This window comes from Streptomyces sp. NPDC016640 (assembly GCF_043076215.1).
GTDB lineage: Bacteria > Actinomycetota > Actinomycetes > Streptomycetales > Streptomycetaceae > Streptomyces.
Genome location: NZ_JBIBRG010000009.1, coordinates 172,500 through 229,987, shown reverse-complemented (window position 1 = coordinate 229,987; position 57,488 = coordinate 172,500). Strand labels below are relative to the sequence as shown.

Below are 57,488 nucleotides of genomic sequence, written 5' to 3'. Positions count from 1 at the left end.
CGCCTCCACCGCACTCACCGGAAAGACCTGCTGCACCCGCTCCAGCTGCCGGATCGTCGTGTCGTGCAGCCGCGCCCCCGGCCGCCGGGCCGACCGCGCCCCCACCGCGCACAGCCCCAACGCCCTTACCTTGCCCGCCCGTACGAGCTCCGCCATCGCGCCCCAGGTCTCCTCGACCGGGACCTCCGGGTCGGCCCGGTGCAACTGGTAGAGGTCGATGACATCGGTCTGGAGCCGGCGCAGCGACGCGTCGCAGGCCCGTCTCACGTACCCCGGGCGGCCGTTGGCCACGATGTGCTGGTCACCCACCAGCAGACCGACCTTGGTCGACACGAAGGCGTCGGAGCGCCGCTCCTTCAGCACCCGCCCGAGCAGCAGCTCGTTGGTGAACGGGCCGTACATGTCGGCGGTGTCGAGGAACGACGAGCCCAGGTCCAGCGCCCGGTGCACCGCCCTGAGCGACGCCTCGCCGCGCTGCCGGGACGTGCTGTAGGCCCAGCTCATCGGCATGCACCCGAGTCCGACGGCCCCCACCGCGAGCGCCCCCGCGCCGATCGTCCTGCGCTCCACCTGCTCGTGACCCTCCCTCTCCGGCCCCCAACCTAACCTCTGCGGTCCCGGGCCCTTGAACTAGCCTCCCGGGCATGACTGCTGACGTATGGCTCCCCCTCCCGCCGGAGGGGATCGAGGGGCTCCCCGAAGGGCCGCACTACCGCTTCTGGGACGGCGGCGAGGAGTTCCCCGCCGACCCGGCCGACTGCGTCTTCTACGTCGTGCCGTACATGAAGCCCGCCGGGATCGGCATGCGGCCACTGCCGCTGATGCGCTCGGTCCGGGTCGTGCAGACCCTGTCGGCCGGTACCGACCACGTGGAGCCCGGCCTGAAGCACCTGCCCGCCGGTGTGCGGCTGTGCAACGCGCGCGGGGTGCACGAGGCCAGCACCGCCGAGCTCGCCCTCACCCTGATCCTGGCCTCCCTGCGCGGCATCCCCGACTTCGTGCGGGCCCAGGACGAGGGGGAGTGGCGCGGCGCCTTCCGGCCCGCGCTCGCCGACCGGACCGTGCTCATCGTGGGGTACGGCTCGATCGGCGCCGCCATCGAGGACCGGCTCGTTCCGTTCGAGGTCGCGCGGGTGGCACGCGTCGCACGCTCCGCGCGCACCACGGAGCGCGGCCCGGTGCACCCGCTCACCGAACTGCCCGCCCTGCTCCCGGAGGCGGACGTCGTGGTCCTCTCCACCCCGCTCACCGAGACCACCCGGCACCTCGTGGACGCCCGTTTCCTGGCCCGGATGAAGGACGGCGCCCTGCTGGTGAACGTGGCCCGCGGGGGCGTCGTCGACACCGCGGCGCTGCTCACCGAGCTGGAGGGCGGACGCATCACCGCGGCCCTCGACGTCACGGACCCCGAACCGCTGCCCGCGGAACATCCCTTGTGGCGGGCACCGGGCGTCCTGATCAGCCCGCACGTGGGCGGACCCACCTCCGCCTTCCTGCCGCGCGCCAAGCGGTTGCTGGTGGACCAGTTGCGCCGTTTCGTGAACCGGGAGCAGCTCGGCAACGTGATCCTGGTGACGGGAGCGGAAGGCGACCAGTCCGCTTCGAGCACCGAATGCGACTTCCCGGCCGCACCGGGTACTCGCACATCGAGTGATCGTTACGGAGAGTAGAGAACCTATGTCCCTGAGTGACGAGACTGGTGTATCGTCCGGACAGGGGATGCGCCGCTGACCACCGGCGCATGGGATGGACACGCAGACTGTGAGGGGGGCGACGGGCGATGCACGGCCTACGGACGAGCGATCCCACGCGGCGGAGTCGTCGGCGACGAATGGGGGGCACGGCCGCGCGCGGCCGCGGTCACCACGGCGGCGGCCACATCCGGCACGGCGACCACATCCGGCACGGCGGCCATGACGGCGGTCCCGGCCGCCACCGCCCGCACACCGGCCGCGGGAGGCAGACCCCCCCGGCGCACCGGGGACAGAGGAACCCGGGAGCGGCGCGGACCGGGAGGCTGAGGTGAGCGCGCCCACCCGCACCCCCACGCTCCGGGAAGCGGTGCGGCCGCGGACCGCTCCGCGCTCGCTGCCGTTCAGCGCGCCGGCCGTCGGCCGCCCTCCCGGACCGGTCGCGCAACTCGGTCTGGCCCTGGTCTGCGCGGCCTATGCCGTCGGCGCCGCGTTCGGCTGGGGTTCGGAACGACTCGCCCTGATCATGGGCGACTTCGGGCTGAGCGCGGCGGCGGCGGCCGCCGCGGTGTCCTGCGCCGTCTACGCCCGCAGCCCCCGCACCCGGTTCCGGCCCGCCTGGCTGCTGTTCGCCCTCTCGTCGGCCATGGCCGCCCTGGGCAACCTGGTCTGGGGGTGGTACGAGGTCGTGCTGGGGGTCGAGGTGCCCAGCCCCAGCTACGCCGACCTGTTCTTCCTGTGCTTCGCGCCGCCCGCCATCGTGGGACTGCTGGTGCTCGCCAAGCGGCCCGTGAACAAGGCCGGCTGGGTCTGTCTCGCGCTGGACGCCTGGCTGATCGGCGGCTCCCTGCTCACCCTCGCGTGGAGCCTGGCGCTCGCCCAGGCCGCGCAGGCCGAGGGGCCCGGCGTCGCGCACATCGCCCTGTCACTGGCCTACCCGCTGCTCGACATCGCCCTGGTCAGCATGGTGCTCGCGCTGCACTTCAGGCGTTCGGCGGTGAACCGGTCCGCGGTCAACACCGCGATCGGCGCGCTCGCGCTGACCGTGATGTGCGACGCCCTGTTCACCTCCCCGCTGCTGCACGACGGTTACCGCTCCGGACAGCTGCTCGACGCGGGCTGGTTCGCCGGCTCGCTGCTCCTGGCGTACGCCCCCTGGACCGCGCCCCGCAGCGGCCGGCCGGAGAGAGAGGGGCACACGCTCGTGGTCCATGAGCACCTGCCCGGGCGGCTCGGCGGGCCGCACCGCCACCACCCGCCCGCGCCCGTCGGCGAGCACGGCCGGTATCCGCTCTCCCGGCCCATCGCCGGTTCCCTCGCCGCGCTCACGCCCTACCTCGCCGCGGCCGTATGCACCCTGGGGATCCTCTACAACGTCCTCAACGGCCGCAGCGTCGACCGCGTGGTGCTGCTCACCGGGGGCACCGTGGTCCTCGCGCTGGTCGTCCGCCAGGGCATCATGCTGCTCGACAACATCACCCTCACCCAGGAACTGGCGCAGAAGGAGAACCACTTCCGCTCGCTGGTGCAGGGATCCAGTGACGTCATCATGATCGCCGCGCCCAGCGGCATCCTCCGCTACGTCTCCCCGGCCGCCGCCGGGGTGTACGGGCGTTCCGCGGAGGAACTGGTGGGGACGGAACTGGCCGGTCTGATCCACCCGGAGGACCTGGGCTGTGTGGTGCACGAGGTGCGCCGCTTCCTCGCCGCGAACCCCGTCGAGGAACCCACGACCCGCATCGAATGCCGCTTCCGCTCCGGCGGAGGCGGCTGGCTGAACGTCGAGTCGACCGTCAACCGGCACCACGGCGGCCTCATCTTCAACAGCCGTGACGTCACCGAGAGGGTGCGGCTGCAGGCGCAGCTCCAGCACAACGCGGAACACGACCCGCTCACCGACCTTCCCAACCGCGCCCTGTTCACCCGGCGCGTCCAGCAGGCCCTGTCCGGCCGCCGCGCCTCGGACCGCGGTGCGGCCCTCAGGGGCACGGCCGTGCTCTTCATCGACCTCGACGGTTTCAAGGGCGTCAACGACACCATCGGGCACCAGGCCGGGGACGAACTGCTCGTCCAGGCCGCCCGCAGACTCCAGGACGCGGTCCGCAAGGGGGACACCGCCTCCCGGCTGGGCGGCGACGAGTTCGCGGCCCTGATCGTCGGCGACGGCGCCCGCGACCGGACGGCCCGCGAGCGCCACATCCTGGAGCTCGCCGACCGCCTCAGGTCGACGCTGTCACAGCCGTATCCCATCGACGGCAACGATGTCCGCGTCAACGCCTCCATCGGTGTCGCCTTCGCCGAACCCGGCCTCGGCGCGGGCGAGTTGCTGCGCAACGCCGACCTCGCCATGTACCGGGCCAAGGCGGCCGGCAAGGGCCGGGTGGAGCTGTACAAGCCCCAGATGCAGCGGGAGGTCGCCCGCAGGGCCGAGCTGGCCACCCGGCTGCGCGCGGCACTGCACCACGGCGAGTTCGCCCTGCTGCACCAGCCGGTGGTCTCCCTGGCGGACGGCCGGATCACCACGGTCTGCGCCCAGGCGCGCTGGCGCTCGTCCCAGGGGGTGCTCTTCACCCCCGCGGAGTTCCTGCGCGTGGCCGAGGACAGCGAGAAGGCCGCCGAGCTGGGCCGGTGGGTGCTGGAGGAGGCCGTGGAGCAGGCCGCCGAGCGGCACGCGACCGGTCTGCCCGTGCCCGTCGCCGTCCGGCTCGGCGCGCGCCGGCTGCTGGACCGGTCGCTGCCGCTCGGCTCGATCGAGGCTCTGCTCACCCGGCACGGGCTGCCGTCCGGCTCCCTGGTCGTGGAACTGGCCGACACCGACCCCCGGGTCCCCCTGGAGGAACTGGAGCGCCGGCTGGCCGTGCTGAAGCGGCTCGGCGTCCGGATCGCGCTCGACGGCTTCGGCAGCGGACCCGCCGCGATCACGGCCCTCCGGCGGCTCCCGGTCGACGTGCTGAAGCTCGACCGCAGTCTGGTCGACGGCGTGGTGGAGTCCGCGCGGCTGCACAAGATCACCAGTGGGCTGCTGCGCATCGCCTCCGACCTCGGGATGCAGTCCGTGGCCGACGGGGTGGACCTGCCCGAGCAGGTGGTGGCCCTGCGCGCGATGGGCTGCACGCACGGACAGGGCCTGGCCTTCTCCGGGCCGCTCGACGAGTACCGGCTGCGCAGGGCGCTGGCCGCCGGGCACTATCCACTGCCGCACGGTGCGGCCGAGCCGGTGTTCGCCGGCCAGGGATCGGGGGTGTACTCCGGCGGAGTGACCGCCGTACTCAAGGGCGGCACGGCCCTGCGCTCACATAATGAGACTCCCGTCCCACCCACTTGACAGTGGATGTGCGCCGGGGGGAGGGTCAGTGCCATGCGCACCCGAATTCTCGTACTTGGACAGCGCGTCGGCTGACGCTGGGCCTCGACCGCTCAGCGACCTCCACCCGGCGCGCTCCCCTCGCTTGCCTTACGGCACGAGGGGTTTTTTGTTGCACAGGCACCTGTCGAGCAGCACGCGTAACCCGCACAAACCTCGCAAAAACCCTCAGCATCGAGAAGAGAATGCCGATGACCGAGCAGGCCACCGGGGCCCCTCACCCGCAGCCCCGGCCCCGATCCGGAGGACAGTCCGCCCCCGTCGAGCACGTCACGGGTGCGCAGGCCCTCATCCGCTCCCTCGAGGAGGTCGGCGCCGACACGGTATTCGGCATTCCCGGCGGGTGCATCCTTCCGGCGTACGACCCGCTGATGGACTCGGCCAAGGTGCGTCACGTCCTGGTCCGCCACGAGCAGGGCGCCGGCCACGCGGCCGAGGGCTACGCGCAGGCCACCGGCAAGGTGGGCGTCTGCATGGCGACCTCGGGACCCGGCGCCACCAACCTGGTCACGCCGCTCGCCGACGCGCACATGGACTCCGTGCCGATGGTCGCGATCACCGGCCAGGTCGCCTCCAAGGCGATCGGCACGGACGCGTTCCAGGAGGCGGACATCGTCGGCATCAGCATGCCGATCACCAAGCACAACTTCCTCGTCACCAAGGCCCAGGACATCCCGCGGGTGATCGCGCAGGCCTTCCACATCGCCTCCACCGGCCGTCCCGGTCCGGTGCTGGTCGACATCGCCAAGGACGCCCTGCAGGCGAAGACCACCTTCTCCTGGCCGCCCACCATGGACCTGCCCGGCTACCGGCCCGTCACCAAGCCGCACGCCAAGCAGATCCGCGAGGCCGCCAAGCTGATCACCTCCGCGAAGCGGCCGGTGCTCTACGTCGGCGGCGGTGTCCTCAAGGCCGGCGCCACCGCCGAGCTGAAGGTCCTCGCCGAACTCACCGGAGCGCCCGTCACCACCACCCTGATGGCGCTCGGAGCGTTCCCCGACAGCCACCCGCTGCACGTGGGAATGCCGGGCATGCACGGTTCGGTCACCGCCGTCACCGCGCTGCAGAAGGCCGACCTGATCGTCGCCCTCGGAGCCCGCTTCGACGACCGCGTCACCGGCAAGCTGGACAGCTTCGCCCCGTACGCCAAGATCGTCCATGCCGACATCGACCCGGCCGAGATCGGCAAGAACCGCGCCGCCGACGTGCCGATCGTCGGTGACGCGCGCGAGGTCATCGCCGACCTCGTGCAGGCGGTCCAGAAGGAGCACGCCGAGGGCCACCAGGGCGACTGCACCGCCTGGTGGACCGACCTCAACCGCTGGCGCGAGACCTATCCCCTCGGCTACGACCAGCCCGAGGACGGCTCGCTCTCCCCGCAGCAGGTCATCGAGCGCATCGGCCGGCTGGCACCGGAGGGCACGATCTTCACGGCCGGCGTCGGCCAGCACCAGATGTGGGCCGCGCACTTCATCGAGTACGACAGGCCCGCCACCTGGCTGAACTCCGGCGGCGCCGGAACCATGGGCTACGCGGTCCCGGCCGCCATGGGGGCCAAGGCGGGCGTGCCCGACCGCACCGTCTGGGCGATCGACGGCGACGGCTGCTTCCAGATGACCAACCAGGAGCTCGCCACCTGCGCCCTGAACAACATCCCGATCAAGGTCGCCGTCATCAACAACGGCGCCCTCGGGATGGTCCGCCAGTGGCAGACCCTCTTCTACAACCAGCGGTACTCCAACACAGTGCTGCACTCCGGCCCCGACGACGTCAACCCGGAGGCGAGGGGCACGCGGGTCCCCGACTTCGTGAAGCTGTCCGAGGCCCTGGGGTGCCACGCGATCCGCTGCGAGGACCCCGCCGACCTCGACAAGGTCATCGAGGAGGCCAACTCGATCAACGACCGCCCGGTCGTCGTGGACTTCATCGTCCACGAGGACGCGATGGTGTGGCCGATGGTCGCCGCCGGGACCTCCAACGACGAGATCATGGCCGCCCGGGACGTCCGCCCCGACTTCGGCGACAACGAAGACGACTGAGCGAGAGAGACCGAAGAGATCATGTCCAAGCACACGCTCTCCGTCCTGGTGGAGAACACCCCGGGCATCCTGGCCCGGATCGCCGCCCTCTTCTCCCGCCGCGGCTTCAACATCGACTCGCTCGCCGTCGGCGTCACCGAACACGCCGACATCTCCCGCATCACCATCGTGGTGAGCGTCGACGAGTTCCCGCTGGAGCAGGTCACCAAGCAGCTCAACAAGCTCGTCAACGTGCTGAAGATCGTCGAACTCGAACCCGGGCAGGCGGTCCAGCGGGAACTCGTTCTGGTGAAGGTGCGCGCCGACAACGAGACGCGCTCCCAGATCGTCGAGATCGTCCAGCTGTTCCGCGCCAAGACCGTGGACGTCTCACCGGAGGCCGTGACCATCGAGGCCACCGGCAGCAGCGACAAGCTGTCCGCCATGCTGAAGATGCTGGAGCCCTTCGGCATCAAGGAGCTCGTCCAGTCCGGCACGATCGCGATCGGACGCGGTGCCCGTTCCATCACGGACCGGTCGCTGCGTGCGCTGGACCGGTCGGCGTAAGACGCGGAACGGGCGGCCGGACACGACCGGCCGCCCGCATTCCGAGACCCCGAACCTTCCCCTCCCCCCACCGTCATACGGTGGGACGCAACACCTGCACCCAAGGAGAGAACCCAAAGTGGCCGAGCTGTTCTACGACGCCGACGCCGACCTGTCCATCATCCAGGGCCGCAAGGTCGCGGTCATCGGGTACGGCAGCCAGGGCCACGCCCACGCCCTGTCGCTGCGCGACTCCGGCGTCGACGTGCGCGTCGGTCTGCACGAGGGCTCCAAGTCGAAGGCCAAGGCCGAGGAGCAGGGCCTGCGCGTGGTGAGCCCGTCCGAGGCCGCCGCCGAGGCCGACGTCATCATGATCCTGGTCCCGGACCCGATCCAGGCCCAGGTCTACGAGGAGCACATCGCCCCGAACCTCAGCGACGGCGACGCCCTGTTCTTCGGCCACGGCCTGAACATCCGCTACGGCTTCATCAAGCCCCCGGCCGGCGTGGACGTCTGCATGGTCGCCCCGAAGGGCCCGGGCCACCTGGTGCGCCGTCAGTACGAGGAGGGCCGCGGCGTTCCCTGCATCGCCGCCGTCGAGCAGGACGCCACGGGTAACGGCTTCGAGCTGGCCCTGTCGTACGCCAAGGGCATCGGCGGCACCCGCGCCGGCGTCATCAAGACGACCTTCACCGAGGAGACCGAGACCGACCTGTTCGGCGAGCAGGCCGTGCTGTGCGGTGGCACCGCCGCGCTGGTCAAGGCGGGCTTCGAGACGCTGACCGAGGCGGGCTACCAGCCGGAGATCGCCTACTTCGAGTGCCTGCACGAGCTGAAGCTGATCGTGGACCTCATGTACGAGGGCGGCCTGGAGAAGATGCGCTGGTCGATCTCCGAGACCGCCGAATGGGGCGACTACGTCACCGGCCCGCGGATCATCACCGACGCCACCAAGGCCGAGATGAAGAAGGTCCTCGCCGAGATCCAGGACGGCACGTTCGCCAAGAACTGGATGGACGAGTACCACGGCGGTCTGAAGAAGTACAACGAGTACAAGCAGCAGGACTCCGAGCACCTGCTGGAGACCACCGGCAAGGAGCTGCGCAAGCTCATGAGCTGGGTCGACGAGGAGGCGTAAGCCGCACCGCCGGGGGCCGGAGCGACATGCTCCGGCCCCTTGGGCGGACAGGGGCAACGTCGGTGGTACGGCGTTGTCCGTCCCGCCCCACCACGGACGGGTGATCCTTTTGAAGCACGTGGGACGACGCCCTCGGCGCCACTAGACTGCTGCACTACATACGCGTCAGGCCCACAGCGTCGTGCGTCTTCCACGCGGCAAGCACCCCTCCACCGCCTGCGGCCGTCGGGACGGCCGTCCGCATTGGACTTGTGAGGACTCACGTGAGCTCGAAACCCGTCGTACTCATCGCTGAAGAGCTGTCGCCCGCCACCGTCGACGCACTCGGACCGGACTTCGAGATCCGCCACTGCAACGGCGCGGACCGTGCCGAACTGCTGCCGGCCATCGCCGACGTGGACGCGATCCTCGTCCGCTCCGCCACCAAGGTCGACGCCGAGGCGATCGCCGCCGCCAGCCGCCTCAAGGTCGTCGCCCGGGCCGGCGTCGGCCTCGACAACGTCGACGTCTCCGCCGCCACCAAGGCCGGCGTGATGGTGGTCAACGCGCCCACCTCCAACATCGTGACCGCCGCCGAGCTCGCCTGCGGTCTCCTCGTCGCCACCGCCCGCAACATCCCGCAGGCCAACGCCGCGCTGAAGAACGGCGAGTGGAAGCGGAGCAAGTACACGGGCGTCGAGCTCGCCGAGAAGACCCTCGGTGTCGTGGGTCTGGGGCGGATCGGCGCCCTCGTCGCGCAGCGCATGTCCGCCTTCGGCATGAAGGTGGTCGCCTACGACCCCTACGTGCAGCCCGCGCGGGCCGCGCAGATGGGCGTGAAGGTGCTGTCGCTGGACGAGCTGCTCGAGGTCTCCGACTTCATCACCGTCCACCTGCCCAAGACCCCCGAGACGCTCGGCCTCATCGGCGACGACGCGCTGCGCAAGGTCAAGCCGGGCGTCCGCATCGTCAACGCCGCCCGCGGCGGGATCGTCGACGAGGAGGCGCTGTACTCGGCGCTCAAGGAGGGCCGGGTCGCGGGCGCGGGCCTGGACGTGTACGCCAAGGAGCCGTGCACTGACTCCCCGCTGTTCGAGTTCGACCAGGTGGTGTGCACCCCGCACCTCGGCGCCTCCACCGACGAGGCGCAGGAGAAGGCCGGCATCGCCGTCGCCCGTTCGGTGCGCCTCGCGCTCGCCGGCGAGCTGGTCCCGGACGCGGTGAACGTGCAGGGCGGGGTCATCGCGGAGGACGTCAAGCCGGGCCTGCCGCTCGCCGAGCGCCTCGGCCGCATCTTCACCGCGCTCGCCGGCGAGGTCGCGGTCCGCCTCGACGTCGAGGTGTACGGCGAGATCACCCAGCACGACGTGAAGGTGCTGGAGCTGTCCGCGCTCAAGGGCGTCTTCGAGGACGTCGTCGACGAGACGGTGTCCTACGTCAACGCGCCCCTGTTCGCCCAGGAGCGCGGCGTCGAGGTACGCCTCACCACCAGCTCCGAGTCGGCCGACCACCGCAACGTCGTCACCGTGCGCGGCACCCTGGCCGACGGTGAGGAGATCTCGGTCTCCGGCACGCTGGCCGGCCCCAAGCACGTCCAGAAGCTCGTCGCGGTCGGTGACTACGACGTGGACCTCGCGCTCGCCGACCACATGCTCGTCCTGCGCTACGAGGACCGGCCGGGCGTCGTCGGCACCGTGGGCCGCATCCTCGGCGAGGCGGGCGTCAACATCGCCGGCATGCAGGTCGCCCGTGCCACGGTCGGTGGTGAGGCGCTGGCGGTGCTGACCGTCGACGACACGGTGTCCCCCGGGGTGCTGGCCGAGCTCCCGGCGGAGATCGGCGCGACGTCGGTGCGTTCCGTCAACCTCGTCTGAGGTGACCGGGGGCCCCGCCCCCGACCCCCGTTCGCCCTGAACGGGATCGTCCTCACACGCCGGACGGGCTGAGTGGATCAGCCCGTCCGGCGTTTTCCGCGGCCGCCTCCCAGCCCACCCGGATCCCCGCCGGGAGCGGGCCCGGCTCGTCGGAACGGTTCACCTGATCGCGGCCGCCGGCACTACAGGCGGTGCACCTTGAGCGTCATGTGCAGCAGCAGCCGGTCCTCCCCGTCGTCCAGGTCGAGGCCGGTGAGCTGCTCGATCCGGGACAGCCGGTAGTACAGCGTCTGCCGGTGGATGCCCAGCTCGGCGGCGGTGCGCCCGGCCTGGCCCGCGCAGTCGAGGTAGACCTCCGCGGTGCGGGCGAGGTCCCGCTGGGCGGGGGAGAGCAGCGGGCCGACGGCCCGGTCGTGGGCGGCCCCCGGCGGCAGTGCGGTCAGCAGCCGGAAGGGGCCGATCGACGTCCACTGGGCGACCGGTCCGAGCCGGGGTTCGGCCAGTGCCGCCCGCGCCGACGCCGAGGCCTCCGCCCAGGCCGCGCCCAGGCCGGCGAGGCCCGCGCGGGGCGCGGCGATCCCCGCGGCCACCGCGGGGCCGCCCCGGCCGGCGGCGCCGCTGTCCCGCGCCCGCTCCAGCAGCCGGGAGGCCGCCGTCGTCGCCGGGGTCAGCACGTCCGTCGCGCGCAGCCGCAGCAGCAGGGCCAAGGACAGCGCCGTGGCGCCCCACGGCAGGGTGCACAGCGCCGTCGCCCCCGGCACCGTGCGGACGGAGGGGGCGTCCTCGGGCGCGGCGGAGGGCCAGGGGGCGACGCAGACCACCGTGTGCGGCCCCTCGGCGCGGGGGCCGAGCGCGGTGCGCAGGTCGGCGACCGCCATGTCCCGCTGCCAGTCCCGCTCGGCGGTCAGCACCGCCCGCAGTTCCCGCGTCAGGTCGGCGCCGTGCTGGGCCTCGTCCGCCAGCAGCGCCCCGATCCGGTCCGCCACCCCCATGGCCGCGTCCAGCTGTGCCGCGGAGGGGCCCGGGTCGTAGTCCAGCAGCCAGACGTAACCGAGGACGACGCCCCGATGGCGTACCGGCAGGCAGACGCGCCCCCGGTGCACGCCGGCCTCCGGGGTGCGCGGGACACGGACCGGGCCGGTCGCCCGGGTGATGCCGAAGCCCTCGAACCAGGCGCGCACGGCGGCCGTCGAACGGCGGGTCAGGATCGAGCGGGTGCGCACCGGGTCCAGCGCCGACGGATCGAGGTCGCCCTCGCTGTCGTACGCCCCGAAGGCGATCAGCTCGAAGTCGCGGTTCTCCAGGGTCGCCGGAGCGCCGAGCAGCTCCGAGATCTCGTCCACCAGTTCCTGGTAGTCATCCCTGTATTCCGGTGTCACCCGGGCATTCTGCCCCAGGATGCCGATGCCTTCATACATCTGTCCGAGATCGGCCGCACGGATGCGTGACAGCTGTCGATGGCCCACGATCGGGGGGATCCTTAGGTTTCACGGTGGTTCTCCGTGCCGTACCCGAATGGTCGGGTGACGGCCTCGTGCAGCTTGTGGAGGTGCCCCGTGCTGGGTCCCGTGATTCTCGCCGCGTCGCGCAGCGACCGGATGCGACGCCTGGTCTCGGCGGCCCCGGTGACCAAGCAGGTCGTCGACCGCTTCATCCCCGGTGAGACCGTCGACGAGATCCTGCCGGTCATCGGGGAGCTCACCGGCAACGGCCTGGAACTGACCATGGACGTCGTGGGCGAGGACATCACCACCCCCGAGCAGGCCACCGCCGCCCGCGACGCGTACCTGGAGCTCATCGACCGGCTGGAGCCGCTGGAGCTCGGCACCCGCGCCGAGATGTCAGTGAAGCTGTCGATGTTCGGGCAGGCCCTCCCCGGCGGCCACGAGCTGGCGCTCGCCAACGTCCGCCCGGTCGTCGAGGCCGCCGCCGGGATCGGCACCACGGTCACGCTGGACGCCGAGGACCACACCACCCTCGACTCGATGTTCGCCATCCACGAGGAGCTGCGCAAGGACGTCCCCCAGACCGGCTGCGTCATCCAGGCCTACCTCTTCCGCACCGAGGAGGACGCGCGCCGCCTCGCCGCGAACGGCAGTCGCGTACGGTTGGTGAAGGGGGCCTACAAGGAACCCGCCGAGGTCGCCTACCAGCAGAAGCACGAGATCGACAAGGCGTACGTGCGCATCCTGCGGACGCTGATGGAGGGCGGGGGCTACCCGATGATCGGGTCCCACGACCCGCGCCTGATCTCCATCGCCCAGGAACTCGCCCACCGCGCCGGACGCAAGCCCGACGAGTACGAGTTCCAGATGCTCTACGGCATCCGCGGCGACGAGCACCTGCGGCTGGCCGCCGAGGGCCACCGCATGCGCGTCTACACGGCCTACGGCACCGACTGGTACGGCTACTTCATGCGCCGCCTGGCGGAGAAGCCCGCCAACCTGAGCTTCTTCCTGCGGAGCATGATCAGCCATGACTGAGGCGACCCGGCCGTGCCCCGGCCCCGGCCGCCCGGGTGGGCACGGCGTGCGCCGCCTCGCGGAGAAGCCGGCGGACCCGCGGTTCTCCCTCCGCCCGCCGGCCACCACGGGCTGACACCACACCGCTCACATAAGGAGTTACGGAACCCATGGACGCTGTGACCCAGGTCCCCACCCCCGTCAACGAGCCGGTGCACGGCTACGCCCCCGGGACGCCCGAGCGGGCCCGGCTGGAGGCCAAGCTCAAGGAGCTGGCCGACAACCCGATCGACCTCACCTGCACCATCGGCGGTGAGCGCCGGATGGGCGGCGGCGAGGCCTTCCAGGTCGTCCAGCCGCACAACCACAGGGCCGTGCTCGGCACCTACCGCAACGCCACCCAGCAGGACGCGCGGGACGCCATCGACGCAGCGCTGGCCGCCGCGCCCGCCTGGCGCGCGATGTCCTTCGACGACCGCGCGGCGATCATCCTGCGCGCCGCCGAGCTGCTGGCCGGCCCCTGGCGCGAGACCATCGCCGCCTCCACCATGCTGGGCCAGTCCAAGACCGCCCAGCAGGCCGAGATCGACAGCCCCTGCGAGCTCGTCGACTTCTGGCGCTTCAACGTCCACTACGCGCGCGGCATCCTCGCCGAGCAGCCCCCGGCCAACTCCCCGGGTGTGTGGAACCGCCTCGACCACCGCCCGCTGGAGGGCTTCGTCTACGCGATCACGCCGTTCAACTTCTCGGCGATCGCGGCCAACCTCCCGACCGCGCCCGCGCTGATGGGCAACGTCGTCCTCTGGAAGCCGTCCCCGACCCAGACCCACGCCGCCGTGCTGCTCATGCGGCTGCTGGAGGAGGCGGGCCTGCCCAAGGGCGTCATCAACCTCGTCACCGGCGACGGCATCGAGGTCTCGAAGGTCGCGCTGGAGCACCGGGACCTGGCCGGCATCCACTTCACCGGCTCGACCAAGACCTTCCAGCACCTGTGGAAGACGGTCGGCCAGAACATCGAGAAGTACCGCGCCTACCCGCGCCTGGTGGGCGAGACCGGCGGCAAGGACTTCGTCGTCGCCCACCCGTCGGCCGACCCCGCGATCCTCAGGACCGCGCTGACCCGCGGTGCCTTCGAGTACCAGGGCCAGAAGTGCTCGGCGACCTCCCGCGCCTACATCCCGGCGTCGATCTGGAACTCCGGCTTCAAGGAGGAGTTCGCCGCCGAGGTCGACGGCATCAGGATGGGTGACGTCACCGACCTGTCCAACTTCATCGGCGCCGTCATCGACGAGCGGTCCTTCGCCAAGAACAAGGCCGCCATCGACCGGGCCAAGGAGGACGCCTCCTGCACGATCGTCGCGGGCGGCACCTACGACGACTCCGAGGGCTACTTCGTCCGCCCGACCGTCATCGAGTGCGGCGACCCGGAGAACGAGGTGTTCCGCACCGAGTACTTCGGCCCGATCCTCGCCGTGCACGTCTACGACGACGAGAAGTACGACGAGATGCTGACCCAGATGGAGTCGGTGTCCGACTACGCCCTCACCGGCTCGGTCATCGCGAACGACCGCGCGGCGGCGGCGTACACGATGGACAAGCTGCGCTACGCGGCCGGCAACTTCTACATCAACGACAAGTCGACCGGTGCCGTCGTCGGCCAGCAGCCCTTCGGCGGCGGCCGTGCCTCCGGCACCAACGACAAGGCCGGCGCCCCCCAGAACCTGATGCGCTGGACCCTGACCCGGGCCATCAAGGAGACCCTGGTCCCGCCGACCGACTACACCTACCCGCACATGGGCTGAGCCCTCACCGGGCAACGACGGGCCGGATCCCGCACGGGGTCCGGCCCGCTCGCGTCACAATCACGCCATGACCCTCCGCACCGCACACACCGCCGACCTCACGCCCGCCGAACTGACCGCCGCCCGTTCCCTGTTGCGCGACGCCTTCGACGGCGACCTCACCGACGAGGACTGGGAGCATGCGCTGGGCGGCATGCACGCCCTGGTCCACGATGAGCGGGGACTCGCCGCGCACGGCGCGGTCGTGATGCGGAGGGCGCGGTACCGGGCGCGCTGGCTGCGGGTCGGATACGTGGAGGGGATCGCCGTACGGCACGACGTACGACGGCAGGGGCTCGGCAGCGCGGTCATGGCCGCCCTGGAGGGTGTCATCACCCGGGCCTACGATCTCGGCGCACTGTCCGCGAGCGACGACGGGGCGTTGCTCTACACGGCGCGCGGCTGGCGGGCCTGGGACGGGAGGATCTGCGCGCTCGGTCCGGACGGCGTGGTCCGGCTGTCCGACGAGGAGGGGTCCACCTATGTGTGGCCCGTGCCGGCCGATCTCGGGAGCGAGCTCGTTTTCGACTGGCGGGACGGCGACGTCCTCTGAACCCCGGACAGGGAAAAGCCCAGCTCGGCGCGGCGAGACGCACTCCACCGTCTCAGATAGTAGGAAGTCCGAGTAATTGTGGAGACAGGTGCTCCTCGCTCCCTTAGCTTTGTAGGAGCCGAACGTCTCGCTCGATCCAGCGAAGGGCGGTCGTGAGCCGGGCCCGTGCAGGCAACCCCTGCGGCCGGTGCTCCCCGCCCCATCCGGCGTCTCGAAAGCCCCCCTTTCCGTGCTCCAGGCATGCCGAAGGAGTCATGAACCATGCCCGAGACGACCGCCCGCCGCCGTGTCCGCCACATCGCCCGCACGAGCGAAGCCGACCGCAAGAACGCCGCCGCCGCACTCCAGCGCGCCCTCGACCGCAGGGACAACGGCGGCTCGGCCGGCCACTGACCCGCCGTCACCGTCCGTATGCCGGACGGTCCATGTCATCCCGTGGGACGAGGAGTAGGGTGCCCGCATGTCTCGCAGCATCAATCTCGCAGTGATCCCCGGTGACGGCATCGGCCAGGAGGTCGTGGCCGAGGGTCTGAAGGTCCTCTCCGCCGTCCTTCCGCAGGATGTGAAGCTGGAGACCAAGGAGTACGACTTCGGTGCCCAGCGCTACCACGCCACCGGTGAGACCCTCACCGAGGCCGACCTCGACGAGCTGAAGCGGCACGACGCCATCCTGCTCGGCGCCATCGGCGACCCGAGCGTCCCCTCCGGCGTCCTGGAGCGCGGCTTCCTGCTCAAGCTCCGCTTCGCCTTCGACCACCACGTCAACCTGCGTCCGTCGAAGCTGCTGCCGGGCGTCGCCACTCCGCTCGCCGGGCAGCCCGAGATCGACTTCGTCGTCGTCCGCGAGGGCACCGAGGGCCCGTACACCGGCAACGGCGGCACCATCCGCAAGGGCACCCCGCACGAGGTCGCCACCGAGGTCTCCGTCAACACGGCCTTCGGCGTCGAGCGTGTGGTCCGCGACGCCTTCGCCCGCGCCCAGGCCCGCCCGCGCAAGAAGCTCACGCTGGTGCACAAGAACAACGTGCTGACCTTCGCCGGCCATCTGTGGACGAACGTCTTCAACCAGGTGGCCGAGGAGTACCCCGAGGTCACCACCGACTACATCCACGTCGACGCCGCGACGATCTACCTCGTCACCGACCCGGCCCGCTTCGACGTCATCGTCACCGACAACCTCTTCGGGGACATCATCACCGACCTCGCCGCGGCCGTCTCCGGCGGCATCGGCGTCGCCGCGAGCGGGAACATCAACCCCTCCGGCGACTACCCGTCGATGTTCGAGCCCGTGCACGGCTCGGCCCCGGACATCGCCGGCCAGGGCAAGGCCGACCCCAGCGCCACGGTCCTGTCCGTCGCCCTCCTCCTGCGTCACCTCGGCCACGACTCCGAGGCGGCCCGCATCGAGGACGCCGTCTCCGCCGACCTCGCGGAGCGCGTCGGCCTGCCCGCCCGCAGCACCTCGGAGATCGGCGACGCCCTCGTCGCGCGAGTAGCCGGCTGACCCGGCGCACCCACTCGAGCCACCTCGAAGCCGCCGGGCCGCATCCGCTCCCGGCGGCTTCCGCATGTCCCCGCCGGGTGCCACCATCAACCATCGGGCCGCATTCACCCCGTTCCTTCCGCTGTCACCCCCCGGGCGATAATCGGACACGGAGCCGCGGAATGGGGAAGTGCTCGGACGTCCTAGTACTGGCCACAGGCCGTACGGGCGTGTGCGCGGCCCGTCACTACAACCGGTGAAGGACAACCACTCATGACGACGCCCACGATCGAGCTCAAGCCCTCGGCCCACCCGCTCTCGGACGCCAAGCGCGAGGCGATCCTGGCCGGCCCCGGGTTCGGCCGCCACTTCACCGACCACATGGTGACGATCAAGTGGACCGAGGGCCGCGGCTGGCACGACGGCCAGCTCGTCCCGTACGCGCCGATCCCCCTCGACCCCGCCACCACCGTCCTGCACTACGCGCAGGAGATCTTCGAGGGTCTGAAGGCCTACCGCCGGCCCGACGGCTCGGTCGCCACCTTCCGTCCGGAGAAGAACGCCGAGCGTTTCCGGCGCTCCGCCCGCCGCCTCGCGATGCCCGAGCTGCCGGTCGAGACCTTCATCGAGGCGTGCGACGTCCTGGTCGCGCAGGACAGCGCGTGGGTGCCGGCGCACGGCGGCGAGGAGTCCCTCTACCTGCGCCCCTTCATGATCGCCACCGAGGTCGGCCTGGGCGTCAAGCCCGCCAACGAGTACCTGTTCCTGGTGATCGCCTCCCCGGCCGGAGCCTATTTCCCGGGCGGTGTGAAGCCGGTCTCCATCTGGGTCTCCGAGGACCACGTCCGTGCCGTCCCCGGCGGCATGGGCGACGCCAAGACCGGCGGCAACTACGCGGCCTCCCTGCTCGCCCAGGCCGAGGCCGCCACCAAGGGCTGCGACCAGGTCTGCTACCTCGACGCCGTGGAGCACACCTGGGTCGAGGAACTCGGCGGGATGAACCTGTACTTCGTGTACGGCGACAGGATCGTCACCCCCACCCTCAGCGGCTCCATCCTGGAGGGCGTCACCCGTGACTCCCTGCTGACCGTCGCCCGCGACCTCGGCTACGAGGCCGTCGAGGAGCGCGTCTCGGTGGAGCAGTGGCAGCGCGACTCCGAGAACGGCAGCCTCACCGAGGTCTTCGCCTGCGGCACGGCGGCCGTCATCACCCCGGTCGGCACGGTCAAGCGGGCCGGCGCCGAATGGCGGCAGAGCGGCGGCGAGCCCGGCGAGGTCACCCTGCGTCTGCGCCAGGCCCTGCTCGACATCCAGCGCGGCACCGTCGAGGACAAGCACGGCTGGATGCACCGCCTCGGCTGATCCTCGTCCCGCCGTCCCGCCTCCCCGCCGGGGCCGCTCCGGCATCGCGCCGGAGCGGCCCCGGCGGCGTTCCGCCGGCAAGCGTCGCTCCGAGTGGTGCTCGATGCGGATCGCACAGGGCGCCGGCAACGCCCGCACCCGAGTTCGCGGCGGCGCTCGAACTCCGGCCCGGCATCCACTGCGCCACCCGGCGGCAGCCGAAGGCCCGGAAGATCCAGGAGACGCGGATGCCGGGTGGGCGCAGGCGGGTCCCGCCGCGCGAGGACGCGTCCAGCCGGGTGCCCGGCGCCACCGGCGGGCTGACCGACGTCTTCGTGCGCGACCCGACGTCCCCGTGCGCGACCCGCGCGAGGGGACCGTCGAGCGGGCCGCCGTCGGCCCGGACGGCGCCCGGGCCGGCGGCGACTCCTCCATGCCGAACACGCACCGCCCGCATCCTGAGACGGATCGTGAGCACGGGGCCGCTTGTGCCAGACTGCCTCCGTGCTCTCGTTCGCCACGATTATTGGCAGCAGGCGCGCCGGTCCGCAGTGACCGCACGTACGACACGGTACGGGCGGACACCGTCGTCCTCGACCCGCGCGCAGACCTCTCGCACCCGCGAGGGGTTTTTCTGTTTCCCGGCCCATCCGCAGCCGGGAACGGGGCGCGAGGGAGCATGGGGGGACGGTGGAGCCGGTCATTCCGGTAGACCGAGATCCAACACAGGAGCCTTCAGACCATGACCGCAACCAGCGAGACCGACGACTCGTTCCACGTCTTCGACACCACCCTGCGCGACGGCGCCCAGCGTGAGGGGATCAACCTCACGGTCGCCGACAAGCTCGCCATCGCGCGGCACCTGGACGAGTTCGGCGTGGGCTTCATCGAAGGCGGCTGGCCCGGCGCGAACCCGCGGGACACCGAGTTCTTCGCCCGCGCCCAGCAGGAGATCGAGTTCCGCCACGCCCAGCTGGTCGCCTTCGGCGCCACCCGCCGCGCCGGCACCACCGCCGAGCAGGACCCGCAGGTCAGGGCGCTCCTCGATTCCGGCGCGCAGGTGATCACCCTGGTCGCGAAGTCCCACGACCGCCATGTCGAGCTCGCCCTGCGCACCACCCTCGAGGAGAACCTGGAGATGGTCCGCGACACCGTGGCCTTCCTCAAGGGCCGGGGCCGCCGGGTCTTCGTCGACTGCGAGCACTTCTTCGACGGCTACCGCGCCGACCCCGAGTACGCCAAGGCGGTCGTCCGCGCCGCCGCCGAGGCCGGCGCCGACGTGGTCGTCCTGTGCGACACCAACGGCGGCATGCTCCCGGCCCAGATCCAGGCCGTGGTCTCCACCGTGCTCGCCGACACCGGCGCCCGGCTCGGCATCCACGCCCAGGACGACACCGGCTGCGCGGTCGCCAACACCCTCGCCGCCGTCGACGCGGGCGCCACCCACGTCCAGTGCACCGCCAACGGCTACGGCGAGCGGGTCGGCAACGCCAACCTGTTCCCGGTCGTGGCCGCCCTGGAGCTGAAGTACGGCAAGCAGGTCCTGCCCGAGGGCCGGCTGCGCGAGATGACCCGCATCTCGCACGCCATCGCCGAGGTCGTCAACCTCACCCCCTCCACCCACCAGCCCTACGTCGGTGTCTCCGCCTTCGCGCACAAGGCCGGCCTGCACGCCTCCGCCATCAAGGTCGACCCGGACCTCTACCAGCACATCGACCCCGAGCAGGTCGGCAACACCATGCGCATGCTGGTCTCCGACATGGCCGGCCGCGCCTCCATCGAGCTCAAGGGCAAGGAGCTCGGCATCGACCTCGGCGACGACCGCGAACTGGTCGGACGGGTCGTCGAGCGGGTCAAGGAGCGCGAGCTCGAGGGCTACACCTACGAGGCCGCCGACGCCTCCTTCGAACTGCTGCTGCGCGCCGAGGCCGAGGGCAGGCCGCTGAAGTACTTCGAGGTCGAGTCCTGGCGCGCCATCGTCGAGGACCGCCCCGACGGCACCCACGCCAACGAGGCCACGGTCAAGCTGTGGGCCAAGAGCGAGCGCATCGTCGCCACCGCCGAGGGCAACGGCCCGGTCAACGCCCTGGACCGCGCCCTGCGCGTCGCCCTGGAGAAGATCTACCCCCAGCTGGCCAAGCTGGAGCTGGTCGACTACAAGGTCCGCATCCTCGAGGGCAAGCACGGCACCCAGTCCACGACCAGGGTGCTGATCTCCACGTCCGACGGGGCGGGGGAGTGGTCCACGGTGGGCGTCGCGGAGAACGTCATCGCCGCGTCCTGGCAGGCGCTGGAGGACGCGTACGCGTACGGGCTGCTGCGGGCCGGGGTGGAGCCGGCGGCGTAGCGGGCGGTGCCGGCGGGGGTGGCACCGGAAACCCCTGCCGGTCCGGATGTCCGTTTCGCTCCCGATTCAGGTAGCTTCGAACATATGGACGCGCTGTCGCGTACGCTCGTACGCCTCTTCATCGTGCCGATGGCCGCCGCGCTGGCGGTCCTGATCGCCGGTGCGCCCGGGGCGCAGGCGGTCACGGATCTCTCGGTCGTCGCCGAGAAGCTGCGCGAGAGCCCCGTCTACGTCGATCCCGGGGCCGAGGACATCCTCGCCCGGTCCGACGCCGAGGCCCTGGCCGACAAGATCGAGGACGCGGACGAACCGGTCTTCGTGGTGGTGCTCCCGGCGGACTACCCGACCCGGGACCTCTTCCGGAACCTGCGGACCGAGACCGGCGTCACGGGTCTGTACGGCATCCGGCTCGGCGACGGGTTCGACGCCCGCGCCGACAGCGGTGTGCTCAGCCGCGACGGGGTGCGGAACCTGGTCACGGCCGTGCGGGGCGCCGGGGACGCCAAGGCCCAGCTGAACGACTTCGTCGACGGCGCGCTGCGCAACACCGGCGGCTCGGCGCCGGGCTCCTGGAGCGAGGGGTCCGGCGGCGACGTGCCCGTCGGCGGGCTGATCACCGTCGGCGCCGTGCTGGCGGCCGGCGGCGCCGGGGCGTACGCCGTGGTCCGCCGCAACCGGCGGCGCCACGAGGAGGAGCGGCGGGCCGCGCTGGAGAGGCTGCGGGTGGTGGTCGACGAGGACATCACCGCCTTCGGCGAGGAACTCGACCGCCTCGACTTCCATCCCGCCGAACGCGGCGCCGACGACGCGATGCGCGCGGACTACGAGCACGCGCTGGACGCCTACGAGCAGTCCAAGACCTTCATGGCCGAGGCGCGCGAACCGGAGGACGTCCGGGCCGTCACCCAGGCCGTGGAGGACGGCCGCTTCGCCCTCGCCTCCCTCACCGCCCGCCGCGAGGGGCGCCCGCCGCCGGAGCGCAGGCCGCCCTGCTTCTTCGACCCGCGCCACGGTCCCTCGGTGGCCGACGCCGTCTGGACGCCGCCGGGCGGCGCCGAGCGCGAGGTGCCGGTCTGCGCCGCCGACCGGGCCCGCCTCGCCGACGGCCTGGACCCCGCGGTCCGCGAGGTCGACACCGACCACGGCCGCCGCCCCTACTGGGACGCCGGTCCCGCCTACGGCCCCTGGGCCGGCGGCTACTTCGGCGGCGGCCTGCTGCCCGGCCTGCTCGTCGGCACCATGCTCGGCGGCATGATGGCCGGCCCCGGCTACGCGGCCGACTACGGCGCCGGCTACGGCGAGTTCAACGGCTACGGCGGCGGCGACGTCTCCGGCGCGGACTTCGACGGCGGTGACTTCGGCGGTGACTTCGGAGGAGGCGGCGGGGGCGACTTCGGGGGCGGCGGCGGGGACTTCGGCGGCGGCCTCTGAACGGGCGGCGGGGAGGGTCTCCACCGGCCCCCGTGCGTCTCCCCCGCGGTCCGGACACGCCGAGCGCCCGCTCTCCCGTGCGGGGAGGCGGGCGCGCTCAGGGGGTGGCGCCGGACGGGGCGCCGCAGGGGGTGTCAGGCGGTCTTGCGGATCGCCGAGATGTCGAGGCTCAGCCTGATCCTGTCGGAGACCAGGACGCCGCCCGTCTCCAGCGCGGCGTTCCAGGTCAGGCCCCACTCGGAGCGCAGGATCTCCGCCTTGCCCTCGAAGCCGACGCGCTCGTTGCCGAAGGGGTCCGTCGCGGCGCCGTTGAACTCCAGGTCGATGGTGAGCGGCCTGGTGGTGCCCAGGATGGTCAGGTCGCCGGTGATGCGGTAGTCGTCGCCGCCGAGGGCCTCCGCCCGGGTGGATCGGAACGTCATCGCCGGGAACTCCTCGGTCCGGAAGAAGTCCGCGGTCCTCAGGTGGCCGTCGCGGTCGGCGTTGCCCGTGTCGATGCTGTCCATCACCACGTCGATCGTGGCCGTGGACCGGGAGGGGTCGGAGCCGTCGAGCCGCAGCGTGCCGGTGAACTCCTGGAAGCCGCCCTTGACGTTCGTGACCATGGCGTGCCGGGCGACGAAGCCGATCGTGCTGTGCGCCGGGTCGATCGTGTACTCGCCGGTCAGCGCGGCGAGGTCCGGGTTCACGGGGGCGGTGGCGGTGGCGGTCTGGTCGTTCCTGCGGCCGAAGATGCCCATGACGTTCCTCCTGAGATCACGTTGAATGTTCAACTAACTGAACAGAACCCACCGTAGACCCATTCCCTTCAACATTCAACATCTTCGGGGAGGTCCCGTGCTTGGACCGCCGGAACGCGTGGTACCCGCAGGCCGTGCCCTCGGTAGCGGTGCTGGTGGAGCTGGTGCGGCGCGACACGTCGGGCGGCCAGGTGAAGTGCTGGGAGCGGTTCGCGCGGTGCGCCGCCCGCCTCCCGGAACGCCTGCCGCACGGGCCCGGCGACACCCCGCTCGACCTGACCGTCTACTTCCTCGGTGACCAGGAGCGGACCGAGCCGCTGGCCCCGCACGTCCGGTACGCCATGCTCCGGCCGGTGCTCGGCACGGCGGCCCTCCGGTCGGCCGACGGCGCGGAGGACGTCTGCGACCTCGCGCCCTGGCACCCGCGGCTCGCGGCGCTGCTGCCCCGGCACGACGTCTGGCACCTCACCCACGATTTCGCCTTCGCCACCACCGCCGTACGGCTGGACCGCCGCACCGCCCGGCGATCCGGCCCACGCCCCCGGATCGTCGCCTCCGTGCACACCGACGTACCGCTGCTGGCCTCCGTCTACGCCCGCCACCTCGCCGGCCGACGGCTGCCCGGTACCCACCCGGCGCTGGACGGCCTGCTCGCGGACCGGGCCGAGACCTGGCTGCGCCGGCGCCGCGACCGGCTGCTGGCCCGCTGCGAACGCGTCCTGGCCCCCACCCCGCAGGGGCGCGCGGAACTCGCCCGCACCCTCGGCCCGGACCGCGTCGCCCCGCTGCGCCGGGGCATCGACCACGGCCTCTTCCGGCCCGACCCCACCGCACGCGCCCGGCTGGCGCGCGAGTACGGCGTCCCGGCCGACCGCCCGCTGGTGCTGTTCGCCGGCCGGCTGGACGCCACCAAGGGCGTACCGCTGCTGACCGAGAGCGTCCGGCTGCTGCGCGCGCGGGGCCGGGCCGCGCACCTGGTCATGGCGGGGGCGGGCGCCGGGGAGGACGCCGTACGCCGCTCGCTCGGCCCGGACGTCACCCTGCTCGGGACGCTCCCGCAGGAACGGCTGGCCCGGGTGTACGCGGGCTGCGACCTCTTCGCCTTCCCCTCCCGCACCGAGACCAGCGGCAACGTCGTCGCGGAGGCGATGGCGTCCGGCCTGGCGGTCGTCCTGCCCGAGGGCGCGCACACCACCCGCTGGCTGACGGCACCCGGCCGGGACGGCATCGTCGTCCCCCGCGACGACCCGGGAGCCTGGGCGGACGCCCTGGGCCGGCTGCTCGACCGGCCCGCCCTGCGCGAGGCGGTACGCCACCGGGCGGCGGCGACGTCCAGGCACAGCCACCCCTCCTGGGACCGGGTGCTGCGCGAGGACCTCCTCCCGGTCTGGTGCCCTCCCGCCCGGACCCCCCGGCACACCCCGGGCCCCGGCCGCTGAGCCCCCGTGGCCGGGCCGCCCGCCTCACGTCCCGACGCCGTCCCGTCCCCGCCCGTGCGACGCCGCGATGACCGGGGACGTGTCCAGGGCCGCGATCCCCGCCGCCACCAGCGCCAGCCCCGTCACCGTCACCGCCGAGACCGGCAGGCCCGTGCGGACGGTCTCCTCGAACAGCAGCACGCCCACGCTCACCGCGACCACCGGTTCCGTCGCGTCCAGGACGGTCATGCTCGCGGTCAGCGGCCCCCGCTGGAAGGCGCTCTGGATGAGCAGCAGGCCGCCCACGCTGGCCGCGACGAGCGCGTAGGTCTGCCAGGCGGCCAGGGCCGTGGGCAGCCCGTGCCGGAGCCGGTCCACCGTCGCGGCCAGCAGGACGGACTGGGTGCCCATCACCGCCCCGGCGGCGAGCGCCGTCGCCGAGGCCCGCCACGGGCCGGTCAGCAGCCGCGCCCCCGCGAGGGCGGCGGCCACCACGGCCGCGACCACCCCCACGACCAGCAGCCAGGACATCGGCCCGGCGGCCCGCGGATCACCGCCGCGCGGACGGGCGGACAGCAGGGCCAGGGCGAGCCCGGCGGCCACCGCGGCCGTGCCCAGCCACTCGCGGCGCCCCAGCCGCATCCGGTGCAGCCGCGCCGACAGCGGCACGGCGAAGACCAGTTCGGCCACGATCAGCGGCTGCACCAGACTCAGCGGCCCGAACGCCAGCGCCAGTGACTGGAAGCCGTACGCCACCACGGCCAGCCCGATCCCGCACAGCCACAGCCGGTCCCGCACCAGATGCCCCAGCAGCCGCGCGGTGAGCGCCTCCGCGTCCGGCCGCGCCGCCGCCGCCCACTGCTGCATGACCCCCGCGACGGCGAAGCAGACAGCGGCGGCGAGCGCGGCGAGGACGGCGACCCCCATGACGGAACGACCCCCGCCGGCCGGTCAGTCCGGCGTCCGCCGGGCCGGCGCGTCCCGCGTCGCCCCCCGGGTGTGGACGTACAGCGCGCGCCGGTCGCCGACGTCGAGGCGCTGGGGGAGCGGCAGCTCGTGGCGCACCGGCCGCGCGTGGTCGGCGAGTTGCCGGCGCGGGTCGTAGACCTGGTTGAACTTCCACAGCATGCGGGCGAAGTCGGTCTGCCCGTGCAGCAGATCGCGGGTGAGCACCCGTGCCGCGCCGAACGCCGTGCGCACCCCCAGGTGCTTGCGGTTGATGACCGCCTGGGTGCGCACCAGCTCCTCGTAGAAGCGCTCCAGCGGCAGCGTGGTCGGCACCACCGCGTGCTGGATGTCGAAGAGCCGGTAGTCGCGGGTGGTGAGCCGGCGCGACTCGGTGTGCCAGATCTCCGTACCCGGATACGGCGTCATCACGGTGAAGTGCACGATCTCCGGTACGGCCAGCGCGAACTCCCGTACCGCGCGGAAGCGTTCCTCGTCCCAGGCCGGGTCCACGATCAGGTTGACGGCGACCTGGATGCCGAGCCGGCGGGCCGTCCGGAGCGCCTCGAGGTTCTCGTCGGGGCTGACCCGTTTGCGGTACAGGTCGAGCACCTCGGCGTCGATCGCCTCCATGCCGAGGAACATGTAGCGCAGTCCCAGCCGCGCCCACCGCTCGAACACCTCGGGGTGGCGCAGCAGGACGCCGGAGCGGGTCTCCAGGTAGTACCGCTTGCGGATGCCGCGCCGTTCCACCTCCGCGGCGATGGCGTTGCCGTGCTCGGGCCGGATGAACGCCACGTCGTCCACGATGAACACGTTCGGCTCGCGGATGCCCGCCAGCTCCTCGGCCGCCGCCTCCGGCGAGGCCTTGCGGTAGCTGCGGCCGTAGAACGTCCACGCCGAGCAGAACGAGCAGTCCCAGGGGCAGCCGCGGGTGAACTCGACGGAGGCGCACGGGCCGAGCTCGCCGATGAAGTAGCGGCGCCGGCTGCGCATCAGGTCGCGGGCCGGGGACGGCGCGTCGATGCTGTGCAGCATCAGCGGCGCGGGGCCGCGTCCGGCGGGCGTGACGATGCCCGGCACGCCCTCCACCCCGCCGTCGCGCACCGCCTCCAGCAGCGGCGCGAGAGCCGGCTCCCCCTCCCCGCGGACCACCGCGTCGACCGCGCCCGCCGCCTGGTCGATGACCTCCTCGGCGACGAAGGAGACACTGTGCCCGCCGAGGAACACGAAGCAGCCCGGTACCTCCTGCTTCACCCGCGCGGCCAGCTCGATCGCCTCGGGGACGTTCGCCAGGTAGTTCAGCGAGATGCCGAGGGCCTGCGGCCGGAAGGAGCGCACCTCGTCGCGCAGCCGGCCGGGGCCGAGCACCTGCAGGTCGACGACCCGGACCTGGTGGCCGGCCGCCCGGGCGGCGCCCGCCACCCGTTCCAGGCCCAGCGGTTCGAGCCGGAGGAAGATCTCGGAGTACATCAGGGCGCTGGGGTGGACGAGCAGCAGACGCATGGTGACCTTGCCACGGGGGCCGGACGGACCGGACGGAAAAGGGTGTCCCCTTCGGACGGAAAGGGGTGTCCCCTTCGTATCCCGCGCCGGCCCGCCGCGTTGCCCCCGTACACCCGCCTGGCCGCATCGCGCGGCACGCAGGAGTGGTCCCGCGCCGCGGCACACCGCCCCCGGCGGCCCGCGTGACCCGGCCGCCGGCGGAGGACGGCGCGCGCCGGACCGGGCGGCGCCGGGGCCGGGCGGACGGGCCAGCGCTGGCGCGGTGCGCCGGGGTGGGGGTGTCCTGGAGGACGAGGACCCGCAGCGACCACGAGACCGAAGCGGACCGACAGCGCAGGGAGACCGACTCGTGACCACCACCGGCCCCGGCTCCACCTACGACCCCCCGGCGGATCCCGCACGCGGTGCCGCCCCGGCCGCCGCGCGCGGACACCGGCCGCCGCCGCGCACGGACCGGCGCGTGGCACTGGTCACGGGCGCGTCCTCGGGCATCGGCGCGGCCACCGCGCGGCGCTTCGGCGCCGAGGGCTGGCACCTGCTGCTCAGCGGGCGGGACCGGCGCCGCCTGGAGGAGACGGCGTCCGGCACGTCCGCGGTCCTGCTGCCCGCCGACCTCGCCGCCCCGGAGGGCGCGCGGCGGCTGGCGGAGGCCGCCCTGCGGGCCACCGGCCGGATCGACGTCCTGGTCGCCGGGGCGGGCATCGGCTGGGCGGGGCCGTTCCTGACCATGCCGCACACCGACATCGACCGGGTGCTGTTCCTGGACCTCAACGCGACACTGCACCTCGTGAGGGAGCTGCTGCCCGCCATGGTCGGGGCCGGCGGGGGCCGGATCGTGCTCGTCGGCTCGGTGGCCGGCAGCGTGGGCGTGCGGGAGGAAGCGGTGTACTCCGCCGCCAAGGCCGGACTCGCCGCGTTCGCCGAGGCGCTCCGGCAGGAACTGCGCGGTACGGGCGTCGGGGTGACCCTCGTCGTGCCGGGCGCCGTCGACACGGGCTTCTTCGCCCGCCGCGGCAGGCCCTACCGCCGTTCCCGTCCGCGCCCCACCTCGCCCGGCCGGGTCGCGGCCGCGGTCTGGGACGCCGTCCGTGAGGCACGCGACGACACCTACGTCCCCGCCTGGCTCGCCCTCCCGGGCCGGGTACGCGCCCTCACCCCCGGCCTCTACCGCCGGCTCCTGCGCCACTTCGGCTGAGGCCCGCGCCGGCGCGCCGGTGTCCGGGCAGGTCCCCGCCGTTCCCGGCGGCGGAGGCGGTGCGTGCGAGGCCCGGACGCCGGGCCTTCCCGGGCCCCACCCGGCGTGCGCTGCCCCACCGCCACGGCCGTACCGTCACCCTCCGCGTGAGCGAACCAACCCGAACGGGTGAAGCGGTGGAGAACGTCCGGGATCACCCGGTGCGGCGCGCGCCGAGGGCCCCGGAGCCCGTGGGGATCCCGGCCACCGGCGGTCGGCCGTGGCCGCGCGTCACTCCCGGGGAGGCATGCGCCGCCCGTGAATGTGAGGTGGCTCTCAGCTGACGACTTTGTGTGACCTCTACAAGCCGGATGCCCTCTGAGCAGTCGAAACGCCCGCCTGCCCCCGTGGTTCTGTTCAGTGGCACCAGGAAAACACCCCGGAGACTGTGAGGAGTCGACGGCTCGCATTTCCGGGTGGTCTTCGTAAGGTCACTACATGACCGTTTTGGATGAGGCGCCGGGCGAGCCGACCGACGCGCGCGGACGCGTGGCCGAACTGCACGAGATCCGTGCCCAGGCACTGGCCGGACCGAGCGAGAAGGCGACCCAGGCGCAGCACGCCAAGGGCAAGCTGACCGCGCGGGAGCGCATCGAACTGCTGCTGGACCCCGGGTCCTTCCGCGAGGTCGAGCAGCTGCGCCGGCACCGGGCCACGGGCTTCGGTCTGGAGACGAAGAAGCCCCACACGGACGGTGTGATCACCGGCTGGGGCACCGTCGAGGGCCGCACGGTCTTCGTCTACGCCCACGACTTCCGGATCTTCGGCGGAGCGCTGGGCGAGGCCCACGCCACCAAGATCCACAAGATCATGGACATGGCCATCGCGGCCGGTGCGCCGCTGGTCTCCCTCAACGACGGCGCCGGCGCCCGCATCCAGGAGGGTGTCTCCGCCCTCGCCGGCTACGGCGGCATCTTCCAGCGCAACACCAAGGCCTCCGGCGTCATCCCGCAGATCAGCGTGATGCTCGGCCCGTGCGCGGGCGGCGCGGCCTACAGCCCCGCCCTGACGGACTTCGTGTTCATGGTCCGCGAGACCTCGCAGATGTTCATCACCGGCCCCGACGTGGTCAAGGCGGTCACCGGCGAGGAGATCACCCAGAACGGGCTCGGCGGCGCGGACGTGCACGCCGAGACCTCCGGCGTCTGCCACTTCGCCTACGACGACGAGGAGACGTGCATCCACGAGGTGCGCTACCTCCTCTCCCTGCTCCCGCAGAACAACCGGGAGAACCCGCCGCGGGTGGAGTGCTCCGACTCCGCGGACCGCCGCGGCGAGGTCCTGCTGGACCTGGTCCCGGCCGACGGCAACCGGCCCTACGACATGGCCAAGGTCATCGAGGAGATCGTCGACGACGGCGAGTACCTGGAGGTCCACGAGCGCTGGGCGCGCAACATCATCTGCGCCCTGGCCCGGATGGACGGCCAGGTCGTCGGCATCGTCGCCAACCAGCCGCAGTCGCTGGCCGGCGTGCTGGACATCGAGGCGTCCGAGAAGGCCGCCCGCTTCGTCCAGATGTGCGACGCCTTCAACATCCCGATCCTCACCTTCCTGGACGTCCCCGGCTTCCTCCCGGGCGTCGACCAGGAGCACGGCGGCATCATCCGCCACGGCGCCAAGCTGCTGTACGCCTACTGCAACGCCACCGTGCCGCGGATCTCGCTGATCCTGCGCAAGGCGTACGGCGGCGCGTACATCGTCATGGACAGCCAGTCCATCGGCGCCGACCTCACCTACGCCTGGCCGACCAACGAGATCGCCGTGATGGGCGCCGAGGGCGCGGCGGGCGTCATCTTCCGCCGTCAGATCGCCGCGGCCGAGGACCCCGAGGCCATGCGGGCCCGCATGGTCAAGGAGTACAAGTCCGAGCTGATGCACCCGTACTACGCGGCCGAGCGCGGCCTGGTCGACGACGTGATCGACCCGGCCGAGACCCGCGAGGTGCTGATCCGTTCGCTGGCGATGCTGCAGACCAAGCACGCAGATCTGCCGTCCCGCAAGCACGGCAACCCGCCGCAGTAACCCGGCGGACATCTTCCCCAGGGAGACTGAGACCCATGAGCACACCTGACATCCGTGTCGAGAAGGGCCACGCGGGGCCCGAGGAGGTCGCCGCCATCACGGCGCTCCTGCTGGCCCGCGCGGCCGCCCAGCCGTCCGGCGACGCCCCGGCCCACCGCGGCCGGGCGAGGGCCGGCTGGCGCCGCCTGGAGCGCGAGGGCGGTTTCCGCGCCCCGCACAGCTGGCGCTGACCCCAGCACGACAGAAGAGGCCCCTCCCGGAAGGAGGGGCCTCTTCTTGCGTCACCGCCAGGGCAACGCCCTCAGGGGCGCGGGGAACCGCGCGACCAGCCCCCTCACCCGCAGCCGACACCCAACGGGCCCGCAGCGCCCGCCGAACGGGCACCCACCACGCCCCGGAGCGGGCCCCTGCGAGCGACGAACGGGTCCACGGCCCCCGCCGAACGGGCCCGAGGGCAAAACAACAAGCCAACGGGCCCGTCGGCGGAAGCCGTACGGGCCCGTAGGCGGGGCGGACCGGCCGCGAGGCCGGACCCACTAGCGCAGGCGCGCCATCAGGGCGTGCTCCACGAGAGTGATCAGCGCCGACTTCGCATCGGCACGGTGCCGCGCGTCCGTCGTGATGATCGGTGTGTCGGGGCCGATCTGAAGAGCCTCCCGGACCTCGTCCGGGTTGTACGGCTGCTGGCCGTCGAAGCCGTTGAGGGCGATCACGAAGGGGAGACCCGAGTTCTCGAAGTAGTCGACCGCGGGGAAGCAGTCGGCGAGCCGGCGGGTGTCCACCAGCACGATCGCGCCGATGGCGCCGCGCACCAGGTCGTCCCACATGAACCAGAAGCGGTCCTGGCCGGGGGTGCCGAACAGGTACAGGATGAGGTCCTGGTCCAGGGTGATGCGGCCGAAGTCCATGGCCACCGTGGTGGTGGTCTTGTCCCCGGTGTGGGTGAGGTCGTCGATGCCCGCCGAAGCAGACGTCATGACGGCCTCCGTGCGCAGCGGGTTGATCTCCGAAACGGCCCCGACGAACGTGGTCTTGCCCACGCCGAAGCCACCCGCCACCACGATTTTCGCCGAGGTGGTGGAGCGGGAAGGACCGCCGCTAGAGCTTGCGAAGTCCACTGAGCACCCTTTCGAGCAGTGTCACGTCTGGCTGGCCGCCGGCGCTCTCGTCGCCGCCGGGCTGATGGATGGCGACCAGTCCCGCCTCCGCCAAGTCGGCGACGAGGATCCTGGCCACGCCGAGAGGGATGGTCAGCAGGGCCGAGATCTCGGCCACCGACTTGATCTCCCGGCAGAGGGTGCAGATCCGCTGATGCTCGGGCAGTTGGCCCTGCATCTGGTGCGGCTGCGCGGTGGTGTGCACCAGCGCCTCGATGGCGAGCTGGTACCTGGGCCTGGTGCGGCCGCCCGTCATGGCGTACGGGCGCACCAGGGGATTGTGCGACGATCCGGCCGGGGCCGGTTCGGGCGCTCGGTGCTGCGGCTGCACCGGCTGGATGCGCGGAGCGTGCGGCTGGTCGTACGGCGAAGGGCCGGGGCCCTGCGGCGCGTACGGCTGCCGGTGGTTCGGGGTGGAGGGGTAGCCGTATCCGCTCTGGCCGCCGTCGTGCCGGCCCTGGGAGGGACCGTACGACCAGTTGTCCGAGGACGCGCCGCCTGGGGGTGTAGCCACTTTTCTCCTCCTTCGACCGTGCCTGGCACCCGACGTTGTGGAGCCGCGTCCCGAAACCTTACGGCCAAGGGGCGCCAAAACGCACCGTCTGTCCTTTAGTTGAGAAGGCTCCCCTGGAGCTCCGCGCGAAGGTCCGGAGTCAGGACCGTACCGGCACGGTCCACCAGAAGGGCCATCTCGTACCCAATGAGGCCGATGTCCGCCTCCGGATGTGCGAGAACGGCGAGAGACGAACCGTCGGAAATGGACATGATGAACAGGAACCCCCGCTCCATCTCCACAACCGTCTGGTTCACGCTGCCGCCCTCGAAGATCCGGGACGCGCCCGCCGTCAGCGACGTCAGCCCGGAGGCGACGGCCGCGAGCTGGTCGGCGCGGTCACGGGGGAAGCCTTCGGACATCGCCAGAAGGAGTCCGTCGGCGGAGACCACCACCGTGTGGGACACCCCCGGGGTGTTGTCCACGAAGTTGGTGATCAACCAGTTCAGGTTCTGTGCCGCCTGGCTCATCGGGCTCACACTAACGCTCCTGGTTGTAGGTGCTGTCAGGGCCACCGTGCTGATTCCTGGTGGTCTGACCGTTCGTTTCACTGCCCGCGTTGCGGCCCCGTTGGACACCACGACGCAGGTTGCTCAGCCTGCCCCGGACATCCTCCGGGGCACGGGAGACCTGTGGGCCTCCCTGGGGGGTGGATTCGGCGGCTCCCTGGACCAGGTTGGCCTTGGGGACCCGTCGCGGCAGACCGGAGGAGGTGACTCCGCCCGCCTTGGGCTTCCGGAGCTGCGAAGCCTGCTGCCAGCGCTCGTCGTTGGCCGAACGCCAGGTGCTGTCGCCGTCGCCCTCCGGGGCGGAGGCCGACGGTTCCGGGGCCGCCTGCCGTGCGCCGCCCGTGCCGTTCGCGCCGCCCGCGGTGGATCCGCGACGGGGGAGCCCGGCCTCGGTCAGGTCGCGGACCTCGGAGGGAGCCGGTCCCGGACGGTCGAAGCCTACGCCGTCCCGCTCACCCGCGTCAGCGGCCTGCGTGGATTCCGCGTCCGGGGTCTGAGCAGGGTACTGGGCCGGGTAGCCGTTGTGGTAGCCGTCCTGCTGCGGCCAGTCGTCGTCCCGGCGCCGCTCGGTGAAGGACGGGAAGGGCTCGGAGGCACCCGCCGCGGCGTGGCCGCCCTGGGCCGGCTCCGTGGAGGAGGGGCCGGGGTAGCCGCCGCCGGGGGAGAAGGTGCCGTTCTGCGGCAGTCCGCCGTCGGGCGCGTAGTGGCCCTCGCCGTACGACGGCTGCCGCTGCTCCTCGTACGGAGTCTGCTGCCCGTTGTCGTACGTCTGCTGCCCGTTGTCGTACGCCTGCTGGTCGTACCCGGCGGTCTGCTGGTTCTGGTAGCCGCCGTCGAAGCCCTGGCCCCCGTCGAAGCCCTGACCCCCGGCGTAGCCCTGACCGCTGTCGTAGCCCTGCGGGGCGGCGAACCCGTCCGGGTGGGCGGGCGTCCCGGGGGACTGCTGGGCGTTCGGCGCGGTCGGCTCGGGCTGGGCCTGCGCCTCCAGGGCCGCCCGGCGCTCCTCGCGTATCAGGGAACGGCCGACCGGGTCCAGGTCGCGTATGTCGTCCGGGACCTCCGTGTAGCGGCTGTCGTCGAAGCCCAGCTCCGCGGCGGTGCGCATCGGCTGCTGGGTGAAGTTCTCACCCTGGGGGCTCTGCTCCGGGATGATCTGCGAGACCGTGAACTCGTTGCGGTCCACCGGCTGCCCGCCGCCGCCACCGTGGGTGATCGCGTCCGGCAGCATGACCAGCGAGGTGGTGCCGGCCTGCTCGCCCGAGGGGCGCAGCTGGACCCGGATGCCGTGCCGCTCGGACAGCCGGCCGACCACGAACAGGCCCATGCGCTGGGAGATCGCGACGTCCACGGTGGGCGGGTTGGCCAGCTTGTGGTTGATGTCCGCGAAGTCCTCGGCGGTCAGGCCGATGCCCTTGTCATGGATCTCGACCATCACGCGGCCGTCGGGCAGACGGGTCGCGGTGACGCGGACCTTGGTCTGCGGGGAGGAGAACGTCGTGGCGTTCTCCAGCAGCTCGGCGAGCAGGTGCACGAGGTCGGTCACCGCGCGGCCGTGGATCTCGGCCTCGGGGACGCCGGACAGCTCGATGCGCTCGTACTGCTCCACCTCGGAGGAGGCCGCGCGCAGCACGTCGACCAGCGGCACCGGCTGGTCCCAGCGGCGGCCGGGCTCCTCACCGGCGAGGACCAGGAGGTTCTCGCCGTTGCGGCGCATACGGGTCGCGAGGTGGTCCAGGCGGAAGAGGTTCTCCAGCTGGTCCGGGTCGGCCTCGTTGTTCTCCAGGTCGGTGATCAGGGTCAGCTGGCCCTCGATCAGCGACTGGTTGCGGCGCGACAGGTTGGTGAAGATCGCGTTGATGTTGCCCCGCAGCAGCGCCTGCTCGGCGGCGAGCCGGACGGCCTCGCGGTGGACCTGGTCGAAGGCGCGGGCGACCTCGCCGATCTCGTCGGTCGAGGAGACCGGGATCGGCGCGACCTTGGTGTCGACCCGGCCGGGGTCGGTACGGGAGAGCTGGTCGACGAGCATCGGCAGGCGCTGCTCGGCGATGCCGAAGGCGGCGTTGCGCAGCCGGCGCATGGAGCGGCTCATCTGGCGGGCCACCATGCCGGCCAGGACGAACGCGGCGAGCAGGGCGATCACGACGGCGGCACCGGTGATCAGGGCGTCGCGCTGGGCCTCGTCGGCGATCTGCGCGGCCTCGTTCACCGCGGTGTCGGCCAGATCCGACTCGATCTCGCGGTAGCCGTCGAACTTGAGGGTGTTCACGGCCCACCAGTTGGCGGGGGTGATGCCCTGGCCGGCGAGTTCGGCGCGTGCGGCCGGGTCGGTGGAGGGGAGGCGGCCGAGTTCGGAGATCATCGTCTCCGGCTTGACGGGCGGCGCGACGTAGTCCGGATCCCTCTGCTCGGCCTCCTTGGCCATGGCCGCGCCCTCGGCCTGGATCCTCTCCTTGGCCTGCTCCAGCTTGGCCGCGTCGGCCTCGGTGCCACCGCCGAGGTACTCCTCCACGGCGATGCCCTCGAGATAGGCGTAGGAGGTGAGGGCGACGCGCTGGCTGGCGAGCTGGCTGTCGGTGGGGCCGGGCTTCACCAGCAGGTGCATGCCGATGGACCGCTCCAGCGACAGCGCCGCCTTGGTGAGCGAGATCGCGTAGACGGTACGTCCGTAGCTGGTGATGTTTCCGGTGCCCAGGCCGAGCTCGTTGGCGAACTCCATCAGCGGGTGGGCGACGGCGACGTAGCCCTCCTCCGTCTGCACGCCCTTGAGCTTGGAGGTGTACGCGGCGGCGCGCAGCCCGGTGAGCTGGGGCTCGGTCTGGCGGAACAGCTTCAGCCGGCGCTCGAGTCCGGGCTTGTCCGGCATGCTCCGCGCGGCCTCGTCGAAACCGTCGGCGGCCTTGTCGGTCGCGGCGCGCGCCTCGGCGACGGCCGGGTCGTCCTGGCCCTTGCCCTGCAGCAGCGGGGCCGCTGTGACATCGCGCTCGTGGGAGAGGGCGTCGGCGTACGCGAGGGAGGCACGCACCAGACGCGCGGTGTTCTCCGCGTCCTCGGCCTCCTGCCAGGTGTCGATCGAGCTCTTCACCTGGAAGCCGCCCATGACGAGACCGACCAGCACGGGTATGAGCAGGATCGCGTTCAGCCTGGTGGCCACCCGCCAGTTGCGCGGGGACAGACGTCCTCCGCTCGGGGCGGGCGGGGCCGTCGACTCGGGGCCGGGCACAGGGGCGGGCGCCGCCGTGCGCGGCGGCGGCGTGAAGTTGCCCCGGGCCGACGGCTCGGGACTGTTCTTGCTTCGCCTCACTCGACCAACAACCTCTCGGCGGTCGGCACCTTCGTCGTGCCGCAGTGTCTCAGAGCCCGGTATGCCATCGACTACTGAGTACGTCTTTGACCCATGGGCAGTTCAGGCATTCCAGCATGACGACCAGCGCTCTTCCAAACAGTGGAAGGAGCATGGGGAGAGTGATGTAAACCCTAGATAAAACGGTCATAAAGAGCGAGCAACGGCAAAAGGCGGGCCGTTCGTGCGCGCAGCGGCACCGCTCGACCGCGTCGCGTGTCGGCACTACCCCATTCCTCTGCCGAAACGTTATGAACACCGCAGCCGGCCGCGTCAAAGGACACGGCCGGCTCCGGTACATCTACGACAACTGCCGTAAGTCGCTATGAAATCGCCGCTACCTGAGACGGGCCATCAGAGCGTGCTCGACCAGTGTGATCAGCGCGCTCTTCGCGTCCGCGCGGTGCCGGGCGTCGGTGGTGATGATCGGGGTGTCGGGCCCGATCTGCAGCGCCTCGCGCACCTCCTCGGGCGTGTACGGCTGCTGGCCGTCGAAGCCGTTGAGGGCGATCACGAAGGGGAGACCCGAGTTCTCGAAGTAGTCGACCGCGGGGAAGCAGTCGGAGAGCCGGCGGGTGTCGACCAGGACGACCGCGCCGATGGCGCCGCGCACCAGGTCGTCCCACATGAACCAGAAGCGGTCCTGGCCGGGGGTGCCGAACAGGTACAGGATGAGGTCCTGGTCCAGGGTGATGCGGCCGAAGTCCATGGCCACCGTGGTGGTGGTCTTGCCCCCGGTGTGGGTGAGGTCGTCGATGCCCGCCGAGGCGGACGTCATGACGGCCTCCGTGCGCAGCGGGTTGATCTCCGAAACGGCCCCGACGAACGTGGTCTTGCCCACGCCGAAGCCACCTGCCACCACGATCTTCGCGGACGTGGTGGCACGGCTGTCGGAAACCGTCCCGCCGCTAGAGCTTGCGAAGTCCACTGAGCACCCTTTCGAGCAGTGTCACGTCCGGCGCACCGGTCGTCTCGTCGCCGCCCGGCTGGTGCACGGCGACGAGTCCCGCCTCCGCCAAGTCCGCCACCAGGATCCGGGCGACACCCAGGGGCATGTTGAGCAGCGCCGAGACCTCGGCGACCGACTTCACCTCACGGCACAGGTGGCAGATGCGCTGGTGCTCGGGAAGGAGCCCCATGAGCGCTGCCGGGTCGGCCGTCGTACTGATAAGGGCCTCGATGGCCAGTTGGTAGCGCGGCCTGGTCCGGCCACCGGTCATCGCATAGGGACGAACCAGTGGCTGGTCGCCCTCGTCCTCGTACGGTTCCGCGTACGGATCATGAGAGGCGGTGGGCGGGGTCATGGGTCCTCCGGGCGGGACAGCAAGTCGGTCATCAAGCCGTCTGACGGGGCCGGTGGGGGGAATGTGGCGGCCGGACGGTGATTTGGTGTGACGGGTGGTGCCGGGGCCGATCAGTGAAGCAGACTTCCTTGTAGTTCGGCGCGCAGGTCCGGGGTGAGGACCGCCCCCGCGCGATCGACCAGGAGCGCCATTTCGTAGCCCACGAGGCCGATGTCGCACTCGGGGTGCGCGAGGACCGCCAGGGACGAACCGTCGGAGACGGACATGAGGAAGAGGAATCCCCGTTCCATCTCCACGACCGTCTGGGCGACGTTGCCGCCTTCGAAGATCCGGGACGCGCCGGCCGTCAGGGAGGTCAGTCCCGAAGCGACGGCCGCGAGCTGATCCGCGCGGTCGCGCGGGAAGCCCTCGGACATCGCCAGAAGGAGACCGTCGGCGGACACGACGACGGTGTGGGACACCCCGGGGGTGTTGTCCACGAAGTTGGTGATCAACCAGTTGAGGTTCTGTGCCGCCTGGCTCATCGGGCTCAACTAACGCTCCTGCTGGTGAGTGGGGTGCGGGAAGCTGCCGGTCTGGGTGGGACCGGCCTGACGACCCTGTGCGATACCCCGACGGAGATTGGTCAGCCGGCCGCGCACGTCATCGGGCGCGCGTGAGACCTGAGGACCGCTCTGGTGCGATTGCTGCTGAGCCGTACCCGGGACGAGGTTCGCCCTGGGCACCCGGCGCGGCAGGCCGGAGGTGGTGACGCCGCCCGCGGCCGGCTGCCGGACGCGTTCGGCCTGCCGGACCAGCTCGTCGTTGGGCGAGCTGCGCCAGGCGCTGGAAGCGGACCGCTGCGGACCGGTGGGGCCCTGCGGCTGCTGTTGCGGCTGTTCGGGCGCCGGAGGCGCGCCGTTGGCCTGCTCCTGTCCCTGCCCGTGGAACCAGTTGGTCTCGAGCGTGTCGTACAACGGCGTACGACCGTCACCGGGGCCGGACGCCGGCGGCAGCGCCCAGGCGTCGGACGGGTCCCGGAGGGGATCGGGCTGCTGGGCGGCACCGCCGTTGCCCGGGTCCTGGCGGACCGGGTGCTGCTGCGGGGCCGGCGGGCGCGGGGCGCCGAAGTCGGCTCCGCGTCCGCCGTTCGTCTGCGGACGCTCGAACTGGCCGGTGGCGGCCGGGTTCACCCGGTCCGGCAGGGAGTGCCGGCCCGTGGAGCCGTTGTCCTGGTCCGGGGCCGGGTACTGGCCGGCGGAGCCGGTGTCGTAGCCCTGCGGGGCGGGGAACCGGCCCGTCCCGGACGGGTTCTGCTCGCCCGTCCGGCCCTGCGGGGGACCGAAGATGTCACCGCGGACGAACTGGCCGGCGTTCTGCACGCCGTTCGCCCCGGGCTGTGCGTACTGGCCCGTGTCCTGCGAGGTGTCGTAGGACGGCGAGCCGGTGTTCTGCCGGTCGTCGAAGCGGGGGATCTCCGCCGTCGCGCCGGGACCCTGGCGGTCGTCGAAGCGGGGCATGGAGGCCGTCCGGGAGACGTCCGGCTCCTCGTGGCCGCGCGGGGCGTCCAGCGAGGCGCGCGGCACCGGCGGCTGGGCGTTCTCGTCGCTCCAGCTGGGCAGGCGCGGCTGCTGCTGGTCGCCGCCGGGCAGCTCGCCGCGCGCGCCACCGCGCGGCGGGAGCTGCGGACGGCGTCCGCGCTCGGTGTTCTGGTTGCCCCGCTGCTGCGGCACCTGGCCCCGGCCGCCACCGAAGACGTCCTGTTCCTGCGTACCGCCCTGGCCCGTGGCCTGGAACCCCTGCGGGGCACCGGGGACCTGTCCGCCGCCGAAGCCGGCGCCCGCGCCGGCGGGGGAGGGACGGCCCTGCGGCGGCGCGGAGGGCGCCCCCTGGTCGAACAGCGAGGGCGGCTGGCTGCCCGACGGACCCTGCGGTCCCCGCGCACCCGGCCGGCCGGCGCCGTCCCGTCCGGGCAGCGCGGCCCGCGGACCCTGACCGGCACCGATCCGGCCGCCGGGCGTACCGGCGCCGAGGGCACCGCCGCCGGACTGGCCGGCCCCGGCGGCACGCCGTGCGGCGGCGGCACCGGCGGCCGCCTGCGCGGCGGCGGGACCACCGCCGCCCGGGCCCGGCTGACCGGGCTTGCCCTGGGGCTTCTTGCCGCCCTGGGCGACGTCGACGGGCAGCATGACCAGCGCGGTCGTACCACCGGAGTCGGACGGACGGAGCTGGATACGGATGCCGTGGCGCTGCGACAGGCGGCCGACCACGAACAGACCCATGCGGCGGGAGACGGAGACGTCCACGGTGGGCGGCGAGGCGAGCCGCTCGTTGATCGCCGCCAGGTCCTCCGGCGACAGACCGATACCGGTGTCGTGGATCTCGATCAGCACGCGGCCGTCGGGCAGCGCGTGACCGGTGACCTTGACCTTGGTCTGCGGGGAGGAGAACGAGGTCGCGTTCTCCAGCAGCTCGGCGAGCAGGTGCACGAGGTCGTTGACGACCCGGCCGGCCACTTCGGTGCCCGGCACGGAGGACAGCTCGATGCGCTCGTACTGCTCCACCTCGGACGCGGCGGCACGCAGCACGTCGACCAGCGGGACCGGGCGGGTCCACCGGCGGCCGGGCTCCTCACCCGCGAGAACCAGCAGGTTCTCGCCGTTACGGCGCATACGCGTGGCGAGGTGGTCCAGCTTGAACAGCGAGGACAGCTGGTCCGGGTCGGCCTCGCGGGACTCCAGCTCGGAGATCAGCGACAGCTGGCGCTGGATCAGACCCTGGGAGCGGCGCGAGAGGTTGGTGAACATCGCGTTGACGTTGCCCCGCAGCAGGGCCTGCTCGGCGGCGAGGCGGACCGCCTCGCGGTGCACGTCGTCGAAGGCCGCGGCCACTCGGCCGATCTCGTCCCGGGAGTGCACACCGACCGACTGCACGGACGTGTCGACGTCCTGCGGGTCGGACTCGGACAGCTGCTTGACCAGCTCGGGCAGGCGCTCCTGGGCGACCTTGGTGGCGGTGTCCTCCAGCCGGCGCAGCGAGCGGATCATGGAGCGGGCCACGACGAAGGCGCCGACCAGCGACACGGCGAGCACGATGAGGATCAGCGCGGCGGAGATGATCGCGTCGCGCTCGGTGGCGCTGCGCAGCTCGCGGGCCTTCTGTTCCATCTCCTCGAGCAGCGTGTGCTCGATGTTCTTCATCTGCTGGATCTTGGTGGAGCTGTCGTCCAGCCAGTCCCGGTAGGACCGCTTGCCCACCGACCGGAGGCCGAACTCCGAGGCGAGCGCGCGCCCGGCGTACTCGTCGGTGGCCTTGATCGTGCTGTTGCCGTCCTCGATCGGCAGCAGCAGATCGGTGGCGGGGGCATCGCCGTAGATGCTCTTGAAGCTGCGGATCTCCGACTTCTGGTTCTCCAGCGCGGACTCGGCGTAGAGCCGGTCGTTCTCGGAGAGGTCGCCGGCGGTGGTGTTGCTGGCGGGCAGCGCCGCGGCGAGGACCGCGCGCTGGATCGACGCGTACTCCTTGGCGGAGGAGAAGGACGCCAGGGCGCGCGTGCGCTGGATCATGTCGGGGTTGCTGGTCGCCTCCGCCATGTCCTGCGAGAGCTTGATCAGCTTCTCGATCAGGCGGTGGTAGCCCTCGACGGTCTGCGTGGAGTTCTGCTCCGAGGTGAAGGCCGTGTTGCGGGTCTTCGCGAGGTTGCCCAGCTCGCCGGCGAGCTGCACCAGGTTGTCGCGGACGCCCGTGAGGTTGCCGTTCTTGCTCGCGGCGTCGATCTCCTCGGAGCCGTCGAGGAAGTTCGACATCGCGCGGTCGGTCTTGTCGCGGTAGCCCTTGACCGAGAAGTCGGTGGCCTTTCCGCCGTGCGCCAGCGGGCCGGCCGACTGGTCGCGCTCCTCCTGGAGCGCGGCCGCCAGTTCGGTGGCCTGCTGGGTCATGTCCGTCAGCAGCTTCATGTTGTCGAGCTGCTGGATGTCGTCCAGCGACTGGTTGATACGCAGTGCGCCCAGCGAGGTGGCGGCGACCACCGGGAGGGCGAGCAGCGACACCAGACGGGTCGAGATACGCCAGTTGCGCAGCGCTATTCGGGACCCCGGACCGGTCGGGTCCTTCGGGGCGGCCGGAGCCGGACTCGGCGCGGACGCACCGGCACGGCCGCCACCGTTCCCGGCCGGGCCCTGGTTCTGAGCGTGCTGGGGCGAGGAGCTGACGGCCTTGGGGCCAGTCCCGCCCTGCGGCTCCGGCTCCGCCGAAGCGCTGCCATCCCTCTTGAAACGTCCCTGCACTAGCGTCGCAACCTCTGGACCAGGCGCCTCTCCGCGTGAACGGCGAGGCACGGTGTCGGCGTCTTGGGGCGCCCTGAATACGCCCCCGTGATGGTCGTGAGCGACCGGCGCTGGTTTCCCCTGTTCTCGCCCGCCACTCGGCGCGTCGGTGCGCCCCCTGTGCGCCGGCTCGATCTCGCGGCGGTCCGTGGAATTCCAGCACAGTGCAGGAACTCCAACAAGGCCCGAGGGCTTACGCGTGAGATACGTGACACGGCGTGAGTGACGAATCACCGCTGGTAGAAAGGGATCCCGCTCAAAGGGGACGTATGCCTACGGGTCGGCCGGACGGGCCGGGTGTCCCAGTCGACATGATCAGGAGCGGAATGGTGGCTTCAGGGGTGTAATGTCCGATTCCGTCAACCGGGGGATCGGTTCGAATTGTCCGACTTGCCTGTCGTTTCGTGAGCAAACTCACACCTAGATCACGGTCTTCCGGCGCCGTCGGCCGGGAATCGCATGTTTAGCCTGACGCTTTACAGGGATGGCAGAACCGACAACCCGCGCCCGCGCCGGGGTCCTTGACCCCCGTTGCGGGCGCCCGTGACTCAGGACGGGGTCAAGTAAACAGTGAAGACGACGACGATGTTCCACAAGATCGCCAACCCCCGGCGCACCACGCTGGCGCACCTCGACGGCGCCGGGGAACTGCAGGCGCCGGTCCAGCAGGAGCACCCCGTCGAACTCCCGGCCCAGACCGCCAACCCCAGGCGCACCGTCCTCATGGAGCTTCCGGCCTCGGTCGGCGCCGAGAAGTAACACCGGTCCGCACGCGCACCGGCCGCGAAACGCTCGCGGCCGCCGCGCCCGGACAGCGGCACCCGCCCGTCGCACGCGCACCGGGGGCGTCCCGCGGCCACGGGGCGCCCCTCGTCATGCGCGAGGCGGGGAACCCCTTCCGCGTTAGCCTGGAGCATCAGACGCCAGCCGCTCGAGTCAAGGGGACCAGCATCCCGTGCGCATCGCCAGATTCTCCATCGACGGGAACGTCGCCTTCGGCGCGGTCGAGGGCGAGAGGCAGGACGAGCTCGTCCTGGACATCATCAAAGGCATCCCGTTCGCGGACTTCGAGCTCTCCGGCACCAAGGTCCCGCTGAACAAGGTCAGGCTGCTGCCCCCGGTACTGCCCAACAAGGTGGTGGCCTTCGGCCGCAACTACGCCGAGCACGCCAGGGAACTCGGCAACGAGGTGCCCGACGCGCCGTTCGCCTTCTTCAAGCCCGCCACCTCCGTGATCGGCTCCGGCGACGAGATCCAGTACCCCTCCTTCTCGGAGGAGGTGCACCACGAGGCCGAGCTGGCCGTGGTGATCGGCCGGATGTGCCGCGAGGTCCCGCGCGAGCGCGTCAAGGACGTGATCTTCGGCTTCACCTGCGCCAACGACATCACCGCGCGCGACGTCCAGAAGCGTGAGAAGCAGTGGGCCCGGGCCAAGGGCTTCGACACCTCCTGCCCGCTCGGCCCCTGGGTGGAGACGGACCTGGACCTCGCCGCCGCGAGCGACCTGACCATCCAGCTCACGGTCAACGGCGCCCAGCGCCAGCTCGGCCGCACCAGCGAGATGATCCACTCCATCGAGGACCTGATCGTCAACATCACCGAGGCCATGACCCTGCTCCCCGGCGACGTCGTCCTCACGGGCACCCCGGCAGGGGTCGGCCCCCTCAACGTCGGCGACGAGGTCGCCGTCACCATCGAAGGCATCGGCACTCTCACCAACAAGGTTGTCAAGCGTGGCTAGCGCACCCTCCCCCAAGCCCTCGGCCTCGCTCGCGCAGGGGGTACCCCCACGCGTGCGTTTCTGTCCGTCGCCCACCGGTAACCCCCATGTGGGCCTGGTCCGCACCGCCCTGTTCAACTGGGCGTTCGCCAAGCACCACGGCGGCACCCTGGTCTTCCGCATCGAGGACACCGACGCGGCCCGCGACTCCGAGGAGTCCTATGCCCAGCTGCTCGACGCGATGCGCTGGCTCGGCTTCGACTGGGACGAGGGCCCCGAGACCGGCGGCCCGCACGCGCCGTACCGCCAGTCGCAGCGCATGGACATCTACCAGGACGTCGCCGCCAAGCTGCTCGACGCCGGCCACGCCTACCACTGCTACTGCTCCCAGGAGGAGCTGGACACCCGCCGCGAGGCCGCCCGCGCCGCCGGCCGGCCCTCCGGCTACGACGGCCACTGCCGCGAGCTCACCGACGCCCGGGTCGAGGAGTACAAGGCCCAGGGCCGCGAGCCGATCGTCCGCTTCCGGATGCCCGACGAGACGATCACCTTCACCGACCTGGTCCGCGGCGAGCTGACCTTCACCCCGGAGAACGTCCCGGACTACGGCATCGTCCGCGCCAACGGCGCCCCGCTGTACACGCTGGTCAACCCGGTCGACGACGCGCTGATGGAGATCACCCACGTCCTGCGCGGCGAGGACCTGCTCTCCTCCACCCCGCGGCAGATCGCCCTCTACAAGGCGCTGATCGAGCTGGGCCTGGCCAAGGACATCCCGGCCTTCGGCCACCTGCCGTACGTGATGGGCGAGGGCAACAAGAAGCTCTCCAAGCGCGACCCGCAGTCCTCGCTCAACCTCTACCGCGAGCGCGGCTTCCTCCCCGAGGGCCTGCTCAACTACCTCTCCCTGCTCGGCTGGTCGCTCTCCGCCGACCAGGACGTCTTCACGGTCGAGGAGATGGTCGCGGCCTTCGACGTCGCCGACGTGCAGCCCAACCCGGCCCGCTTCGACCTGAAGAAGTGCGAGGCGATCAACGCCGACCACATCCGCATGCTCGACGCGAAGGACTTCGCGCAGCGCTGCGCGCCCTGGCTGAAGGCCCCCTTCGCGCCCTGGCCCCCGGAGGCCTTCGACGAGGCCAAGTGGCAGGCGATCGCCCCGCACGCGCAGACCCGCCTGAAGGTCCTCTCCGAGATCACGGACAACGTCGACTTCCTGTTCCTGCCGGAGCCGGTCTTCGACGAGGCCTCCTGGACCAAGGCCATGAAGGAGGGCAGCGACGCCCTGCTGCGCACCGCCCGCGAGAAGCTGGACGCAGCGGACTGGACGTCCCCCGAGTCCCTGAAGGAGGCCGTCCTGGCCGCCGGCGAGGCCCACGGCCTCAAGCTCGGCAAGGCCCAGGCCCCGGTCCGCGTCGCCGTCACCGGCCGCACGGTGGGCCTCCCGCTCTTCGAGTCCCTGGAGATCCTGGGCAAGGAGAAGACGCTGGCCCGCATCGACGCGGCCCTGGCGAAGCTCGCCGCGTAACCCTTCCCGTACCTCCGGCGGGGGCGGCAGCCGTTGCGGCTGCCGCCCCCGTCCCTGCTTCCCGCCCGCGAGCCGCCGTCAGGGCGCAGGCGGCGGGCCCTCACCCGCTCCTGTCCCGGGGCGGCGGCGGGCGCCTCGAGCGGGCAGGGCCCGACCCGGGCCCGGGGCACGGTGAATCCGCCGACGACGAGGACCGGGGGCGTCGGGTCCCACGGGATCGAGCGTCTGCCCGTCGTCCGCCTCGCCGATGTATCACAGACGCACCGGACCCTCCGAAACACGTCTGCGGCCGCCCCCGAAGGGACGGCCATTCGATGAGGCGCTGAGACTCCCGAGGGGACGGCGCCTGCGCCCGGATGATTCCATACCGAGCGGCGATCCCCCGGACGGTTTCCCGACAGCTGAGGACGCGGGACGAACCGGAGCGGACGGGCCTGCCCGCGGCTCCGGCCGCCTAGGCTGGGGCCCATGCCGATCCGAGCCGTTGTCTGGGACGTCGACGACACGCTTTTCGACTACACCACCGCCGACCGCGAGGGCATGCGCGCCCACCTGGTGGCCGAAGGGCTCCTCGCCGGGTACGGGTCGGCCGAGGAGGCCCTCGTGCGCTGGCGGGAGGTCACCGAGCAGCAGTGGGCGCGGTTCGCCGCGCGGGAGGTGGACTTCGAGACGCAGCGGCGCGACCGGACCCGGATCTTCCTGGGCCGGCCGGAGCTGACGGACACCGAGGCCGACGACTGGTTCCGGCGGTACGTCACGCACTACGAGTCCGCCTGGAGCCTCTTCCCGGACGTGCTGCCCGTCCTCGACGCCCTCGCCACCAGTCACCGGCACGCGGTGCTCTCCAACTCCAGCCTCCACGTCCAGGACCGCAAGCTGCGCGTCCTGGGGGTCCACGACCGCTTCGAGGCCATCCTGTGCGCCGCCGAGCTGGGCGTCTCCAAGCCCGAGGCCGGCGCCTTCCTCGCCGCCTGCGACGCGCTGGCGCTGCCCCCGGACCAGGTGGCGTACGTCGGTGACCACCCGGAGATCGACGGCCGGGGCGCCGCGGACGCCGGGCTGCTGTCCGTGTGGATCGACCGCGGGGGTGCCCGCGCGACCGTCGAGCCGCCCGTGGGGCCGCGCCGCATCGCCTCCCTCGCCGAACTCCCCTCGCTGCTGCGCGCCGATACTCGTTTTGGAGCCCCGTCCACCTTCGGGTAATGTTCTTCCTGCGCCGCGGGAGCGGGCCGGAAGGCCGGAACCCCGAGCGTCGAACTAGAACAAGAACCCCTCAGGGGCTTGCGTTCCAGTGGCCTATGGTGTAATTGGCAGCACGACTGATTCTGGTTCAGTTAGTCTTGGTTCGAGTCCAGGTAGGCCAGCTCGCAGAGCTCATCTGCACCAGCGGATCACATCCGCAAGCCCCCGTTGTGTAGCGGCCTAGCACGCTGCCCTCTCAAGGCAGTAGCGCCGGTTCGAATCCGGTCGGGGGTACAGATCCTTCCCGCGAGGGCAGCAGGGTAGCTCCCACTGCCGTCGACGCAGGATCGCTAGGGCCCCCGTTGTGTAGCGGCCTAGCACGCCGCCCTCTCAAGGCGGTAGCGCCGGTTCGAATCCGGTCGGGGGTACTGACTGGTCTAAACCATCATTGGTCTATGGTGTAATTGGCAGCACGACTGATTCTGGTTCAGTTAGTCTTGGTTCGAGTCCAGGTAGACCAGCAGGATCCGCGGAAACGCGTGATCCACGCCCCCGTTGTGTAGCGGCCTAGCACGCCGCCCTCTCAAGGCGGTAGCGCCGGTTCGAATCCGGTCGGGGGTACACAGGGAAGCCCTCCACTTCGGTGGAGGGCTTCCGGCGTTCCGGGGGCGACCCGGCAAGCCGGCCGGGGACAGGCCCGCTGCGGCGTTGAGGCGGGCCCGTCCCGCGAAGCGGTGCGGGAAAGAGCGGTCAGGAGCGGCGCAGCGCCTCGGAGAGGCGGGCGGCGGCGTCGATCACGGCCTGGGCGTGCATACGGCCCGGGTGACGGGTCAGCCGCTCGATGGGGCCGGAGACCGAGACGGCGGCCACCACACGGTTCGAGGGGCCGCGCACCGGTGCCGAGACCGACGCCACCCCGGGCTCGCGCTCGCCGATCGACTGGGCCCAGCCGCGACGGCGGACACCCGACAGGGCCGTCGCCGTGAAGCGGGCGCCCTGCAGACCGCGGTGCAGCCGCTCCGGCTCCTCCCAGGCCATCAGGATCTGCGCCGAGGAACCGGCCTTCATCGTGAGCGTGGAGCCCACCGGGACCGTGTCCCGCAGGCCCGACAGGCGCTCCGCCGCGGCGACGCAGATGCGCAGGTCGCCCTGGCGGCGGTAGAGCTGCGCGCTCTCCCCGGTGATGTCCCGGAGGTGGGTGAGCACCGGACCCGCCGTGGCGAGCAGCCGGTCCTCGCCCGCAGCCGCCGCCAGTTCGGCCAGCCGGGGACCGAGGATGAAACGGCCCTGCATGTCACGGGCCACCATGCGGTGGTGTTCCAGCGCCACGGCCAGGCGGTGGGCCGTGGGTCGTGCCAGTCCGGTCGCCCCGACCAACCCCGCGAGGGTGGCCGGACCGGACTCCAGGGCGCTCAGGACGAGGGCTGCCTTGTCCAGAACGCCGACGCCGCTACTGTTGTCCATGCAACGATACTTGCGTCTCACTCTGTGAAACGCAAGTTCAATTTTCCGTGGAACCCGCCACTCTGGACGTACGGAAGCAACGCGGCCCGTGGACCACCGGGCCTGGCGGCGGACGCCCGGAACAAGGGGTGTGGGCGCCGTCTCCTCACAGATCTCTAGTTGGGCCGGAGCGGTTCGTGCCGGCCGAAGGGAAAGCGATGGGTAGGACACTCGCGGAGAAGGTCTGGGACGACCACGTCGTCCGGCGCGCCGAGGGCGAGCCCGACCTCCTCTTCATCGATCTGCACCTGCTGCACGAGGTGACCAGCCCGCAGGCCTTCGACGGTCTCCGCAAGAACGGCCGCACCGTGCGCCGCCTCGACCTCACCATCGCGACCGAGGACCACAACACCCCCACCCTGGACATCGACAAGCCCATCGCCGACCCGGTCTCCCGGGTCCAGCTGGAGACGCTGCGCAAGAACTGCGCCGAGTTCGGCGTCCGGCTGCACCCGCTGGGCGACGTCGAGCAGGGCGTCGTGCACGTCGTCGGCCCGCAGCTGGGCCTGACCCAGCCCGGCATGACCGTCGTCTGCGGCGACTCCCACACCTCCACGCACGGCGCCTTCGGCGGTCTGGCGTTCGGTATCGGCACCTCCCAGGTCGAGCACGTCCTGGCCACCCAGACGCTGCCGATGGCCCGCCCGAAGACCATGGCGATCACCGTGGACGGGGAACTGCCCGACGGTGTCACGGCCAAGGACCTGATCCTGGCGATCATCGCGAAGATCGGCACCGGAGGCGGCCAGGGCTACGTCCTGGAGTACCGCGGCCCCGCCATCGAGAAGCTCTCGATGGAGGCGCGGATGACCATCTGCAACATGTCGATCGAGGCCGGCGCCCGCGCGGGCATGATCGCCCCCGACGAGACCACCTTCGCCTACCTCGAGGGCCGTCCGCACGCCCCGCGGGGCGAGGACTGGGACGCGGCCGTCGCCTACTGGAAGACGCTCAGGTCCGACGACGACGCCGTGTTCGACGCCGAGGTGGTCATCGACGCCGCCGGACTGTCGCCGTTCGTCACCTGGGGAACCAACCCGGGCCAGGGCGCTCCGCTTTCCTCGTCCGTCCCCGACCCGGCTTCGTACGAAGACGCCTCGGAGCGGTTCGCCGCCGAAAAGGCCCTGGAGTACATGGGGTTGGAGGCCGGCCAGGAGCTGCGCTCCATCGGCGTGGACACCGTCTTCGTAGGTTCCTGCACCAACGGCCGCATCGAGGACCTGCGGGCCGTCGCGGACATCATCAAGGGCCGCAAAGTCGCCGACGGCGTACGGATGCTGGTCGTCCCGGGCTCCGCGCGGGTGGGTCTGCAGGCCGTCTCCGAGGGTCTGGACGTGGTCTTCAAGGAGGCCGGCGCCGAGTGGCGGCACGCGGGCTGCTCCATGTGCCTGGGCATGAACCCCGACCAGCTCGCCCCCGGTGAGCGCTCCGCCTCCACCTCCAACCGCAACTTCGAGGGCCGGCAGGGCAAGGGCGGCCGCACCCACCTGGTGTCCCCGCAGGTCGCCGCCGCCACCGCGGTCCTCGGCCACCTGGCCTCCCCGGCCGACCTCGCCGACGCCGACGCCCGTACGCCCGCTGGAGTCTGATCAGTCATGGAAGCATTCACCACCCACACCGGCCGGGCCGTCCCGCTGCGCCGCAGCAACGTCGACACCGACCAGATCATCCCCGCCCACTGGCTCAAGAAGGTGACGCGGGACGGGTTCGAGGACGGGCTGTTCGAGGCCTGGCGCAAGGACCCGGAGTTCGTGCTCAACCGGCCCGAGCGCAAGGGCGCCACGGTGCTGGTCGCCGGCCCCGACTTCGGCACCGGCTCCTCCCGCGAGCACGCCGTCTGGGCGCTGCAGAACTACGGTTTCAAAGCCGTGATCTCCTCCCGCTTCGCCGACATCTTCCGCGGCAACTCGCTGAAGAACGGGCTGCTCACGGTGGTCCTCGACCAGCGGACCGTGGACACGCTGTGGGAGCTCACGGAAGCCGACCCCACCGCCGAGGTCACCGTCGACCTCGAGGCCCGCGAGGTGCGCGCCGAGGGCGTCACCGCCTCCTTCGAGCTCGACGAGAACTCCCGCTGGCGGCTGCTGAACGGGCTCGACGACATCTCCATCACCCTGCGGAACGAGGCGGACATCTCCGCGTACGAGGCGAAGCGCCCGTCGTTCAAGCCGAGGACGCTCACGGCCTGACCCGAGCCGCCGCCGAAGTCCTCGCGAGAGGTCGACTTTCGGCCACCGAGTCACCCCTGCCGTACCCCCGATCGGTCCGATCGGGGGTACGGCCGTGTCTGCACCCGTTCGGCCCCGCGTGCCCTCTTGAGGGCCCTCAACTTGCCGCGTTATGAAGGTGGTTGCGAGGGTACACGTGTCACGTGGCAGTGCTCCCCACGTGTGCGCGGACGACCGTCCGAGGCGCCAGTTACCCCCTGCGCAGGCGACAACTCGCCCCAGATGGCACAATCTGTGCATGGAACACGACGGCCAACTCGAGCTCTATACGGCTGTCGCGATCCAGCTGAAACAAGCGCATGCGAAGGTGCGCGCACTGCAAGTCCCGGAGGGCGTACGGATGGCGCTGACCCGGAAGCTGCTGGTCATTACGGCCGCGGCCAAGCACGATCTCGCCGACGCGGCAAGGCGTCTGGAACGGTTCGTCGCGGACCTCGACGAGGGGCGGTTCCCCGAAGAGGAACGCTGAGCCGGTCGAGACAGCCGAGTTCGTTGCGGCACAAGGGTGATTAGCCCGTTTCGTGTTTGATTTGCGGTATATATCTGCCTAACGTGCGAAAAAGCTTGAACACTTTCGTTCCGGCGATGCCTCCGAAGGGGAAGACGTGAACAAGGCGCAGCTCGTAGAAGCGATTGCCGACAAGATGGGCGGCCGCCAGCAGGCCGCCGAGGCCGTCGACCACGTACTGGACGCCATCGTCCGCGCGGTCGTCTCGGGGGAGCGGGTCTCGGTCACCGGCTTCGGTTCGTTCGAGAAGGTCGACCGCCCGGCCCGCTACGCCCGCAACCCCCAGACGGGCGAGCGGGTTCGGGTCAAGAAGACCTCCGTGCCGCGCTTCCGTGCGGGCCAGGGCTTCAAGGACCTGGTGAGCGGCTCCAAGAAGCTGCCGCGGGGCGGTGAGGTCGCGGTCAAGAAGGCGCCCAAGGGCAGTCTGACCGGCGGTGCTTCGGCGACGGTGAAGAAGGCCGCCGCGAAGAAGACGACGGCGAAGAAGGCCGCCGCGAAGAAGACCACCGCCAAGAAGGCCCCGGCGAAGAAGGCCACCACCAAGACGGCGGCGGCGACGAAGACCACGGCGAAGAAGGCGCCCGCCAAGACCACGGGGGCGAAGACCACCGCCGCCGCGAAGAAGACCACCGCCAAGAAGGCCCCGGCGAAGAAGGCGACCGCCACGACGGCGCCCGCCAAGAAGTCGACCGCCCGCAAGACCACCGCCAAGAAGACCACCGCCCGCAAGAAGTAGCCCTCGGGCCAGAGCGGTTCTCACGCGCCGGGCCGGACTCCGCACGCGAGTCCGGCCCGCGGTGTGTCCACCGGGGCCGGCGCCCGCCGCGGTCAGAACGTCTGGAGCGTCACCAGCGTGATCCGCCGGGCCTCGCCCTCACCCTCGGTCTCGATGCGCACCCGCTGCCCGGGACGCAGCAGCCTCAGGCCCCCCGCGTCGAACGCCGGAGCGCCGAAGGACACCGGCGTGCCGTCGTCCAGGAGCACCTGGCCGCTGCGGCTGACGGGGTCGTAGGTGTACGCGGTGGCCTGCATACCGGCAGCCTACTGCTCCGTCATCAGCGACCGCGCGGCGACCGCGGCCGTGTGGGGTCCCACCCCGAGCGCCAGCGCCGCCCGCAGATCATCACCGGTGTCCACGTCCTGCCGTACGGAATCCACCGCGTCCAGGCGCAGTTCCACGGCTCCGGACGCCCGGTGCCGGGCCCGCGAATCGGGGCCGAAGCACGGGCGCAGGTCCCGGCCGGGGGCCGCCGCCAGCAACGTCGTGCCGAGCGCGGCGGCGTCGGCGAGAAAAGCGCGGGGGAACGCGGCGGCCGCGTCGAGGACCCGGGTCAGTTCCCGGGAGCGAAGGGCCGGCAGATCGGCGTTGAGGGCGGCCACGCCCTCCGCGCGCCGGGAGGTCCGCACCACCGCGGCGCCGTGGGCGAGAGCCGCGTTCAGACCGCCGCGCGGCTCGTCGGGGGCGACCGCGGCACCCAGCGCGGCCAGCTCGCGGCCGGCCAGGGCGTCGTTCGTGACCACCACCACACCCCGTACCGCCGGACACTCCAGCGCGGCGGCCACCGTGTCCTGGGCGAAGGCGAGCGCGAGACCCGGGCGCAGGCCGTCGTCCGCGGCGTCCGAGAGCCTGCTCTTGGCCAGGGCCAGCGGCTTCAGGGGTACCACCAAGGTCCACTGCACGAGTGTTACGTCCCTCTCTTGTCGCGGCCATTGTCACCCGGGGGGCCCGGCCGCCGAGGGGCCGGGGCGTACGGTGTCCTCGACAGACCGGCGGCCCGGGGCGACACTTGTGCGGCCCGCCTGGCCCCCGGGTCCGGGCCTGGGCCCTCCGTTCGGAAGAGGAAGGTGTACTCGTGCCGCGCCGCCAAATCGGCTTCTGGTACCGCTTCGCCGCGGTGATCTGCAAACCGCCGCTGGTGGTTCTGCTCAAGCGGGACTGGCGTGGAATGGAGAACATTCCGGCCGAGGGCGGATTCATCACCGCGGTGAACCACAATTCGCACATCGATCCCTTCGCTTACGCGCACTTTCAGTACAACACCGGACGCGTTCCGCGGTTCCTCGCGAAGAGCGGCCTTTTCAACAAGGGATTCGTCGGTGCCGCGATGCGCGGCACCGGTCAGATCCCCGTCTACCGCGAGAGCACGGACGCGCTCAGCGCCTTCCGGGCGGCGATCGACGCCGTCGAGCGCGGCGAGTGCGTCGCCTTCTACCCCGAGGGCACCCTCACCCGGGACCCGGACGGCTGGCCCATGACCGGCAAGACCGGCGCCGCGCGCGTCGCCCTGCAGACCAGGTGCCCCGTGATCCCGGTCGCCCAGTGGGGCGCCAACGAACTGCTGCCGCCGTACGCCAGGAAGCCCAGCCTGATGCCGCGCAAGACCCACCGCGTGCTGGCCGGGCCGCCGGTCGACCTCGACCGTTTCTACGACCGGGAGATGACCCCGGAACTGCTCAAGGAGGCGACCGAGGCCATCATGGCGGCCGTCACCCGCCAGCTGGAGCAGATCCGCGGCGAGAAGGCTCCCGAGACGCCTTACGACCCGCGCCGGGAGCGGATCGAACAGCGCCACAGGACGTACGCGCAGAGGCGGCGCACCCAGCAGGGACGACAGCGGTACGACCGGACGCGGGGCGGCAGGCCCACCGCGCGGGAAGAAGGGCTGAGCACGTGAGCAAGCCGGTCAGGGCGGCCGTCTTCGGCACCGGATCGTGGGGCACGGCCTTCGGCATGGTCCTCGCCGACGCGGGCTGCGACGTCGTGCTGTGGGGGCGGCGCCCCGAAGTCGCCGAAGCGGTCAACTCCACCCGCACCAACCCCGACTACCTTCCCGGTGTCGAACTCCCCGGGAACCTGCGCGCCACCGCGGACGCCGCCGAGGCCGCGCGGGACGCCGACTTCACCGTCCTCGCCGTCCCCTCGCAGACGCTGCGCGGCAACCTCGCCGAATGGGTGCCGCTGCTCGCGCCCGGCACGGTCCTCGTGTCGCTGATGAAGGGCGTCGAACTCGGGTCCGCGATGCGGATGAGCGAGGTGATCGAGGACGTCGCCAAGGTGGACCCCGACCGCATCGCGGTCGTCACCGGCCCCAACCTGGCCCGCGAGATCGCCGCCCGCAGGCCGGCCGCCGCCGTGGTGGCCTGCACCGACGAGTCCGTCGCCCAGCGGCTGCAGGCCGCCTGCCACACGCCGTACTTCCGGCCGTACACCAACACCGACGTCGTCGGCTGCGAACTGGGCGGCGCCGTGAAGAACGTGATCGGGCTGGCCGTGGGCATCGCGGACGGCATGGGCCTGGGCGACAACGCCAAGGGCTCCCTCATCACCCGCGGCCTCGCCGAGACCACCCGGCTCGGAGTCGCGCTGGGCGCGGACCCGCTGACCTTCTCCGGACTCGCGGGCCTGGGCGACCTGGTGGCCACCTGCTCCTCGCCGCTGTCGCGCAACCACACCTTCGGCACCAACCTCGGCAAGGGCCTGACCCTGGAGGAGACCATCGCGGTCACCCGGCAGACCGCCGAGGGCGTCAAGTCCTGCGAGTCGGTGCTGGACCTGGCCCGACGGCACGGCGTCGACATGCCGCTGACCGAGACGGTCGTCGGCATCGTGCACGAGGGCAAGCCTCCCGTGGTCGCCGTCGAGGAGCTGATGTCGCGCAGCGCGAAGCCCGAACGACGCTGAGCGACCGCCGCGCCGCACCGCCCCGCCGACGCTGTCTCGGGGCCCTACGGGCGGGTAGTCTCATCGCGTTATGAGCACCGAGAACCTTCCCCAGAGCCCCGGGCAGCCGTCCCGCAAGCCGCGTGTGGCCGTCGTGTTCGGCGGGCGCAGCTCCGAACACGGGATCTCCGTGGTCACCGCCGGCGCCGTCCTCAGGGCCATCGACCGGACCACGTACGACGTCCTGCCGATCGGCATCACCCAGGACGGCCGCTGGGTGCTCACCGCCGACGAGCCGGAACGCATGGCGATCACCGACCGCCGTACGCCCAGCGTCGACCAGCTCGCCGAGTCGACGGAGGGCGGCGTGGTGCTCCCCGTCGACCCCGCCAGCCGCGAAGTGGTCTACAGCGAGCCGGGTTCGGTGCCCAAGGCGCTCGGCGAGGTCGACGTGGTCTTCCCGGTGCTGCACGGCCCCTACGGCGAGGACGGCACCCTCCAGGGGCTCCTGGAGCTCTCCGGCGTCCCCTACGTCGGCGCGGGCGTGCTCGCCTCGGCCGTCGGCCAGGACAAGGAGTACATGAAGCGGGTGTTCACCTCCTTCGGGCTCAAGGTCGGCCCGTACGTGGTGATCCGGCCGCGCGAGTGGCGGCAGGACCGGTCCGCCGCCCGCAGGAAGATCGTCGACTTCGCCGGTGAGCACGGCTGGCCGCTGTTCGTGAAGCCCGCGCGCGCGGGCTCGTCGATCGGCATCACCAAGGTCGACGATCTCTCCGGGCTCGACGAGGCGATCGCCGAAGCCCAGCGCCACGACCCCAAGATCCTCGTGGAGGCGGCGCTGCGCGGCCGCGAGATCGAGTGCGGGGTGCTGGAGTTCGAGGACGGCCCGCGCGCGTCGCTGCCGGCCGAGATCCCGCCGCCCGACGCGCACGCGTACTACGACTTCGAGGCCAAGTACATCGACTCCACCCCGGGCATCGTGCCCGCGCCGCTGACCGAGGAGGAGACGGCCGAGGTGCGCCGGCTCGCGGTGGAGGCGTTCGACGCGGCCTCCTGCGAGGGACTGGTCCGCGCGGACTTCTTCCTCACCGAGGACGGCGAGTTCGTGATCAACGAGATCAACACCATGCCCGGCTTCACGCCCATCTCGATGTACCCGCAGATGTGGCAGGCCACCGGGGTGAGCTACCCGGAGCTGGTGGACCTGCTGGTGCGGGCCGCGATGCGCCGGTCCACCGGGCTGCGCTGAGCGGCGGACGCACCGCTCAGAAGGCGATCCCCTCGGGGATCGCCTTCTTGACGGCCGGGGCCAGATCGATCAGTACGCCCGTGCCGTCCCGTCCGCCGGTCACCTCCACCTCGACGTACGCCTCGCGGTTGGCCGTGGTGAAGCGGTCCGTGCCGTCGTCCCGCCGCTCCATCAGCCAGTCGACGCCGTTCACTCCGCCCGGCACCGCGTCGGCGTCGTGACCGTTGGCCACCTTGGGATCGGCCATCTTCGGGGGCCGCTCGACACCGCACCGCAGTATGATCGCCACGCCGCCCCAGCCCGCGGTCAGTTCGGACGCGGGCTCGGGGTCGTCGCGACTCTCACCGTCCACCGCCGCCGGCAGGACCTTGTCCAGGTCCTGACACAGCTTGGTGACCTTCGCGTCCGGGCCGGGAACCGCCGCGGACGCGCCGTCGTCTGCTGAGGAGCAGCCGGCGGCGGTGATCAGCACCGCGAGTGCGGGCAGTACGGTGTGCCGGTGACGGAAGGAGTTCACCGGCACAGGGTAGACGGGGGCTACAGATGGACGACCGGGCAGGTCAGGGTGCGGGTGATGCCGTCCACCTGCTGGACTTTGGCGACCACCATCCGGCCCAGGTCGTCGACGGTGTCGGCCTGGGCGCGCACGATCACGTCATACGGTCCGGTCACGTCCTCGGCCTGGATGACTCCAGGGATCCTGCCGATCAGCTCGGCGACGGTCGACGCCTTGCCGACCTCCGTCTGGATCAGGATGTACGCCTGTACCACGGAACCTCCAGGGCGGCCACGAGGATCATGTGGGGAAAAGGAACGCCACGGTATCGCGTCGCCGCTCGTCGCGGGGAGACCCGCGGGAGCCGGGTCTTGCGCGCCGGGGTACAGGCACGAGGCAGGCCGACGGTCACTTCGACCGTAGCGAGGACTCGGACGACCCGCGACCGGGCACGGACAGGTACAGAAGGGGCGAAAGGGTAATGAAGGGCACTGTTGGTGAGCTCGGGGAGTTCGGGCTCATCAGGGAGCTCACCTCCCGTCTCACCACCACACCGGCGGTCCGGGTCGGCCCCGGCGACGACGCCGCGGTGGTCTCCGCGCCCGACCGCAGGGTCGTGGCCAGCACGGACATCCTGCTGGAGGGCCGGCACTTCCGCCGTGACTGGTCCACGGCCTACGACGTCGGCCGCAAGGCCGCCGCGCAGAACCTCGCCGACATCGCCGCCATGGGCGCCGTACCGACCGCGCTGCTGCTCGGCCTCGTCGTCCCGGCGGAGTTGCCGGTGACCTGGCCGAGCGAGCTGATGGACGGGCTGCGCGACGAGTGCCAGGTCGCGGGCGCCGCCGTGGTCGGCGGTGATGTCGTACGCGGCGACACCATCATGGTGTCGATCACCGCGCTCGGCGATCTGCGCAACCAGGAACCCGTCACCCGGGGCGGCGCGCAGCCCGGCGACCTCGTCGCCGTGACCGGCTGGCTGGGCTGGTCCGCCGCCGGGCACGCGGTGCTCTCCCGCGGCTTCCGCTCGCCGCGCGCCTTCGTCGAGGCGCACCGGCGCCCCGAGCCGCCGTACCACGCGGGACCGGCCGCCGCCGGACTGGGCGCGACCGCCATGTGCGACGTCAGCGACGGGCTGATCGCCGACCTCGGGCACATCGCCGAGGCCAGCAAGGTGCGGATCGACATCCGGTCCGGGACGATCGACATCCCCTCGCAGATGAACGACATCGGCCAGGCCGTCGGCGTCGACCCCATGCAGTGGGTGCTGACCGGGGGGGAGGACCACGCGATCGTGGCGACCTTCCCGCCGGACGTGAAACTGCCCGCCCGCTGGAAGGTGATCGGCGAGGTGCTCAACCCCTCGGCGCTGCCCCAGGTGACGGTCGACGGCGCACCGTGGACGGCCCAGGGCGGCTGGGACCACTTCGGGGACATCGAGTCGTGAGCGGCCGGACCGCCCCGCCCCGGGTGCTCACCGTGGCGGGCTCCGACTCGGGCGGCGGCGCGGGCATCCAGGCCGACCTGAAGACGATGCTGGCGCTCGGGGTGCACGGCATGAGCGTGCTCACCGCGGTGACCGCGCAGAACTCCCTGGGCGTACAGGGCGTCTGGGAGCTTCCCGTGGCGGCGGTGCGGGCCCAGTACCGCAGCGTGGTGGACGACATCGGCGTGCAGGCGGTCAAGACCGGCATGCTGTCCTCCGCCGAACTGGTCGAGGCGGTCGCCGACCTGATCGCCGCTACGGACGCGCCGGCGGTGGTCGACCCCGTGGGCGTCTCCAAGCACGGTGACCCGCTCCTCGCGGCCTCGGCGCTGGACTCCGTGCGCACGCGGCTGCTGCCGGTGGCGACCGTGGCCACCCCGAACCTGGACGAGGTGGAGCAGATCACCGGCGTACGGGTCGCATCCGAGCGCGATCTGCGCCCGGCGGCCCGGGCGGTGCTGGAGTTCGGGCCGCGCTGGGTGGTGATCAAGGGCGGTCACCTCGCGGCGGAGACGGGCCGCGCCGTCGACCTGCTGACGGACGGCACACGGGAGCACTGGCTGCGCGCCCCCCGGTACGACAACCGGCACACGCACGGCACGGGCTGCACGCTGGCGTCGGCGATCGCGGCGCAGCTGGCGAAGGGGCGGCCGGTGCCGGAGGCGGTGGCGGCGGCCAAGGAGTACGTCACCGGGGCCATCGCGGCCGGCTTCGCGCTGGGTGCCGGGATCGGCCCCGTGGACCACGGGTGGCGGCTCGGGCGGGGAGCCGGGTGAGCCGCGCCGTCGTCCGGGTCGTCCGGTGGCCGTTCAGGGGCGGCCCGGCCG

Annotated in this window: 49 protein-coding genes and 5 tRNA genes (1 of these 54 only partly in view); 36 read left to right on the top strand and 18 right to left on the bottom strand. The window is 71.8% G+C overall.

Features of this window, described 5'->3' with window-relative positions; translation table 11 throughout:
* Positions 1 to 570, bottom strand: partial view of an aldo/keto reductase gene (locus ACF07S_RS20680; RefSeq protein WP_391965402.1) — the 5' portion only. 429 nt of this gene lie to the left of the window's left edge; only the first 570 of its 999 coding nucleotides appear in the window; the start codon lies at positions 568 to 570; the stop codon falls past the left edge of the window.
* 74 nt (positions 571 to 644) lie between these two features.
* Here ACF07S_RS20680 and ACF07S_RS20675 point away from each other — a divergent pair, with 74 nt between their 5' ends.
* The 6 genes from ACF07S_RS20675 (at position 645) to serA (ending at position 10,610) form a co-directional block, all read left to right on the top strand.
* On the top strand, positions 645 to 1,670 hold the full coding sequence (locus ACF07S_RS20675) for a 2-hydroxyacid dehydrogenase (RefSeq protein ID WP_391965403.1): 1,026 nt from the start codon (positions 645 to 647) through the stop codon (positions 1,668 to 1,670).
* 352 nt (positions 1,671 to 2,022) lie between these two features.
* Complete coding sequence (locus ACF07S_RS20670; protein ID WP_391965404.1) at positions 2,023 to 5,016, top strand: putative bifunctional diguanylate cyclase/phosphodiesterase; 2,994 nt, start codon at positions 2,023 to 2,025, stop codon at positions 5,014 to 5,016.
* A gap of 230 nt (positions 5,017 to 5,246) precedes the next feature.
* Positions 5,247 to 7,094, top strand: coding sequence for an acetolactate synthase large subunit (locus tag ACF07S_RS20665; RefSeq protein WP_391965405.1), 1,848 nt, complete (start codon positions 5,247 to 5,249; stop codon positions 7,092 to 7,094).
* A 21-nt stretch (positions 7,095 to 7,115) separates the two neighbouring features.
* A complete protein-coding gene (ilvN, locus tag ACF07S_RS20660; protein WP_356340244.1) occupies positions 7,116 to 7,640 on the top strand; it encodes an acetolactate synthase small subunit in 525 nt (174 codons plus the stop codon).
* A 118-nt stretch (positions 7,641 to 7,758) separates the two neighbouring features.
* Positions 7,759 to 8,757, top strand: a complete 999-nt coding sequence (gene ilvC, locus ACF07S_RS20655) for a ketol-acid reductoisomerase (protein ID WP_391965406.1) — start codon at positions 7,759 to 7,761, stop codon at positions 8,755 to 8,757.
* Between the two features lie 263 nt (positions 8,758 to 9,020).
* A complete protein-coding gene (gene serA, locus ACF07S_RS20650) occupies positions 9,021 to 10,610 on the top strand; it encodes a phosphoglycerate dehydrogenase (RefSeq protein WP_391974745.1) in 1,590 nt (529 codons plus the stop codon).
* Between the two features lie 182 nt (positions 10,611 to 10,792).
* Here the strand turns inward: serA and ACF07S_RS20645 are convergent, their stop codons facing one another.
* The gene (locus tag ACF07S_RS20645; RefSeq protein ID WP_391974779.1) at positions 10,793 to 12,028 is read right to left on the bottom strand and encodes a PucR family transcriptional regulator; all 1,236 of its coding nucleotides are present in this window, start codon (positions 12,026 to 12,028) and stop codon (positions 10,793 to 10,795) included.
* Between the two features lie 138 nt (positions 12,029 to 12,166).
* Here ACF07S_RS20645 and ACF07S_RS20640 point away from each other — a divergent pair, with 138 nt between their 5' ends.
* The 8 genes from ACF07S_RS20640 (at position 12,167) to ACF07S_RS20605 (ending at position 22,068) form a co-directional block, all read left to right on the top strand.
* Positions 12,167 to 13,093, top strand: coding sequence for a proline dehydrogenase family protein (locus ACF07S_RS20640; RefSeq protein ID WP_391965408.1), 927 nt, complete (start codon positions 12,167 to 12,169; stop codon positions 13,091 to 13,093).
* Positions 13,094 to 13,242: 149 nt separating this feature from the next.
* Entirely contained in the window at positions 13,243 to 14,874 is a 1,632-nt protein-coding gene (gene pruA, locus ACF07S_RS20635) for an L-glutamate gamma-semialdehyde dehydrogenase (RefSeq protein ID WP_391965409.1), read from the top strand.
* A 67-nt stretch (positions 14,875 to 14,941) separates the two neighbouring features.
* Positions 14,942 to 15,466, top strand: a complete 525-nt coding sequence (locus tag ACF07S_RS20630; RefSeq protein WP_391965410.1) for a GNAT family N-acetyltransferase — start codon at positions 14,942 to 14,944, stop codon at positions 15,464 to 15,466.
* Positions 15,467 to 15,727: 261 nt separating this feature from the next.
* Positions 15,728 to 15,859 (top strand): hypothetical protein, encoded by a 132-nt coding sequence (locus ACF07S_RS20625; protein WP_391965411.1) that lies wholly within the window; start codon positions 15,728 to 15,730, stop codon positions 15,857 to 15,859.
* A gap of 67 nt (positions 15,860 to 15,926) precedes the next feature.
* A complete protein-coding gene (locus ACF07S_RS20620; protein ID WP_391965412.1) occupies positions 15,927 to 16,970 on the top strand; it encodes a 3-isopropylmalate dehydrogenase in 1,044 nt (347 codons plus the stop codon).
* A 252-nt stretch (positions 16,971 to 17,222) separates the two neighbouring features.
* Positions 17,223 to 18,311: a branched-chain amino acid aminotransferase gene (locus ACF07S_RS20615; RefSeq protein WP_391965413.1), complete on the top strand. Its 1,089-nt coding sequence runs from the start codon at positions 17,223 to 17,225 to the stop codon at positions 18,309 to 18,311.
* A 721-nt stretch (positions 18,312 to 19,032) separates the two neighbouring features.
* A complete protein-coding gene (gene cimA, locus ACF07S_RS20610; protein WP_391974744.1) occupies positions 19,033 to 20,637 on the top strand; it encodes a citramalate synthase in 1,605 nt (534 codons plus the stop codon).
* A gap of 84 nt (positions 20,638 to 20,721) precedes the next feature.
* On the top strand, positions 20,722 to 22,068 hold the full coding sequence (locus ACF07S_RS20605) for a hypothetical protein (protein ID WP_391974743.1): 1,347 nt from the start codon (positions 20,722 to 20,724) through the stop codon (positions 22,066 to 22,068).
* Positions 22,069 to 22,202: 134 nt separating this feature from the next.
* On the opposite strand, the gene ACF07S_RS20600 is transcribed toward ACF07S_RS20605, so the two are convergent.
* Positions 22,203 to 22,808, bottom strand: a complete 606-nt coding sequence (locus ACF07S_RS20600) for a YceI family protein (RefSeq protein WP_391965416.1) — start codon at positions 22,806 to 22,808, stop codon at positions 22,203 to 22,205.
* 134 nt (positions 22,809 to 22,942) lie between these two features.
* Between ACF07S_RS20600 and ACF07S_RS20595 the strand changes: the two genes are divergently transcribed.
* Positions 22,943 to 24,247: a glycosyltransferase gene (locus ACF07S_RS20595; RefSeq protein WP_391974742.1), complete on the top strand. Its 1,305-nt coding sequence runs from the start codon at positions 22,943 to 22,945 to the stop codon at positions 24,245 to 24,247.
* 24 nt (positions 24,248 to 24,271) lie between these two features.
* On the opposite strand, the gene ACF07S_RS20590 is transcribed toward ACF07S_RS20595, so the two are convergent.
* Both ACF07S_RS20590 and hpnR read right to left on the bottom strand, forming a co-directional pair.
* Complete coding sequence (locus tag ACF07S_RS20590; protein WP_391974741.1) at positions 24,272 to 25,153, bottom strand: DMT family transporter; 882 nt, start codon at positions 25,151 to 25,153, stop codon at positions 24,272 to 24,274.
* A 24-nt stretch (positions 25,154 to 25,177) separates the two neighbouring features.
* The gene (gene hpnR / locus ACF07S_RS20585) at positions 25,178 to 26,677 is read right to left on the bottom strand and encodes a hopanoid C-3 methylase HpnR (protein WP_391974740.1); all 1,500 of its coding nucleotides are present in this window, start codon (positions 26,675 to 26,677) and stop codon (positions 25,178 to 25,180) included.
* A 349-nt stretch (positions 26,678 to 27,026) separates the two neighbouring features.
* Between hpnR and ACF07S_RS20580 the strand changes: the two genes are divergently transcribed.
* The 3 genes from ACF07S_RS20580 (at position 27,027) to ACF07S_RS20570 (ending at position 30,163) form a co-directional block, all read left to right on the top strand.
* The gene (locus ACF07S_RS20580; protein ID WP_391974739.1) at positions 27,027 to 27,872 is read left to right on the top strand and encodes an SDR family NAD(P)-dependent oxidoreductase; all 846 of its coding nucleotides are present in this window, start codon (positions 27,027 to 27,029) and stop codon (positions 27,870 to 27,872) included.
* Between the two features lie 477 nt (positions 27,873 to 28,349).
* Complete coding sequence (locus ACF07S_RS20575) at positions 28,350 to 29,933, top strand: acyl-CoA carboxylase subunit beta (protein ID WP_391965421.1); 1,584 nt, start codon at positions 28,350 to 28,352, stop codon at positions 29,931 to 29,933.
* Between the two features lie 35 nt (positions 29,934 to 29,968).
* A complete protein-coding gene (locus ACF07S_RS20570) occupies positions 29,969 to 30,163 on the top strand; it encodes an acyl-CoA carboxylase epsilon subunit (RefSeq protein ID WP_391965422.1) in 195 nt (64 codons plus the stop codon).
* A gap of 306 nt (positions 30,164 to 30,469) precedes the next feature.
* On the opposite strand, the gene ACF07S_RS20565 is transcribed toward ACF07S_RS20570, so the two are convergent.
* The 8 genes from ACF07S_RS20565 to ACF07S_RS20530 all read right to left on the bottom strand — a co-directional run bounded on the left by ACF07S_RS20565 (position 30,470) and on the right by ACF07S_RS20530 (position 41,061).
* The gene (locus ACF07S_RS20565; protein ID WP_009314218.1) at positions 30,470 to 31,051 is read right to left on the bottom strand and encodes an ATP/GTP-binding protein; all 582 of its coding nucleotides are present in this window, start codon (positions 31,049 to 31,051) and stop codon (positions 30,470 to 30,472) included.
* On the bottom strand, positions 31,032 to 31,604 hold the full coding sequence (locus ACF07S_RS20560) for a DUF742 domain-containing protein (RefSeq protein WP_391965423.1): 573 nt from the start codon (positions 31,602 to 31,604) through the stop codon (positions 31,032 to 31,034). Before ACF07S_RS20560 ends, ACF07S_RS20565 begins: the two co-directional genes overlap by 20 nt.
* Positions 31,605 to 31,699: 95 nt before the next feature.
* Positions 31,700 to 32,113 carry a roadblock/LC7 domain-containing protein gene (locus tag ACF07S_RS20555; RefSeq protein ID WP_004983065.1) on the bottom strand — a complete coding sequence of 138 codons (414 nt, stop codon included), beginning with the start codon at positions 32,111 to 32,113 and terminating at the stop codon, positions 31,700 to 31,702.
* Between the two features lie 10 nt (positions 32,114 to 32,123).
* Positions 32,124 to 35,453 (bottom strand): nitrate- and nitrite sensing domain-containing protein, encoded by a 3,330-nt coding sequence (locus ACF07S_RS20550; protein ID WP_391965424.1) that lies wholly within the window; start codon positions 35,451 to 35,453, stop codon positions 32,124 to 32,126.
* Between the two features lie 376 nt (positions 35,454 to 35,829).
* Positions 35,830 to 36,420 carry an ATP/GTP-binding protein gene (locus ACF07S_RS20545; RefSeq protein WP_391965425.1) on the bottom strand — a complete coding sequence of 197 codons (591 nt, stop codon included), beginning with the start codon at positions 36,418 to 36,420 and terminating at the stop codon, positions 35,830 to 35,832.
* Complete coding sequence (locus ACF07S_RS20540; protein ID WP_004924977.1) at positions 36,401 to 36,796, bottom strand: DUF742 domain-containing protein; 396 nt, start codon at positions 36,794 to 36,796, stop codon at positions 36,401 to 36,403. Before ACF07S_RS20540 ends, ACF07S_RS20545 begins: the two co-directional genes overlap by 20 nt.
* Positions 36,797 to 36,906: 110 nt before the next feature.
* Complete coding sequence (locus tag ACF07S_RS20535) at positions 36,907 to 37,320, bottom strand: roadblock/LC7 domain-containing protein (RefSeq protein WP_003973453.1); 414 nt, start codon at positions 37,318 to 37,320, stop codon at positions 36,907 to 36,909.
* Between the two features lie 9 nt (positions 37,321 to 37,329).
* A complete protein-coding gene (locus tag ACF07S_RS20530) occupies positions 37,330 to 41,061 on the bottom strand; it encodes a nitrate- and nitrite sensing domain-containing protein (RefSeq protein WP_391974738.1) in 3,732 nt (1,243 codons plus the stop codon).
* 609 nt (positions 41,062 to 41,670) lie between these two features.
* On the opposite strand from ACF07S_RS20530, the gene ACF07S_RS20525 reads away from it, so the two are divergent.
* The 9 genes from ACF07S_RS20525 to ACF07S_RS20485 all read left to right on the top strand — a co-directional run bounded on the left by ACF07S_RS20525 (position 41,671) and on the right by ACF07S_RS20485 (position 46,151).
* Positions 41,671 to 41,859 (top strand): hypothetical protein, encoded by a 189-nt coding sequence (locus tag ACF07S_RS20525; protein ID WP_391974737.1) that lies wholly within the window; start codon positions 41,671 to 41,673, stop codon positions 41,857 to 41,859.
* 196 nt (positions 41,860 to 42,055) lie between these two features.
* Positions 42,056 to 42,841, top strand: a complete 786-nt coding sequence (locus tag ACF07S_RS20520; protein ID WP_391974736.1) for a fumarylacetoacetate hydrolase family protein — start codon at positions 42,056 to 42,058, stop codon at positions 42,839 to 42,841.
* Complete coding sequence (gltX, locus tag ACF07S_RS20515) at positions 42,834 to 44,348, top strand: glutamate--tRNA ligase (protein WP_391965429.1); 1,515 nt, start codon at positions 42,834 to 42,836, stop codon at positions 44,346 to 44,348. The genes ACF07S_RS20520 and gltX overlap by 8 nt, the downstream gene beginning before the upstream one ends.
* A gap of 468 nt (positions 44,349 to 44,816) precedes the next feature.
* A complete protein-coding gene (locus ACF07S_RS20510; protein WP_391965430.1) occupies positions 44,817 to 45,551 on the top strand; it encodes an HAD family hydrolase in 735 nt (244 codons plus the stop codon).
* An 89-nt stretch (positions 45,552 to 45,640) separates the two neighbouring features.
* Positions 45,641 to 45,712, top strand: a tRNA-Gln gene (locus tag ACF07S_RS20505).
* 39 nt (positions 45,713 to 45,751) lie between these two features.
* A tRNA-Glu gene (locus ACF07S_RS20500) sits at positions 45,752 to 45,824 on the top strand.
* A gap of 61 nt (positions 45,825 to 45,885) precedes the next feature.
* Positions 45,886 to 45,958: transfer RNA gene (locus ACF07S_RS20495), tRNA-Glu, on the top strand.
* A 21-nt stretch (positions 45,959 to 45,979) separates the two neighbouring features.
* Positions 45,980 to 46,051: transfer RNA gene (locus ACF07S_RS20490), tRNA-Gln, on the top strand.
* A 27-nt stretch (positions 46,052 to 46,078) separates the two neighbouring features.
* Positions 46,079 to 46,151 (top strand) — tRNA-Glu (locus tag ACF07S_RS20485).
* Positions 46,152 to 46,280: 129 nt separating this feature from the next.
* On the opposite strand, the gene ndgR is transcribed toward ACF07S_RS20485, so the two are convergent.
* On the bottom strand, positions 46,281 to 46,994 hold the full coding sequence (ndgR, locus tag ACF07S_RS20480; RefSeq protein WP_391965431.1) for an IclR family transcriptional regulator NdgR: 714 nt from the start codon (positions 46,992 to 46,994) through the stop codon (positions 46,281 to 46,283).
* Between the two features lie 197 nt (positions 46,995 to 47,191).
* Here ndgR and leuC point away from each other — a divergent pair, with 197 nt between their 5' ends.
* From leuC to ACF07S_RS20460, 4 genes are all read left to right on the top strand, one after another.
* The gene (gene leuC / locus ACF07S_RS20475) at positions 47,192 to 48,622 is read left to right on the top strand and encodes a 3-isopropylmalate dehydratase large subunit (protein ID WP_391965432.1); all 1,431 of its coding nucleotides are present in this window, start codon (positions 47,192 to 47,194) and stop codon (positions 48,620 to 48,622) included.
* 6 nt (positions 48,623 to 48,628) lie between these two features.
* Positions 48,629 to 49,222, top strand: coding sequence for a 3-isopropylmalate dehydratase small subunit (gene leuD, locus ACF07S_RS20470; protein WP_391965433.1), 594 nt, complete (start codon positions 48,629 to 48,631; stop codon positions 49,220 to 49,222).
* Between the two features lie 277 nt (positions 49,223 to 49,499).
* The gene (locus tag ACF07S_RS20465) at positions 49,500 to 49,730 is read left to right on the top strand and encodes a hypothetical protein (protein ID WP_391965434.1); all 231 of its coding nucleotides are present in this window, start codon (positions 49,500 to 49,502) and stop codon (positions 49,728 to 49,730) included.
* Between the two features lie 136 nt (positions 49,731 to 49,866).
* Positions 49,867 to 50,505: an HU family DNA-binding protein gene (locus tag ACF07S_RS20460; protein ID WP_391965435.1), complete on the top strand. Its 639-nt coding sequence runs from the start codon at positions 49,867 to 49,869 to the stop codon at positions 50,503 to 50,505.
* Between the two features lie 92 nt (positions 50,506 to 50,597).
* On the opposite strand, the gene ACF07S_RS20455 is transcribed toward ACF07S_RS20460, so the two are convergent.
* Both ACF07S_RS20455 and cofC read right to left on the bottom strand, forming a co-directional pair.
* Positions 50,598 to 50,801, bottom strand: coding sequence for a hypothetical protein (locus tag ACF07S_RS20455; protein ID WP_391965436.1), 204 nt, complete (start codon positions 50,799 to 50,801; stop codon positions 50,598 to 50,600).
* A gap of 9 nt (positions 50,802 to 50,810) precedes the next feature.
* A complete protein-coding gene (gene cofC / locus ACF07S_RS20450) occupies positions 50,811 to 51,449 on the bottom strand; it encodes a 2-phospho-L-lactate guanylyltransferase (RefSeq protein WP_391974735.1) in 639 nt (212 codons plus the stop codon).
* 173 nt (positions 51,450 to 51,622) lie between these two features.
* Between cofC and ACF07S_RS20445 the strand changes: the two genes are divergently transcribed.
* The 3 genes from ACF07S_RS20445 (at position 51,623) to ACF07S_RS20435 (ending at position 54,679) form a co-directional block, all read left to right on the top strand.
* Positions 51,623 to 52,444 (top strand): lysophospholipid acyltransferase family protein, encoded by an 822-nt coding sequence (locus tag ACF07S_RS20445; protein WP_391965438.1) that lies wholly within the window; start codon positions 51,623 to 51,625, stop codon positions 52,442 to 52,444.
* Positions 52,441 to 53,451: an NAD(P)H-dependent glycerol-3-phosphate dehydrogenase gene (locus tag ACF07S_RS20440; protein WP_391965439.1), complete on the top strand. Its 1,011-nt coding sequence runs from the start codon at positions 52,441 to 52,443 to the stop codon at positions 53,449 to 53,451. Before ACF07S_RS20445 ends, ACF07S_RS20440 begins: the two co-directional genes overlap by 4 nt.
* Before the next feature lie 70 nt (positions 53,452 to 53,521).
* Positions 53,522 to 54,679, top strand: a complete 1,158-nt coding sequence (locus tag ACF07S_RS20435) for a D-alanine--D-alanine ligase family protein (RefSeq protein ID WP_391974734.1) — start codon at positions 53,522 to 53,524, stop codon at positions 54,677 to 54,679.
* A 16-nt stretch (positions 54,680 to 54,695) separates the two neighbouring features.
* Here the strand turns inward: ACF07S_RS20435 and ACF07S_RS20430 are convergent, their stop codons facing one another.
* Both ACF07S_RS20430 and ACF07S_RS20425 read right to left on the bottom strand, forming a co-directional pair.
* On the bottom strand, positions 54,696 to 55,196 hold the full coding sequence (locus tag ACF07S_RS20430; protein WP_391965441.1) for a DUF3515 domain-containing protein: 501 nt from the start codon (positions 55,194 to 55,196) through the stop codon (positions 54,696 to 54,698).
* A gap of 20 nt (positions 55,197 to 55,216) precedes the next feature.
* The gene (locus tag ACF07S_RS20425) at positions 55,217 to 55,450 is read right to left on the bottom strand and encodes an Lrp/AsnC family transcriptional regulator (protein ID WP_391965442.1); all 234 of its coding nucleotides are present in this window, start codon (positions 55,448 to 55,450) and stop codon (positions 55,217 to 55,219) included.
* A 206-nt stretch (positions 55,451 to 55,656) separates the two neighbouring features.
* Between ACF07S_RS20425 and ACF07S_RS20420 the strand changes: the two genes are divergently transcribed.
* Positions 55,657 to 56,622 (top strand): thiamine-phosphate kinase, encoded by a 966-nt coding sequence (locus tag ACF07S_RS20420; RefSeq protein WP_391965443.1) that lies wholly within the window; start codon positions 55,657 to 55,659, stop codon positions 56,620 to 56,622.
* A complete protein-coding gene (gene thiD / locus ACF07S_RS20415) occupies positions 56,619 to 57,437 on the top strand; it encodes a bifunctional hydroxymethylpyrimidine kinase/phosphomethylpyrimidine kinase (RefSeq protein ID WP_391974733.1) in 819 nt (272 codons plus the stop codon). Before ACF07S_RS20420 ends, thiD begins: the two co-directional genes overlap by 4 nt.
* Positions 57,438 to 57,488: the final 51 nt, after the last annotated feature.

Bases quoted from the DNA above. Each gene is read 5' to 3' on its own strand.
- ilvN (WP_356340244.1), top strand. From the start codon at position 7,116: ATGTCCAAGCACACGCTCTCCGTCCTGGTGGAGAACACCCCGGGCATC.
- ACF07S_RS20455 (WP_391965436.1), bottom strand. From the start codon at position 50,801: ATGCAGGCCACCGCGTACACCTACGACCCCGTCAGCCGCAGCGGCCAG.
- ACF07S_RS20615 (WP_391965413.1), top strand. From the start codon at position 17,223: ATGACGACGCCCACGATCGAGCTCAAGCCCTCGGCCCACCCGCTCTCG.
- cimA (WP_391974744.1), top strand. From the start codon at position 19,033: ATGACCGCAACCAGCGAGACCGACGACTCGTTCCACGTCTTCGACACC.
- ACF07S_RS20675 (WP_391965403.1), top strand. From the start codon at position 645: ATGACTGCTGACGTATGGCTCCCCCTCCCGCCGGAGGGGATCGAGGGG.
- ACF07S_RS20570 (WP_391965422.1), top strand. From the start codon at position 29,969: ATGAGCACACCTGACATCCGTGTCGAGAAGGGCCACGCGGGGCCCGAG.
- ACF07S_RS20625 (WP_391965411.1), top strand. From the start codon at position 15,728: ATGCCCGAGACGACCGCCCGCCGCCGTGTCCGCCACATCGCCCGCACG.
- ACF07S_RS20605 (WP_391974743.1), top strand. From the start codon at position 20,722: ATGGACGCGCTGTCGCGTACGCTCGTACGCCTCTTCATCGTGCCGATG.
- ACF07S_RS20510 (WP_391965430.1), top strand. From the start codon at position 44,817: ATGCCGATCCGAGCCGTTGTCTGGGACGTCGACGACACGCTTTTCGAC.
- leuD (WP_391965433.1), top strand. From the start codon at position 48,629: ATGGAAGCATTCACCACCCACACCGGCCGGGCCGTCCCGCTGCGCCGC.
- pruA (WP_391965409.1), top strand. From the start codon at position 13,243: ATGGACGCTGTGACCCAGGTCCCCACCCCCGTCAACGAGCCGGTGCAC.
- ACF07S_RS20630 (WP_391965410.1), top strand. From the start codon at position 14,942: ATGACCCTCCGCACCGCACACACCGCCGACCTCACGCCCGCCGAACTG.
- ndgR (WP_391965431.1), bottom strand. From the start codon at position 46,994: ATGGACAACAGTAGCGGCGTCGGCGTTCTGGACAAGGCAGCCCTCGTC.
- ACF07S_RS20555 (WP_004983065.1), bottom strand. From the start codon at position 32,113: ATGAGCCAGGCGGCACAGAACCTGAACTGGTTGATCACCAACTTCGTG.
- ACF07S_RS20540 (WP_004924977.1), bottom strand. From the start codon at position 36,796: ATGACCCCGCCCACCGCCTCTCATGATCCGTACGCGGAACCGTACGAG.
- ACF07S_RS20600 (WP_391965416.1), bottom strand. From the start codon at position 22,808: ATGGGCATCTTCGGCCGCAGGAACGACCAGACCGCCACCGCCACCGCC.
- ACF07S_RS20590 (WP_391974741.1), bottom strand. From the start codon at position 25,153: ATGGGGGTCGCCGTCCTCGCCGCGCTCGCCGCCGCTGTCTGCTTCGCC.
- ACF07S_RS20465 (WP_391965434.1), top strand. From the start codon at position 49,500: ATGGAACACGACGGCCAACTCGAGCTCTATACGGCTGTCGCGATCCAG.
- leuC (WP_391965432.1), top strand. From the start codon at position 47,192: ATGGGTAGGACACTCGCGGAGAAGGTCTGGGACGACCACGTCGTCCGG.
- ACF07S_RS20435 (WP_391974734.1), top strand. From the start codon at position 53,522: ATGAGCACCGAGAACCTTCCCCAGAGCCCCGGGCAGCCGTCCCGCAAG.
- ACF07S_RS20420 (WP_391965443.1), top strand. From the start codon at position 55,657: ATGAAGGGCACTGTTGGTGAGCTCGGGGAGTTCGGGCTCATCAGGGAG.
- ACF07S_RS20665 (WP_391965405.1), top strand. From the start codon at position 5,247: ATGACCGAGCAGGCCACCGGGGCCCCTCACCCGCAGCCCCGGCCCCGA.
- ACF07S_RS20535 (WP_003973453.1), bottom strand. From the start codon at position 37,320: ATGAGCCAGGCGGCACAGAACCTCAACTGGTTGATCACCAACTTCGTG.
- hpnR (WP_391974740.1), bottom strand. From the start codon at position 26,677: ATGCGTCTGCTGCTCGTCCACCCCAGCGCCCTGATGTACTCCGAGATC.
- ACF07S_RS20645 (WP_391974779.1), bottom strand. From the start codon at position 12,028: ATGTATGAAGGCATCGGCATCCTGGGGCAGAATGCCCGGGTGACACCG.
- ACF07S_RS20575 (WP_391965421.1), top strand. From the start codon at position 28,350: ATGACCGTTTTGGATGAGGCGCCGGGCGAGCCGACCGACGCGCGCGGA.
- ACF07S_RS20620 (WP_391965412.1), top strand. From the start codon at position 15,927: ATGTCTCGCAGCATCAATCTCGCAGTGATCCCCGGTGACGGCATCGGC.